Below are 54,974 nucleotides of genomic sequence, written 5' to 3'. Positions count from 1 at the left end.
GAGATCAGGGCCTCGTCCAACAGGGCGCGCACCGCCGCCTTGTCGATCTTCTGATCGGCCAGTCGCAGCAAGGCGCCCTCGGGGGTGTCGGGACGGGCGCCGGCCTCGGCCTGGTGCTGGGCGCGTCGGCGGGTGGCCCGGTCCTCGGCGATGTTGGCGAGCAGCGAAAAGAGGGCGAAGCCGTGCGCCAGACCCGCCGCCTGATCCACGCTCATGGCGGTCAGCAGCTTCTCCAGCCGCTTGGCCGGATGGGAGGCGGGATCGCGGTGATAGGCGACGGACGCCTGGCGGACCGCCTCGACATGTTCGAACAGGGCCTCTCCGCCTTCGGCGCGAATGACCTCGCCCAGAATTCCGCCCAGCAGTCGGACTTCTTCGCGCAGGGCGTCGTCGGCGGCGGGGCTCATCATCGGCGAATATCCTCGGTCGGCGTGGGGAGAAGCCCATCTGAGGGGCCGCAAACACGCCCGTCAACGCACGATCCGTGACAGCCGCTCCCAGCTACAATCGTGGTGAACGCCCGTTAGGATTTCTTAACCGGGCGCATGGCAGCATGGGGGTGAAGGATTCCGCCCCGTGTCCATGTTCGCCAAACGCCAGTCCGCCCTCGCCGCCGCCGCCGGCGCCCCGCCGGCGCCCCGCGCCAAGCCGAGCCTGAAGCCCCTCGTCGCCGTGCTGAAGAAGCCGCCGGTGGTCGCGGCCCTGGCCGGCGTCTTCCTGCTGACCTCCACCGCCCTCTTCTTGACCGTCCTGGGCGACCCGCGCGCGGGCGCGCCTTCGGCCCGCATCGCCCTGCACCGGGCGCCGGCCGCGCCGGACGCTCCCGCCCCGACCGGATTCGAGGCCTTCTCCATGGGGGCCATGGGTCTTTATCAGGATTTGACGGGAGGCGGAGATACGTCCGGCGCGGCGGGCGGCGAGGCCTTGATCACCTTGCCGGACGGCGCTTCCGTCGCGGGCGGCGCCAGCTACAGCGCCCCGGTCCAGCCGGCCTCGCCCCTGCCCAAGGCGCCGATCGCCGGCCTGTCCCAGCCCGGCCCCAGCGGTCCCCTGCCGATGATCGCGCCCGACGGCCGCGTCCCGGCCCAGGCCTACGCCCGGCCCTTCCGCTCGAACGGCAAGCCGCGCGTGGCCCTGATCGTCGGCGGCCTGGGGCTGAACGCCGTCACCACCCGCGCCGCCATCGAACGCCTGCCGGCCGAGGTGACCCTCAGCTTCGTCCCCTATGCCGACAATCTCCAGTCCTGGATCGACCAGGCCCGGGCCCAGGGCCATGAGGTCATGCTGGAAATGCCGATGGAGCCCAGCGGCTATCCCGACAACGACCCCGGCCCCTATACGCTTTTGGCCAACGGCACGCCCGACGATGTCGAGGCCAAGCTGGACTGGCTGCTGGGTCGCGCCACAGGCTATTTCGGCGTGACCAACTATCTGGGCGACCGGTTCGCGACCTCCGACACGGGCATGAACGCCTTCCTGCTGATCCTGCGCCAGCGCGGCGTCGCCTTCCTGGACGACGGTTCTTTCCAGCGCCGTCCCGGCGCCTGGGCTCGGGCCAGCGCCGACAAGGTCATCGACCAGACCCAGTCGCCCGCCGCCATCATCGGCGCCCTGAACAGTCTGGAAGCCCAGGCCAAGCTGCGCGGCTCGGCGATGGGGACCGGCTTCGCCTATCCCGTCACCGTCGAGGCCGCCGCCCGCTGGACCGCCGGCCTGGACCAGCGCGGCCTGCAACTGGCGCCGGCGTCTGCGATGACGCTTCGGCCGGGGCGCTAGGAAGTGGCGAGTGGCGAGTGGCGAGTGGCGAGTAAGGACGCTCGCCGTCCGAGCGCACAGGTGCGTTCGTTCTTCCTCGCCAATCGCCACCCGCCACTCGCCACTCGATGACCGACCTCACCCTCTACCGCCCCAATGTCGGTGTCGTGCTGTTCAACGCCGACGGCCAGGTCTGGTACGGCCGGCGACACGCGACGCCGGGACCGCATAACTGGCAGTTTCCGCAGGGCGGGGTGGATGACGGCGAGGATCTGACGGCGGCCGCACTGCGCGAGTTGAAGGAAGAGACCGGCGTGACCTCGGTGGAGTTCCTCGCCCGGACCGACGACTGGATCCTGTACGACTTCCCACCGGAGGCGATGAACAATCCCAAGGCCTGGCGCGGCTTCAAGGGGCAGCGCCAGCAGTGGTTCGCCTTCTGCTTCACCGGCAAGGACAGCGAGATCGACCTGCAGGCCGACGAGGAGATCGAGTTCGACGCCTGGCGCTGGGGCGACCTGTCGGAGGCCTGCGACCTTATCGTGCCGTTCAAACGTCCGGCCTATGAACAGGTGGTCGCCGCCTTCGCCCATCTGGCGGGCCGAAAGCCGGCATAGAAAAAGGGCGGCGAAACCGCCGCCCTTTCCAGTTCTGTCGGACCGATCAGGCCGCCTTGGCCTTGTCCGTCTTGCCCTCGATCAGGGGCTTGGCGCCGCCGATCTCGATCCGGCGGGGCTTCAGCGCCTCGGGCAGTTCGCGCTTCAGCGAGATCGACAGCAGGCCGTTGACCAGATTGGCCTCGGTCACGACCACATAGTCGGCCAGCTGGAAGCGGCGTTCGAAGTCGCGCTCGGCCAGGCCGCGGTGCAGATAGGTCTTCTGCGCGGCGGCGTCGTCATTGGCGGTCTTGCGCCCGGTCACGGTCAGCAGATTCTCCTTCACCTCGATGTTCAGCTCGTCGGGAGAAAATCCGGCGACGGCGATCTCGATGCGATAGGCGTTCTCGCCCGTGGTCTCGATATTGTACGGGGGATAGCCGCTGTCCTGGCTGGTCCGCGCGGCGGTTTCCAGCAGATTGGCCAGGCGGTCGAAACCGACGGCCGAACGGTACAGCGGGGTGAAATCATAGGTACGCATCAGCATCCTCCTGAGGATCAGCAAGGTTGAGCCGCCCGGCGATTTGCCCGGACGGTGGGAGTTCAGACCGACGACCCGAAACCGGCTTCGTCCGTCCGGAGAGCCCGACATCGGCGCTCTCGGAAACAAAGATGGGAGGCGCAGATCGGCCGTCAAGGGGCGCCCAGGCTGCGACCGAATGTCGGTGTCTCGGGATCGTCATTTGCGCCTGTCCTCAGGTCTCTTAAGGAAGGTGACCCGCACCAGGAGCCCGTCCCCCATGCGCCTTCATCTGCTCGGCCTCGCCGCCGTCCTCGTCGCCCTTCCCGCCGCCGCCCAAACCGTCCCAGCCCAGACGGAAGGCGCGTGGACCCCGCCGCGCTCGGCCCTGTCCAGCACCCTGCCGATCCTGGAGGAAGATAAGGCGCTTCAGGCCGCCGTCGCCGCCGAGACCCGCCCGGCCGAAGACCGCGCCCGCGACGCCGCCCGCCATCCTTACGAATCCCTGACCTTCTGGGGGCTGCAGCCCGGCATGACGGTGGTGGAGATCGAGCCCGGCCGCGCCAGCTGGTGGCGCCATATCCTCGAACCCTACGCCGCGGCGACCGGCGGTCGATACGTCGCCGTCAACCGCCCGCTGGAGACGATGGAGGTCGCCCCCGGTTCTGCCGACTTCATCCTGGTGGCCCGCGCCTTCCACAACTGGTCGCGCGACGGCCGCACCGAACCCTATCTGAAGGCCTTCTACGCCGCCCTGAAGCCCGGCGGCGTATTGGCGGTCGAGCAACACCGCAGCGCCGAAGGCCTGAACGTCGCCGACGTCGCCTCCACCGGCTATGTCCCGGAAAGCTATGTGATCCATGAGGCCCAGGACGCCGGCTTCGTGCTGGAGGCGCGCAGCGAGCTGAACGCCAATCCCAAGGACGACCACGACCATCCGTTCGGCGTCTGGACCCTGCCGCCGGTGCGCCAGTCCCAGGCCCGCGACGGCTCGGGGGCGCTGACCCCGGACCAGCGTGCGGCCTTCGACGCGATCGGCGAAAGCGACCGTATGACCCTGCGTTTCCGCAAACCCGAATAGTCTCTTTTGACCCGCGTCGCGAACGTGGGTAAGCCCGTTCGACCAAGGTTAGCCGGACGCGGGGGCCGGCTTCCGAGGGGGTGTTTTGATGGTTGATCTTTCTGCGACGTCCCACGGCCTGTCCCGCCGCTTCCTGCTGACCGGCGCGACCGGTCTGGCCCTGACCGGCCTGGCCGCCTGCGGCCGCAAGAAGGAGGCCGCTCCCGAGGCGCCGCCGGCCCCCTCCGGTCCGCCGGAAGGTTCGCTGGAATGGGCCGTCGCCGGCCCCTGGCGCGCCCAGGACCGGCCGCGCGACGCCTTTCGCCACCCGATGGAGACCCTGCGCTTCTTCGGTCTTCAGCCCAGTATGACGGTGGTCGAATTCTGGCCGGGCAGCGGCTGGTACACCGAAATCCTGGCCCCCTATCTGGCGCGCGGCAAGGGCAGCTATATCGCCGCCCTCTTTCCCGAGGGCCCCGCCGCCGACCCGGCCCAGACCGCGCTGAACGCCGCCTTCCAGACCCGGTTCAGTGCGGACAAGAAGCTGTACGGCGAGCCCCAGTTCACCACCTTCGGCGCGGCCTCCGGCCCCGTGGCGCCGGCCGGGACGGTGGACCTGTGCCTGTTCATGCGCACCCTGCACGGTTGGATGGCGGCGGGCATCGCCGAAAAGGCCTTCGCCGACGCCTTTGCGGCGCTCAAGCCCGGCGGGATTGTGGGGGTCGAGCAGCATCGACTGGCGCCGGAAGAGGACCAGGACCCGGTGGCCGCCAACGGCTATGTCCAGGAAGCCTTCGTCAAACAGCTGGCGGCCGAGGCCGGCTTCGTCTTCGTCGCGGCCTCCGAGATCAACGCCAATGAGAAGGACACCAAGGACCATCCGTTCGGTGTCGACACCCTGCCGCCGATGCGTCTGACCGCCCCCCAGGGCCAGCCCGCCGACCCGACCTTCGACCGATCCAAGTTTGAAGCGATCGGCGAAAGCGACCGTATGACCTTGAAGTTCAGGAAGCCCGAGTGAACCGCGCCCAAGCCTTCGCCGCCAACGCACCCCTGATGGGGGTTCCCGGCGCGTCCTCGCCGCCCGGCGGCAAGGGCGAATGGTATCGGGGCGCCGGCGGCATGCGGCTGCGCGCCGCCATCTGGAAGCCGTCGCACCTGACCGCGGAACAGCCGCGCGGGACGGTGGTGCTCAGCCCCGGCCGCACGGAGCCGATCGAGAAATATTTCGAGGTCATCGGCAACTTCCTGGCGCGCGGCTGGTGCGTCCTGGCGCATGACTGGCGCGGCCAGGGCCTGTCGGCCCGGCTGCTGCCCGACCGGCTGAAGGGTCATGCCCGGGCGGTGGAGGAGTTTCTGGACGACTACGGCCGGCTGCTGGACGCCTTCGAGGACCAGTGCCCCAAGCCCTGGATCATGGTCGGCCATTCGATGGGCGCCTGTCTGAACCTGCTGACCCTGGAAGCCGGGGAAACCCGCTTCTCGGGCGCCGTCCTGTCCAGCCCCATGCTGCGGATCAAGACCGGCAAACGGTCGATGTGGTCGGTCAAGCTGGCGGTGCGCTGGAGCATCCGCCACGGCCATGCGGGCGACTATCTGCTGGGCGACCCGGACGATCCGTTCGACCACACCTTCGCCGAGGACGCCCTGACCTCGGACGAGACCCGCTATGAGATGTGGCGCCAGCAGCTCTACGCCTGCCCCCACCTGGCCATCGGCGGCCCCACCTACGGCTGGCTGGCCTTCGCGCTGGACGCCGGCGAGCGCGCGCTCAAGCCCAAGGCCCTCAAGACGGTCAAGATCCCGGTCGCCATCGTCCAGGCCGACGCCGACGACGTGGTCTGGAAACAGACCGCCCGCTGGGCCGCCAAACGCCTGGGCCGCGGCCGCTATGTCGAGGTCCCCGGCGCCAAGCACGAGGTCATCATGGAAGCCGACCCCATGCGCGCCGTCTTCCTCGACGAGTTCGACGCCATGGCGGAATATGTCTCCCCGCCGAAGGGCGCGGCGGCCGATCCGTCGGCGCGGGTCGAGGACGTGACGGAGGAGACGCCGTCGGTGGCGTGAGGGGCCTACCCCCGTGTCGTCATCCTCGGGCTTGACCCGAGGATCGAACGATCCGCCGCATGTGCGAAGGGGGCAAGCGCAGAGCCCGATCCGCGCCCGGTCCTCGGGTCAAGCCCGAGGATGACGGCAGGAGAGATTTGTGCCGCTTAGGTTAAGGCAAGGTCGGCTTTTGGCGCTTAGGTCCATTTCGCAAATCGACCCAAGACAGACATTGACATCGACCGTCTCGTGGCAGGTTCATAGCCGATGAAAACACGATACGTGATCGCGATTGGTGCTGGTGTGGCGACACTCGTCGCCCTTGCCGGAGCAAGGTTGATCCTACATGACTGGCTGACCGTTGATGCCTGCTACGATGACGGCGGCGTGTTTCTCAAAGAGATCGGCAAGTGTTCTCACTCCCAAGCGGAGGTGGACAGTTACCGACCGAGGTCTAACCGGCCAGCAGAGGTCCGATAACCACCCTTTGCAGCCAATCCCGACGTCTGCTTTCAGGCCGCCGCCCGCTTCAGCGTCACCAGCGCCTGACCGATCAGCCGTTCATCCCCGACGGCCAAAATCTGCCCGCTTCCGTCCGGCGCCTCCCCGCGCCAGTTGACCACCCGGCCGCCGGCGGCCTCGATCACCGGGACCAGGGCCGACCAGTCCCAGGGTTTCAGGCTGGTTTCGGCGACCAGGTCCATCTTGCCGGCCGCCACCATGGCGTAGGCGTAGGCGTCGCAGCCCAGGCGGGCCAGGCGGGCGGCGGCGCGGACCTGGGTCCAGGCGCCCAGTTCGGCGCCGTTGAATATGTTCGGATCGGTGGTCGAGATGACGGCCTCGGTCAGATGCTCGCACGCCCGCACGGCCAAAGGGGTCTCGGTTTCGCCGCGCAGCAGCCGGGCGCCGGACGGGCCGCCGATGAAGATCTCGTCCAGATAGGGCTGGGCGATCACGCCCACGGTCGGCTTGCCGCCGACGCGCAGGGCGATCAGGGTGGTCCACAGCGGCAGGCCCGAGATGAAGGCCCGCGTCCCGTCGATGGGGTCCAGAATCCACACATGTTCGGCGTCCGGCCGATCCTCGCCGTATTCCTCGCCGATCACCCCGTGGTCAGGATAGCGCGCGGCGATCAGGCGGCGGATCGCCGCCTCGGCCTGTTTGTCGGCCTCGGTCACGGGGTCGAACCCCTTGGCGCCGCCCTTGTCCTCATGGCCGATGTCGGAACGGAAAAAGGGCAGGGTGACGCGCGCGGCTGCGTGCGCCAGTTCCACGGCAAAGGATTCGAACTCGGTCATGCGCGGCTCTTAGAGCATGATCGATCGGGACGGAACCGAAAGGGGCCCGGCTGAGGCGTCAGATCAGGCGGCGACGTCCTTGGAGTCGTGCAGCGACTTGGCCAGGTCCAGCAGGCGGCGGCGCGGGCGCTCCTCCAGCTGATAATAGGCCTGGATCAGGTCCAGGGTCTCCTTGCGCGAGAAGACCTCCTGGGCCGTGGGCAGGCCGCCCTTATTCTCCAGGGCTTCGGCCACGCCGTCATAGAAATAGCTGACCGGCGTCTCCAGCGCCTGGGCCAGCTGCCACAGGCGGGCGGCCGAGATGCGGTTGGCGCCGCATTCGTATTTCTGAATCTGCTGGAAGCGGATGCCCACCTGCACGGCCAACTGCTGTTGCGTCAGCCCCAGCAGGCGACGGCGACGCCGCAGACGGCGGCCCAGGTGGAGATCGATGTCGGTGGCCATGGCCCCCAATTCCTCATCTGCAACCCGTCCCGAATTGGCACGGCTCGCCCGAAACCTCGCAATCGCCATGCCGGAATCGGGCTTCGCAAGGGCTGGCGGCCCCTGTCCGGGAATCGGGACGGGGTTGCGCAACCCGATCGGGGCGGACGCATTTAGTCGGCAGCTTGGCTTTTGAAGGAAGGGACCAAACTCATGGGCATTATCGCCTGGATCATCATCGGGATCGTCGCGGGCTGGCTCGCGGAACAGATCATGGGTCGTAACCACGGCCTGATCACCAATCTGATCGTCGGCGTCATCGGCGCCCTGATCGGCGGCTTCATCGCCGGCGCCCTGGGCATCAGCTGGGGCGGCTGGATCGGTTCGACCATCGTCGCCACCATCGGCGCCGTGATCCTTCTGTTCCTGTTGGGCCTGGTCAAGCGTCGCGCCTGACCCCCGACTTAAGGCAATATAAGACGAAGGGGCGGTTCGCAGGAACCGCCCCTTCTTTTTGTCCGGCTCGGATCACCGACACAGGAAAGGCGGCCGGCTGAGCCGACCGCCTTCCAGGATCAAGCCTTCAGAGGCTTGCCGCGATCAACCCTGGGGGCTGGCGGGCGGGGTCGTCGGATCGCTCGAGGTCGCGGGGTCCGTCGGTTCAGTCGGCGCCGGCTCGGCGGGCAGGGTCGGCGGCGTCGGTTCCGCCGCGTCAGGCGCAGTCGTCGGCTCAGGCGCCGTCGGAGACGTCATGGCGTCGTCAGCGGGCGGCGTCGCGGCGTCGGGGGTGGCGGAAGCCTCGCCCGCGATGGCGGCGGCGGCGTCGAACTCAGCCTTGGTGTAATCCACCTTGACGGCTTCGCCCTCCTGGCGAATGCCGTTCAGCGGCACGGCGCGAACCTGGCCATCGGCGCCGCGGACAGTCAGCTCCTGAGCGCCCGAGGCGTTGGTCTGAACGCCTTCCAGCTTGCCCAGCTCGCCGTCGGGGCCTTGGATCGAAACGCCCGGCGTCAGTTGCAGGCTCTGTTGGCTCGAAGCTGAGGCCGCGGCGTCTTGAGAGGCCGGCGGGGTCGAGGCGGCGTCTTGGGCCAGGGCCGGCGCGGCGATCAGAAAGGCGGCGGCGGCGCTGGTCAGAAAAGCGGTCTTGATGTTCATGGGACTATACCCTCGTACAAGCGGGCCCGGCGCCCGCATCGACCAAACCCGCCATGTTACGGATTGTTTCACGCGCCTCTAAATGACCTTGGACCCGCCCCGGTTGGACGAGTCTTGGTCTATGATGGGGCGGAAAAGGCGAATCGGGGGGCTCTGTGAGCCAGAAGAACATCTATGGGCCTCGGCTCGTGCGGCGGCTGCTGGGGCTGGCCTATGAGCTGACGCCCCAGGTTTTCGCCGTCCTCGCCTTCGGCGCGGGGGCGCTGATGCTGATCTCGGCGGTGACGCCCGAGTTCGACGAGCGGTTACGGCTCCTGACGGGCGTCGTCTCGCCCATACTGATCGACCTGTCGCATTTCATGGCCAGCATCGCCGGCTTTATCCTGCTGTTGCTGTCGGCGGGCCTGTGGCGGCGCAGGCGCGGCGCCTATTGGGCGGCGATGGCGGCCCTGGCGGCGGGGGCGGTCTTTTCTCTGCTGAAGGGGCTGGACTGGCGGGAATCGATCGATCTGATCCTCGTGGCTGTCCTGCTGGCGCCGTGCCGCTCGGCCTTCAACCGGCGTTCGCGTCTCAGCGAGCCTCTGCGGCCGGGCTGGCTGCTGCTGTTGATCGCCGTGGTGATCTCCATGCTGTGGTTGGGGTTTTTCGCCTATCGGGACGTGGCCTATTCGGACGAACTGTGGTGGCGTTTCCTGGTCGATCGCCAGGCTTCCGGCTTCCTGCGGGCCGGTCTGGTCCTGTCCCTGCTGACCCTGTTGGTCGCAGGCCGGTCTCTGCTCAGTTCGCCCGGCGCCGACAGCCACGGCCCGGCGTCGCGCGAGGAGATCGAACGCGCGCGTCAGGCGCTGGAGACGGCCGACGCCGCCGCCCCGGAAGCCTGGCTGGCCATGCTGGGCGACAAGGCCCTGCTGTTCAGCCCGTCGGGCCGCAGCTTCCTGGCCTATCGCGTGCGCGGGCGGCGCTGGATCGCCATGGGCGAACCCGCCGGCCTGATGGCGGAGCGGCAGGAGCTGCTCTGGGCCTTCGCCGAAATGGCCGACAGCTACGGCGGTTCGGCGGTCTTCTATTCCGTCGGCGACGACATATTGGGCGAACTGGCGACCATGGGCCTGGCCCTTCGCAAGGTCGGGGAGACGGCGGTGATCCGCACGGAAACCTTCACCACCGAGGGCAAGGGCAAGCAGAACCTCCGCACGGCCCTGAACCGGGCCGAGCGGGAAGGGGCGCGGTTCGAAGTCCTGCCGCCCGGGTCAGCCCGGCCTCTGGAGGCCGAACTGCGCGCCATTTCGGACGCCTGGCTGGCCATGCACAACGGGGCCGAAAAGGCCTTCTCCCTGGGCCGGTTCGACATCGACTATCTGGACCTGACGCCGCTGGCGGTGATGCGCGAGGGCGACCGGATCGTGGCCTTCGCCAATCTTCTGGTCACGCCGGGCGAGGCGGCGGTGGATCTGATGCGCTATACGCCCGACGCCCCGCACGGGGTCATGGACTATCTGTTCACCCGCTGCGTCCAATGGGCCAAGTCCGAGGGGATCGCCGAGTTCGACCTGGGCATGGCGCCCCTGGCGGGGCTGGAGGATCGCCGCATCGCCCCTGTCTTCGCCCGCGTGGGCGCCCTGGTGTTCGAAGAGGGCGGCGCCCTTTACGGCTTCCAGGGTCTGCGCAGCTACAAGGGCAAGTTTGGCCCCGAATGGAAGGCCCGTTTCATCGCCGCGCCGGTCCCCACGCCCCTGCCCCTGGCCCTGCTGGACGTGGCCCTGCTGACCAGCGGCGGCTGGCTGGGGATGTTGGGGCTCCGGCGGGCGCGCTGATCTCGACGTTCGCGGTCGAAGCCGTCATGGTGCGCCCATGTCGTTCAAAGCCCTCTTTTCACGCGCCCTGTCCCTGGCGCCTGAGCGCCTGCATTTCGCCGCCCACAGCCACCATCTGTGGCCTGACGCCTCATTCGAGGCGCAGCAGCAGGCCTGGCTCGACGCCAATCTGCACGCCGATCGCAAATGGGATCTGATCTTCGGCGAGGTCATTCCCCGGGCCCAGGCGGAGGTCGCGGCCGAACTGGGGCTTCCCGACCCGAACAGCCTGGTCTTCGCCCCCAACACGCACGATCTGCTGCTGCGGGTCTTTTCGGCGATCGAGCGCCGGCCCGTGCGGATTCTGTCGACGGACGGAGAGTTCCACTCGTTCCGTCGCCAGGCCGACCGGTGGGAGGAGGCGGGCCAGGCCGTCGTCACCCGCGTGGCCCTGGCCCCGTTCGAGACCTTTGCAGAGCGGTTCGTCGCGGCGGCCCAGGGCGGCGGCTACGACTGGATCGTCGTCAGCCATGTCTTCTTCCGCACCGGGGGGCTGTTCGACCGGATCGAGGCTCTGGCGGCGCTGGCCCGGCCAGAGGGGCCCTGGGTGCTGATCGACGGCTATCACGGCTTCATGGCCACGCCGACCGACCTGTCGGGCGTTGCGGACCGGGTCTTCTATGTCGCCGGCGGCTATAAGTACGCCATGGCGGGCGAGGGCGCCTGTTTCCTGCATGCGCCGGACGGTTTCGGCGCCAGGCCCGTCATCACCGGCTGGTTCGCCGAGTTCGGGGATCTGTCGGGGCCGCCCGGCGGGGTTCAGTATCGCTCGGACGGCGGCCGCTTCTGGGGGGCCACCTTCGACAGTTCGGCCCTGTACCGGTTCAACGCCGCCCGCGGGATGCTGAGCCAGGCGGGGCTGACGACGGAGGATGTCGCCGAACACGGCCGGGCGCTGGCATTGCAGTTCCAGGCGGCGGTCGGTGCGGGCGAGGCGGGTGTTTTCGGCGAGGCCGAGATTTTGAACCCCGTCGTCGGCGACGGGACGCGCGCCCGGTTCCTGGCCCTGCGTCATCCCAACGCCCAGGCGTGGCGCGCGACCCTGCTGGCGGCGGGGGTGGTGACGGACGTCCGCGACGACGTGATCCGCTTCGGCTTCGGCCTTTATCAGGACGCCGCGGACGTGGATCGGCTGATCGCGGCCTGCCGGGCGGTGTGAAGGCGGCGTGAAGGGGCGGGAGCCCGATCAGAAAAAGGTGCTGTCGTCCTGGGTCTTGGGCGTCGGCGCGGCGCGGGGCGGCGGCGTTCGGTTTGTGGCCTGCCCATTGGGGGCCGTGCCCTGGGCGCCCGGCGTCGCCGCGCCTGGAGCCTGTGGAGCGGCGCCGGGCGCGGCGTTCGCCGGCGGAATGGCCGGCAGGTTTGGATAGGGCAGGGCGGAGGGATCGGAGCCCGGAGCGGGCGTTTCACCGCCGTAAGGCGCCGAGGCGGCGTCCGCATCGGGCGTGGCCGTCCCGACCCGATCCGGCGCGTTCAGGTCGTCGCGGATGAACGGCCAGGCGCGGCTGTCGGCGCAGCCGCAGGCCTTCAGGAATCCGTCCCGATCCCGCCACAGCACCAGCGGATAGGTGATCTGCACGCCTGCGTCCTTCAGCAGTTCGGTCAGGCGGGCGTCGAACTGACGACTGGCCTCGACCACGGCGGCGCGGGCCAGATTGCCGTCGGCCGCCGGAATGCCGGCCGCCGTCCATTCTCGCGCGGGTGTCTGGATCCAGCGCTGGTACAGCGACCAGTCGCGGGTCAGCCACAGTTCGGCGACGGTGGCCCGTTCGGCCGCCGTGGACTGGGCTGCGCCTTCCCGGTCGGTCCGGGCGAACAGGATGATGCGGGGCTCCACCCCGGCCGCCTTCAGCTTGTCGATCTCTTCGCGGACGTAACGCTGGGTCGAGGCGCTGTCGCGATAGCCGATGACATAGAGGGGTTCGCCCCCACCGCCGCCCGAGACCCAGGAAGCCTCGTCCAGCAGCTGCTGAATCTGGGCCTGATTGCGCGTGATGGTGACGGGCTGGAAGCGCGAATAGAAGTTCCAATAGGCCCAATAGCCCGTCCCGGCCAAAACCAGACCGACCAGGGCGGCCAGAACCGACCATATCAAGAAACGACGCATCAGGCGGGGTGCTCCAGCTTCACCGTTGGCACGGTTAACGCATAGCATTGAAAACCGTTGTCCGCTTCATTCACGCAGACCCAGATCGCCGAAATCTCAGGGTGACGTGCGCGCGCCACATCTGTCGGGCGCGCGGCCGCCGTCAATCAGGGCTGCCAGCCCGAGACCTGATCCGCCTCGCTGTCCCCGGCCAGGGCGCCCCGGGTCTTCTTCACCTCGGCCCAGGCGGCGCGCAGCAGGGCGGGCACGCCCTCGCCGGACACGCCCGACACCAGCATGGGCCGACGGCCCGCGACCGCCTCCAGGGCCGCCGCCTTTTCCTCGCGCTCTTCGGGCGTCAGGGCGTCGATCTTGTTCAAGGCCAGGATCTCGGCCTTGTCCGCCAGCCCTTCGCCATAGGCTTCAAGTTCGCCCCGGATGATGTGATAGGCGTGGACCACGTCCTCCTGTGTGCCGTCGATCAGATGGATCAGGCTGGCCGAGCGTTCGACATGGCCCAGGAAGCGGGTGCCCAGGCCCGCGCCTTCGCTGGCGCCCTCGATCAGGCCGGGGATGTCGGCGATGACGAACCGTTCGGTCGGCGACAGGTCCACCATGCCCAGATTAGGCGCCAGGGTGGTGAAGGGATAGTCGGCGATCTTGGGCTTGGCCGCGCTGGCCGCCGAAAGGAAGGTGGACTTGCCCGCGTTGGGCAGGCCCGCCAGGCCGATGTCGGCGATCAGTTTCAGCCTCAGCCAGACCCAACGCTCCTGGCCCTCCTGGCCGGGGTTGGCGTAGGCGGGCGCCTGGTTGGTCGGTCCCTTGAAGCGGACATTGCCCCAGCCGCCATTGCCCCCCTTCAGCAGCAGCTCGACCTTGCCGGGCGTATCCATGTCCAGCAGCACCGTCTCCTTGTCTTCGTCCAGCACCTGGGTGCCGACCGGCACCTTCAGGACCACGTCCTCGCCCTTGCCGCCGTGCATCTGGCGGCCCTGGCCGTGGTGGCCGGTCTGGGCCTTGAAATGCTGCTGGTAGCGATAGTCGATCAGGGTGTTCAGCCCCTCGACCGCCTCGATCCAGACGTCGCCGCCCTTGCCGCCGTCGCCGCCGTCCGGGCCGCCGTTGGGAATGAATTTCTCGCGTCGGAACGACACGGAGCCCGCGCCGCCGTTGCCGGAGCGGATATAGATCTTGGCCTGGTCGAGGAACTTCATCGCGGGCTTATGCCAAAAGACGACGGCGAATCACAGGCGCCAACAGTCCCTCTCCCGCTTGCGGGAGAGATGGCCCGTCGATCGCGCAGCGATCAAGGGTCGGAGAGGGGAGTATCGCGACACTCCCCCCATCGTCATGCGTGTCGCTTCGCGCCACGACCTGACACTTCCCCCGCAAGCGGGGGAAGGTCTCGGATCAACCCTTGGCCCAGACGCCGAACGGATCGCTCCAGTCCATGCCCAGAGCCTGGGCGACCGCCGGATAGGTGATCTCGCCCTTCAGAACGTTCAGGCCGCGCGCCAGGTGCGGGTCCTTTTTCAGCGCCTCCAGACCGTGATCCGCCAGGGCCAGGCCGAAGGGCAGGGTGGCGTTGTTCAGGGCTTCGGAGCTGGTGCGGGGCGCGGCGCCCGGCATGTTGGCGACGCAATAGTGGACCACGCCGTCGATCACATAGGTCGGGTCTTCGTGGGTCGTCGCGTGCGAGGTCTCGAAACAGCCGCCCTGGTCGATGGCCACGTCGATCAGGACCGAGCCGGGCTTCATCGTCTTCAGGTGCTCGCGTTTGACCAGTTTCGGCGCCGAGGCGCCGGGCACCAGAACGGCGCCGATCACCACATCGGCCTTGACCAGCTCCTCCTCGATCGCGCCGATGGAAGAATAGCGGGTGATGACGCGGCCGTTGGTGACCTCGTCGATATAGGCCATGCGCGGGATCGACCGTTCCAGAACCACCACCTCGGCGCCCAGGCCCATGGCCATCCGCGCCGCGTTCAGACCGACCACGCCGCCGCCCAGCACCAGCACACGGGCCGGGGCCACGCCCGGCACGCCGCAGAACAGCAGACCCATGCCGCCGTTGTGCTTCAACAGGGTCTCGGCCGCCGAGAAGACGGCGATCCGACCGGCGACTTCGGACATGGGCGCCAGCAGCGGCAGGCCGCCGCGCGCATCGGTCACGGTCTCATAGGCGATGGCGGCGCATTTTGAGGCCAGGAGGCCCTTGGTCTGCTCCGGGTCCGGCGCCAGGTGCAGATAGGTGTAGAGGATCTGGTCCTCGCGCAGCATCTCCCACTCGACCTTCTGCGGCTCCTTGACCTTCACGATCATGTCGTTGTTCGCAAAGACGGTCGCCGCATCGGGGACCAGGGTCGCGCCGGCCTTCTCGTAATCCGCATCGGTGAAGCCGGCGCCCAGGCCGGCGCCGGTCTGGACCGACACCGAATGGCCGTGGGCCACATATTCGCGCACCGCCGTCGGCGTCAGGCCGACCCGGTGTTCGTTCTTCTTGATCTCGCTGGGAACGCCGACTCGCATGGGGCCTCTCCGTGATGGGTTCAAACTTCCGCCTCTCCTGGGCGGATCGCAGACGGCACATATAGCGCCGAGCCGAACGCAGAATCCTGTTCATTTCAGGGCCTGATCGCCGTACATGCGAATTTTCTGCGAAGAGGTTGGCCCGTGAAGACCGTTTCCGCCGTCGAACTTGACGGAACCGACAGGAAGATGCTCCGTCTGCTTCAGCAGGACGGCCGCATGACCAACGCCGACTTGGCCCGTCAGGTGGCCCTGTCCGAAAGCGCCTGCCTGCGCCGGCTGCGAGCGCTGGAAGCGGCCGGCGTGGTCGATCATTATGCGGCCGTGATCAGCGAACGGGCCGTGGGCCTGCCCATCAGCGTCTTCGTCACCGTCACCCTGTCGTCCCAGTCCGAGGCGGCGCTGAGCGCCTTCGAACAGGCAGTCGCCGCCGCGCCCGAGGTGATGGAATGCTATCTGATGACCGGCGGCGCCGACTATCTGCTGCGTCTGGTGGTGCGCGACGTCGATGATCTGGAACGGGTCCACGCCAAGACCCTGACGCGCCTGCCCGGCGTCCACCGGGTCTCGTCCAGCGTGGCCATGCGATCGGTGGTCAAGCGCGGGGTTCTGCCCATTTAGTTGCGGCCGTGCGGAAAACCCGTATGATGCAAGAGTGGAGGACGAACTACATTTCCAGTGGGATGACGGGAAGGCTCGATCCAACTTCGTCAAACACGGCGTCCGTTTCGAGGATGCGACCTATGTGTTCGATGATCCCTGGAGGCTCGAGGACTTCGATCAGTTCTCCAACGGCGAATACAGGAGCCTGTGCATCGGCCGTGTCGGAGAAACGGTGCTGGTCGTGGTCTACGCCGAACCTGAAGAGGCCGTGATCCGCATCATCTCCGCCCGAGCGGCGACCGCCCATGAAAGAAAGGCCTATGAAGCAAGTTTCCTTCACCCGTAATCGGGGACAGACGCCCGCGCTGGACGAAGGCGCGCTGCGTGACGCAGGCCGGCGGTCGGATGAGGTCCTAGCCGTCGGCGCCGTCTCCGACGCGGACAACCCGCCGGTGGATTCAGATCGCCTGATGCGGATGGCGGTGGCGCGCGAGGTGCGCCGGGTCAGAGAGGGGCTCGGCCTGAGCCAGCCTCAGTTCGCCGCCACCTATCGGATCGGCCTGGCGCGTCTGCGGGATTGGGAGCAGGCGCGGTCATCGCCGGATTTGCCGCTCTTGGCGTTTCTGCGGATGATCGATCAAGAACCCCAGAGGATCGCTCGGACGGTCGCCGAGGTGGAAACGACCTTCGACGCGGCTTGACCTCTATCTCAGCGCCAGGGTCACGGTCTTCACATCCACATATTCGTCTATGCCGTGGATCGAGCCCTCGCGGCCGTAGCCGGACTGTTTGACCCCGCCGAACGGGGCGACGGCGGTGGAGATCAGGCCGGTGTTGACCCCGCACATGCCGGCCTCGATGCGGCGGCTGAACCGCATGGCCCGATCCAGGTCGCGGGTGAACAGATAGGAGGCAAGGCCGAATTCGCTGGCGTTGGCCTTGTCCAGCGCCTCGGTCTCGGTGTCGAAGGCGAAGACCGGGATCATCGGACCGAACGTCTCTTCCTCGCGGAACAGGGCGTCGTCGCCGCCCAGGGTCACGGTCGGCTGGAAGAAGCGGCCGCCCAACTCATGACGCGATCCGCCGGTCAGAACCCGCCCGCCGTCGGCCCTCACCGCCGTCACATGTTTCTCGACCTTCTCGATCGCCTTGTCCTCGATCAGGGGACCGACCTTGACCCCCTCTTCGAAGGCTGCGCCCACCTTGATCTTCGCCACCTCGGCCGCCAGCTTCTCGGCATAAGCCTCGGCGACGGACCGCTCGACATAGACCCGGTTGGGGCAGACGCAGGTCTGGCCCGAGTTCCTGAACTTGCCCTTGATGGTCTCGGCGACGGCCAGGTCCAGATCGGCGTCGGCGAAGACGATTAGGGGGGCGGCCCCGCCCAGTTCCATCGACACCCGTTTCAAGGTCGGGGCGCACTGTTCGGCCAGCTTGCGGCCCACGCCGGTCGAGCCGGTGAAGGACAGTTTGCGGATCAGGGGGCTGTCCGTCAGCACCTTGCCGATCACGCTCGCCTCGCCCGTCACGATCGACAGGGCGCCGACCGGCAGGCCGGCCTGATAGGCGAGCTCGGCCAGGGCGATGGCCGTGAACGGGGTCTGGCTGGCTGGCTTGACCACGGCGGTGCATCCCGCTGCAAAGGCCGGTCCCAGTTTGCGCGTCAGCATGGCCGCCGGGAAGTTCCACGGGGTGATCAGGGCGCAGGGCCCCACCGCCTCGCGATAGGTCAGCAGCAGATGGCCCAGCGGGCTGTCCTGGGTCTCGCCGATCAGCCGCTCGGCCTCGCCGGCGAACCATTTGATGAAGCCGTTGGCGTAGGTCACTTCGCCCTTGGCCTCCTCGAACGGCTTGCCGTTCTCTAAGGCCATCAGGGCGCCCAGGCCTTCGAGGTTCTGATCAATCAAGGCGGCCCACTGGCGCAGAAAGGCCGCACGCCTGTGCGGATCGCCGCGCGACCAGTCGGGAAAGGCCTCGGCGGCAGCCTGGATCGCGGCGTCCGTCTCTGCGGCGCCCAGCTCGGGGACATGGCCGATCACCTCGCCGGTCGCGGGGTCGTCCACCGCAATGCCTGACCCGTTCGCCGGGATCGGCTCGCCGGCGATCAGGGCGTGCTGGCGCATCAGGGCGAGGCCGGCGTTCTTGGCGGTCTGGTTCACGATCAATCTCCTGAGGCTGTCCCGAAACGAACAAGGCCCCGACGAAGCGGGGCCTTGCAAGTCCGATGCGGCTCGCCTGTCGGGAAGGCGAGGCGGCGGCGGCTTAGTTCTTGGCGTCTTGGGCGGCGCCGGTCACGGCTTGGCCGGCGGCCTGGGTGTCGCGGCCCACGCCTTCGACGGTGTTGCAGGCGGCGGTGGTCAGGGCGGCGGCGGCGGCGACCAGGACAAAGATCTTACGCATGAGAAGGCTCCGGTTCAGCCGACATGGGGTTCTGTCGGTCTTGCCCTAGGAACGCGACGCCACGGCGGCGGTTCCCTCCGGCTTCAGGCCTTGTCGGCCGGGTCGGCGGGCGACAGGGCTTCGGGCGTGGCGAAGGTCATGCGGGCGATGGAGCCGCCGCCCGGCGCCTCCACGAACTCGGTCTCGCCCCGCAGCTGTTTGGCGAAGGCGCCCATCAGGGTCTGACCCACGCCAGCCTCGGCGGCGGCGGAGCCCCCCGGACCGTCGTCCTCGACTTCCAGAATGGACGTCTCGCCATAGACCCGGAAGCGGACCTTCAGCGCGCCGCCGCGACCGGCGAAGGCGTGCTTCTGCGCATTGTTGACGGCCTCGACCAGCCACAGGGCCAGGGGCGCCAGCTTGTCAGGATCGACATAGAGGGAATCGGCGTCCACCGAACTGACCACCACATGGCCGCGCACCGCCTCGCCGGCGATGAGCTGGCCCACCAGCTCGTTCAGGAAGTCGCGGGCGTCGGCGTGGCGGATGTCCTCGCTCTGGTACAGGGTGCGATAGATCAGGGCCAGGGCCGAAATCCGCTGGCGCGTGTCGCCCAGCGCCGCCTTGGCCGGGGCGTCGGTCAGGGCCCGCTGCTGCATCGACAGAAGCGAGGAGATGATCTGCAGATTGTTCTTCACCCTGTGGTGGATTTCGCGCATCAGCGCATCCTTCTCCGCCAGGGAGGCGTTCAGCTCCCGGTCGCGCTGGGTGATGGCCTCGGCCATTTCGTCCAGGGTCCGGGCCATGACGCGGATTTCCGACGGGGCGTTCATGGCCTGGAGCGGCCGCACCGAAAAGCGACCGCGCGCATAGAGGGCGGCGATCCGTTCCAGATAGTCCAGCCAACGGATGAAGATCCGCTCGGACAACAGCATGACGGCGGCGAAGGCCGTCAGCCAGGCGCCCAGGGGCAGCAGCAGGGTGCCGATCGGATTGAGCCGCGCCCAGGACAATAGCCCCGGCGCCGGCGCCGAGAGCAGGGCGTAGAGATCGCCCCCGGCCAGAACCGCTCCGGCGTAGTCGCGGCGCTGGCCCTGGCTGTCCTTGCCCGCAAAGACGGCCGAGCCCTGGTCTCGCGCCCGCTCCACCCAGCCGGTGACGTCCCCCCCGTCCGACAGGCGGAAGGCGGCGGGGTCGCTGGCGAGCAGCACTCGCCCTGCGGCGTCCGTCAGGGCCGCTTCGGACTGGTCGGGCAGGGCCGGATCGCGAGTGTCCGGCTGAAGCGCCGACAGGGGGATGACGGCCGCCATGGCGCCGTCGAACCGGCCCATCGGCCGTTCGGCCCGGATGGCGACGATCAGGGCGGCGGGATAGCCGGCGTAGACGGGGGCGCGAACCACCACCAGATCCTCGCCGCGGCGAAGCCGTTGGAACCAGGTCGAGCCCGCCGCCGGCGTCACGCCCGACCGCAATCCCTCGGGACGTCCGGAGGAACAGACCGCCTCGCCCGTCGGGCTCAGGCGATAAAGGCCCTCATAACCCTCCAGCCGATCGACCAGGGCGGTCAGGCGAGGCGCGCAATAGGGGCCCAGGGCGTCGGGGCTGAGCGCGCGCAGCAGAACCTGGGCGCTGTCCAGCCGCGCCTTGGCGCTGCCGGCGCTGCGTTCGGCGGCGAGTTGCAGATCGGTGCGGCGATCATCCGCCTGCCGGCGGAAGTCCGCCTGGGTCTGGATGACGATCAGGATCAGGATGGGCAGCAGGGCCAAGGCCATGGCCGTGCCCAGCCGGAAGCGAATGCCTTGGAACCGGGCCGAATTCCAGCGTCGTCCCAGGCGAGGCCTCGGCGCGGGGGCGTCGGATTGGGCGGCCTGGTTCACCGAGGCTCAGGACCGCGCGCCGGCCAGCCTGTCGGCCTCGCCGAGAATGGTGCGCATGGCGTCCCCGGCGGCCTTGCCGTCGCGGCTGTATCCGCCCTTTTCCAAGGTGGTCAGAAGCGCGCGGCGCGCCCGGCTGACGCGGCTCTTGACCGTGCCGACGGCGCAGCCGCAGATTTCGGCCGCCTCCTCATAGGCGAAGCCTCCGGCGCCGACCAGGATCAGGGCCTCGCGCTGCTCTTCGGGCAGGGTCTTCAGCGCCTGACGCAGTTCGTCCAGGGCCACCGGGGCCTCGGGGTCGTCCACCGCCACCAGGGTCCGCTCGGCGGCCTCCTGGTCCAGCTGCGACTGACGCCAGGACCGGCGTTTCTCGGAATAGAACTGGTTGCGCAGGATCATGAAGGTCCAGGCCTTCATATTGGTGCCCATCTGGTAGCTGGCGCGCGCGTCCCAGGCCTTCATCATCGCATCCTGGGCCAGGTCGTCGGCGGCCGTCGCATCGCCCGTCAAGGTGCGGGCGAAGGCGCGCAGATGCGGAATCAGCAGGACCAGTTCCCGCTTGAAGCCCTCATCATCCGCAGAGGCGGGTTTGGGCGCGGCGCCCAATCGGGACGTGCTCATGCGCCACCGTCCGACGCCTTGGCGTCGGCGCGCTTCAGAATATCCAGGAATTCGTCAGGCACGGGCTCGTTGACCACCTCGTCGAACATGTGCCGCAGCTTGACGCCGATGGCCTGTTGACGAAGGCGAGCTTCTTCGAGCCCCGCCTCCCCCGTGTTGCCGGCGCCCTTGCGCCGCGAGGAATCGGAAGAGTCAATCATAGACAGAACACCGCCCACCCAACTGCAGTGCAGAAATGCAGGTCCATTAACGGTCCCTCTGGCTCCGGGTTCCTCAGATGCGGTAATAAAAATCGACAGAGCGCAAGCGCTGCGGAACCGCATCGGGGCTTTGGCGTTTTCAGCCTCTGTATCGCTGTCGTCCATCCTCGGGCGCGCAGCCTCTGTCGGGGACTATCCAGCATGAGCCTTCTGGCCAGACTTGCGCCGCATCTGCCCTATGTCCGCCGCTATGCGCGGGCCCTCACCGGCGATCAATCGACCGGCGACAACTATGTGCGGGTCGCACTCGAAGCGCTGGCTGCGGGAGAGCAGCAGCTCTCGCCGGACATGACGCCGCGCGTCGCCCTCTATCACGTCTTCCACGCCATCTGGTCCTCGACCGGCGCCCAGTTGGAAAGCGGCTCTCAGATCGGCGCCTTGGGCGACGGCCGCGACGAGGCTTCGCGTCGCCTGATGCGGATCGCGCCGCGCTCGCGCCAGGCCTTTCTGCTGACGGCCCTGGAAGGCTTCACGCCTTCGGAAGCGGCCCAGATCCTTTCGGCCGATCCCCGCGACGTCGAGCGGCTGATCGCCGACGCCCAGTCGGACATCGACGCCGAACTGGCCACCGACGTCCTGGTGATCGAGGACGAGGCCATCATCTCCGCCGACATTCAGAGCCTGGTGAAGGAACTGGGCCACCGCGTCACCGGGGCTGCGACCACCCATGACGAGGCCGTCGAGGCGGTGGCTCGCCACAAGCCCGGCCTGGTTCTTGCCGACATCCAGCTGGCCGACGGTTCTTCCGGCATTGATGCGGTCAAGGACATCCTGAAGGACATCGACGTGCCGGTGATCTTCATCACCGCCTTCCCCGAACGCCTTCTGACCGGCGAACGGCCTGAGCCGACCTTCCTGATCACCAAGCCCTTCCAGCCCGAGACGGTGAAGGCGGCGATCAGCCAAGCCCTGTTCTTCCATCCGTCGCGCCACAAGGAAGCGGCTTAATCTCGGACGCCCTTGCGCCCGCCGAGGGCGCGGATGAAGCCCCGGCCGCCTCGGCGCCGGGGCTTTTTCACATCAGCTGGACGGCTGGGTCGGGGCGTTGACGTTCGCCGCCTCTCCGGTCGGCACGGGCTGCGGCTCGCCGTTCGGGCCGGTCGGCGCGTCGGCGGCCGGCGGCGTCGCAGCATCGCCGCTGAAGGCGCGCGCATCGACCGCCTGGTCCCCGTCGTTGGCGTTGGTCTGGGACAGGCCGCCCTGGCTGAACATCCAAAGCAGACCCAGCAAAAGCGCCGCGCCGCCCAGGGAGGCGATAAGGATCAGCAGGATTCGGCTGCCGGATCGGCCCTGGCGAGCCGAGCGCGCATCTACGCCCTGACGATCGACCAGACGATCGTTGTTCGGTTGCGGTTCTTGGTGCGTCATGGTCTGCGTCCCGGCTGTTGCTTATGACCAGACACAACGCCGCCTGAGTAACGGCGTTCCTACCCGGGATCTTTCGCGCCAGGCACGAAAAAAAGCCGCCTGTTGTCGGGAACCGGGGTTCACCCACGCCGTTAGGAGACTGCGGAGGCGGCGACGCCCCCCCGACTTGAGATTGGCGACAGCCAATCTGCCGCCTCCGCACCTCATTCTCGATGATGCCACTTCAAAGGCGGTCCGCTTGGACCGCCTTTTTCTTTTCAACCCGGCCCTCGACCCGCGCCGCGCGCAGGGCCAAGATGATCCTCAAAGAAAACGCACGGAGAGAGACGCATGGTTTCCAACGCCAAGATCAATCGTCAGTGGGTGCTGCGTCAGCGGCCCAAGGGCCTGGTTCAGCCCGGCGACCTGGAGCTGGTCGAGACGCCCGTGCCGGAGGTGAAGGAATCCGAGGTGCTGGTCCGCACCGTCTATCTGTCGCTGGACCCCACCAACAGGACCTGGATGAACGATTCCGAAGGTTATCTGCCGCCTGTGGGGCTGGGAGAGGTCATGCGCGGCCTGACCCTTGGGGTGGTGGAGCACAGCCGCTCGGACCGGTTCAAGGTCGGCGACGTCGTCATGCCCGCCGCCGGGGGCTGGGCCGACTACGCCGTCGTGCCGGAAGCCGGGGTTCGGCCGGTGCACCGGGCGCCCGGCCTGCCGCTGACGGCCAATATGTCGGTTCTGGGCATGACCGGCATGACCGCCTATTTCGGCGTCACCGACGTGCTGAAAGCCAAGGCCGGCGAGACGATGGTGATCTCCGCGGCGGCGGGGGCGGTGGGTTCGATCGCCGGCCAGATCGCCAAACAGCGCGGCTGCCGCGTCATCGGCATCGCCGGCGGCCCTGAGAAATGCGCCTGGCTGACCGACGAACTCGGGTTCGACGCGGCGATCGACTACAAGAACGAGGACGTCGGCGACGCGCTGGACCGGCTGGCGCCCGACGGAATCGATCTCAACTTCGAAAACGTCGGCGGCGACATCATGATCGCCGTCTTCAACCGGCTCAAGGTCCACGGCCGGATGGCGGTGTGCGGCCTCGTCTCGTCCTACAACGCCACCAAGGCGCCGCCGTCGCCCAACTTCGCCCGGATCATCACCCATCGGCTCCACGTCCAGGGCTTCCTGGTGCTGGACTATGCGCCTCGCGCTCGCGAAATGGTCGCCGAAATGGGCCCATGGCTGGCCGAGGGCAGGGTGAAGTGGAAGGTCCACGTCGATGACGGCCTCGAAGGCGCGGTGGACTCGTTGAACCGCTTGTTCACCGGCGACCACGACGGCAAGCTGCTGGTTCGTGTTTCCGAAGAACCAGGCTGAAGGATTTCCATGAGCGACCCCCTGCTCGTCCATTTCGAGGATCTGGAGACGGGGCAGGTCGTGCCCCTGGGGGCCTGTGCGGTCGATCCGGGGGCGCTCGACGTCTTCGTCGAGCGGTTCGCGCCCGGCTGGGACGCCGCCTATGGGGCGCCCGATGCGATGATCTACGCCCTGTGGAGCCGGTTGGCGGCCGAGAAGTCGGGCGCCTGGGCCCAGACCAAGGTCCTGGCCGTCGACGGGCTGCGTTATCTGCGCAATCCGCCGCCGGGCGAGCTGCTGCGGGGCCGGATGACCGTCATGGGCAAGGATCCGGTCGGCGACGGAAAGGGCATCGTCATCGCCCAGCACGATCTGCTGGACGAGGCCGGGCGGCTGGTCTTCTCCTGCCTGACCCGCGCCCTGTTCTCCCGACGCTGAAATTGAAAACGCCCGCCGGTGCGACCGGCGGGCGTTCTCTTTGACGTCAGGCCGAGGCTCAGTTGACGCTGGCCGGGGCCTGGCGAAGGAAGGCCAGGGCGATCAGGCGGTCCCAGCCCAGCAGCGACACCAGATGGGCATAGATCTGGCCCAGGGCGCCGTTGTCGCGCAGCTCGGCCAGCTTCTCGGCCGGCAGGGCCCTCAGCTTGTCTTCCGACACGGCGTAATATTCGGCCAGCTTCTGGGGCGCGCCGGGCGTGCCGTCCGGGTTGCGCGGGGTGAAGACGGCTTCACGCACGTCCAGCAGGTCCAGGTCCTGGATCAGCTTGACGAAGGCTTCGGTGCGCTGACGCTCCTGTTCGAAGTTGTTGCAGAACTCCATCGCCATATTGGTGTAGTCGCTGGGCTTGCCCTCGACGAACAGCGGGTTCTGGCCGCCCTCGGCCACGATCGAGGCGCCGCGGTCGATGCACAGGATCAGGCGCTGATTCTGCTTGTCGTCGGCGAAGACGAACGGATAGCGGCGCACATAGGCGGGGATGTAGGCGTCGGGGCGGAAGTCGCCGTCGTCCGCCACGAACAGGTTCTCGCCCTGGCGCAGTCCCATGACCACGACCGGCTGGCGGTTCTCACCGGTGAAGATCACCGGATAGGACAGGGCGGCGGCGGCGAACTCGGTCACCGTCAGCGGCACGATGTTGGTCTGGCCGACGAAGGCGTAGGGCTTGTCGGCGGCGTTGACGCCCAGCGCGCCGTGCAGGGTCGGGTCCAGCGGTTCCGGCTTCGTATAGAAGAGGACGTTGCCTTCGAGCGGCGAGTTGTTCGTATCGGTCATGAGGAGCCAGGCGCTCTTGGAGTGGAATGAGGCGGGCCTTCTAGCCCAAGCCCGCCTCAGCGGCAAACCGCCCGATCAGGAACCGGTCAGAAGGCGTAGCTGACGCCGATCCGCAGGTTGCGCCCGGGCAGGGGCGCGATGTCCTTCAGGAAGGAGGTATGCTCGCGCGCCTCCTCGTCCGTCAGATTGTGCGCCTCGGCGAAGACGGTGACGTCCTTGTCGGCGAACGGCCGAACCGCCCCGCGCAGATTGACCAGCGTATAGGCGTCCGTGCGCAGTTCGCCTTCCGCCAGCCGGTCCTGTTCGCCGACGTGGCGCACTTCGCCGGTCAGGTCCCAAAGCGTCGAGGTCCAGGCCAGGCGGGCGGTCGCCGACCAGGGCGGAATGCGCGCGGCCGGCCCCAGGTCGGTGTCGGCGCGGACATAGTCGGCCGCCCCCTCCAGCGACAGTTTGCGATCCCCGTCCTGCCACAGGGCGTAGGCGGCCTCGGCTTCGAAGCCGTAGAAGTCCGCGTCGGTCTGGACGAAGCGATAGACGGGGAAGGTCTCGCCCTCGTCGGTGGTGAAGTCTGCGCCGGTGCGGCGTTCGTCGATGAAGCCGTCGTACCAGGCCTTGTAGAGGTGCATATCCCCGGAGAACCGGTCACGGTCGAAGTGGACCGTGCCCTCCAGCGTGGTCACCTTCTCGGTGTCCAGGCCCAGGTCGCCGGTCTCATAGGCGGCGGTGGCGACGTGTACGCCGTCGGCGAACAGTTCGACCTCGCTGGGCGCGCGTTCCGTCCGCGACAGGCTCAGCCCCAGGAATAGGCCGGCCTGGGGACGCAGGAAGGCGGCGCCGCTGGCGGACCAGTTGTCGAACTGACGCTCCACCTCGGCCGTCTCGCCCAGCGGAACGGCGCTCAGGGTGCGGCGGTCATAGCGCAGCCCGCCCTCGAAGCCGTAGCGGTCGCGGTCATAGCGCTGGACCGTGTACAGGCCCTGTTCCTCGATCTTGACGGTCGGGACGAAGGCCTCCTCGCCGATCGCCTCGAAATTGCGCTCCAGGGCCTGGACGCCGACGGCGCCGTTCCAGCCGTTCCGCTCGCGCTGGACCAGTTCGCCGCGGGTCTCCCAGCCGTCGGAGTTGAAGACGGTGCCCGGCTCGCCCGGTCCTTCGAACTCGGTGTGGGTGTAGTCGGCGTGGCCGTAGGAGGCGCGGACCTTGGCGAAGGGGCCGGCGTCGAACCGGTATTCGCCGCGGCCGTCCCAGCGCTCCTGCTCCAGATTGATGAAGACCTCCGGCTCGGCGACCGTGCCGTACTCGCTTTCGGTCTTCTTGTAGGACAGGCCGACGAAGCCCTTGTCGGCGATATAGGAGCCGCCGACGCCCCAGGCGTTCAGCTCGGACCAGGAGTTCGGCTGTTTGTCGCCCGCGCCGCGCGGCTCGCCGTCGCTGTCGGCCAGAACCTGGGACCGGGCGGGGGAGGGGATGTCATAATCGTCCGTCTTGCGGGTCACGCCGCTCAGGTTGAAGGCGAACCGGCCGGCGCCGACGGTGACATGGCCCGAGGCGCCGCGGCCGTCGTCCACGCTGGAATATTGGGTCGAGACCCGACCCTCGACCCCGCCTTCAGGCAGGGCTTCAGGGATGCGGTCGTCGATGATGTTGACCACCCCGCCGATGGCCGAGCCGCCATAGACCAGGGTGGCCGGGCCGCGCACGACCTCGATCCGATGGGCTTCGCCGGGATCGGTGGCCACGGCGTGGTCCGGCGAAACGGAGCTGGCGTCGATCTGGCCCAGGCCGTTGGTCAGCACCTGGACGCGCGGGCCGGACAGGCCCCGGATCACCGGGCGGCTGGCGCCGGGGGCGAAGTCGGTCGAGCGCACGCCCGGCAGGCCGTTGACCAGATCGCCCAGAGACGTCGCCGGGGCGATGGCCAGGGCCTGGTCGTCCAGCACGTCGGTGGCGATGGTGGTGGCGCGCTGGGTGACGCCATAGGGGGTGGCGGTGACGATGACGTCATCGACCTGGGCCGGACGGCCGGGGCCGGTCTGAGCCAGGGTCTGGGCGAGGGCGGCGCCGCCCAGGGCGCTCCAGGCGACGGCGGAAAGCAGAAGCGAGCGGGTGACGGTCTGACGCATGGACATCACTGGGGTTCAGGAGAGGAAGCGTTTCTGTTATGAGATAACATCACGGACTGCAAGCCGTGTTCTGTTGCGGCCGGGCTTATCAAGGATTAGCTGTGGCTCATGAACGCCGTCTGCGACCATGATCATCTTCATTCCGGCCTGAACGGCGCACGCCTGGACCGCGCCCTGTCCGAGGCGGAGGCGCGGGTGGTTTCGGCGGGCGAACGCATGACCCAGCCGCGCCGGCGGGTGCTGTCGCTGCTGCTCGAGAGCGGCGAGCCGGTGAAGGCCTATGATCTGATCGCCCGGTTCGGCGAGGACGGACAGGCCGCCAAGCCGCCCACCGTCTATCGGGCGCTCGAATTCCTGGAACGCCATGGCATGGCCCACCGGATCGCCTCGATCAGCGCCTATGTCGCCTGCGCCGGCCAGGAGGTGGGGGGCAGCCATGCGGCCGCCTTTCTGATCTGCGACTGCTGCGGGGTGACGCGCGAGATCGACGGGCCGGGCCAGGACGTCATCGCCGCCGCCGGCGCCGCCGCCGGCTATGCGATCGCCCGCACCACGATCGAGGCGCACGGCCTGTGCGCCGCCTGCCGGGATGCGGCCTGATCATGGATGCGGCCCTGATGTCGCCGCCGCGCCGGCTCAGCGTCCCGATCGACAATCGATGGGGCGGGGGGCGGATGTCGGTCCTGGACTTCGGGGATCCTAAGCGTCCGGTCGATCTGATCTTCTCCCACGCCAACGGTTTCAACGCCGGCGCCTATCGCAGCCTGTTGTCGCCCCTGTCGACGTCGCTGCGGATCTGGGCTCCGAACCTTCGTGGCCATGGGGCCTCTGACCTGCCGGTGTTCGCCCGGCCCAAGACCAGTTGGCGGGATCACCGCGACGATCTTCTGGCCCTGATGGAGACGATCGAAGGTCCGCCGCCGGTCCTGGCGGGCCATTCCATGGGCGGGACCGCCTCCCTGCTGGCGGCGGCGGAGCGGCCGGACCGGGTCGCCAGCCTGGTTCTGCTGGACGCAGTGATCTGGCGGCGGTCCGCCATGCTGGTGTTCAACCTGCCCTTCGCCCACCGGTTTCTGTCCCGCATTCCGATCGCACGCGCCACGCTTCGCCGCCGCGCCCTGTTCGCCAGCCGCGAGGAGGCCATGGCCGCCTACCGCGGTCGGGGGGCGTTCAAGGGCTGGCCCGACATGGTGCTGGCCGACTATCTGGCCGAAGGCTTGGTGGAAGGCCCCGACGGCTTCACCCTGGCCGCCACCCCGGCCTGGGAGGCGGCCAACTACGCCGCCCAGGCGCACGATCCCTGGCGGGCGCTTCGCCGCTATCGCGGTCCGATCCGCATCCTGAAGGCGGAACACGGCGCCCTGACCCACGTGCCCTCGTCGCCGCGCGGCCTGCCGCACGTCTCGGTCGAGGTGGTGCGCGGCGGCGGTCACATGTTCCCCATGACCCACGCCGACGTGACGCGCGAGGCCCTGTTCGAAGCCGCCGTCTGAGGCCGGACGATTAATCGGGGGACAGGGCGGTCGCCCCCATGATAAGGCCGCCTTGAGCATAACCCCCGAGACGCCTCGCTTGCCCTTCTTTCACGCCGGTCCCGCGCCCCAAGGCGCCGGCCCCCGACCGGGGGCCCTTCGCGACGGGCTGATCCTGACGCCGGGGATGAAGGTCGGCCTGTTCGGCGGATCGTTCAATCCGGCCCATGAAGGCCACGCCCATGTGGCCGAGACGGCCATGCGGCGGCTGGGCCTGGATCGGGTGGTCTGGCTGGTCTCGCCCCAGAACCCGTTGAAGGACGCCCGCGACAGCGCCCCCCTGGCCGAACGGATGGCCTCGGCCCAGGCCCAGGCCAGGGTTGGCGGCCCGTCCATGATCGTCTCGGATTTCGAAAGCCGGGCCGGGGTGGTCTGGACGGTCGAGACCCTGCGCCTGCTGGTCGCCCGCCATCCGGGCGTCCATTTCGTCTGGGTCATGGGATCGGACAATCTGGCCGGCTTCCATCGCTGGCGGGGCTGGACCGACATCATGCGGCTGATGCCCGTGGCGGTGATCGCCCGGCCGGGATCGCAGCTGGACAGCCGCACGGCGCCGGCGGCCGCCCGCTTCGCCGCCTTCCGTATCCCGGCGGAGCAGGCGGGCCTTCTGCCGACCCTGGCGGCCCCGGCCTGGACCTATCTGACGGCGCCCCTGAATCCCCTGTCCTCGACCGCCATCCGGGCCTCGAAGAGGCCGGACGCGGGCTCGTGATCCCGGCGCCGGTTCACGTTCGCCCCCATCCGTGCTAAGGGGCTGCTTTAGTCAATGCTCCTGGAGCCCTCCGCTGACCCCCTCGCCCGCGTATGACGCGCAAGACGCCGCCGTTTCGAACACGGCGCACGAGATGGACCCTATCGAACCTCTCCATTCCGAAGACGGATCTGAAACGACCGCCGCATTCGGGGATTCCGTCCCCCGCCCGGTCGGATCGACTCCGCTTGAAGAAGCCCTGCTGAGCCGCCTCGACGAGGACAAGGCTCAGGACATGGTCCTGATCGACCTGAAGGGCAAAAGCGCCATGGCCGACACCATGATCGTCGCCTCCGGCCGCTCGCACCGCCACGTCGGCGCCATCGCCGACCACCTGCTGCGCACCCTGAAGGACCAGGGCCTGGGCAAGGCCAAGGTCGAGGGCCTGCCGCACTGCGACTGGGTCCTGATCGACGCGGGGGATGTGATCGTCCACCTGTTCCGTCCGGAAGTGCGGACCTTCTACAATATCGAGAAGATCTGGGCCGTGGACTCGGCTCACCGCATGGTCCGCGACTAGAAGATGAAGCTGAGCATCGTCGCCATCGGCCGACCGGGCCGGGGGCCTGAGGCGACGCTCGCCGACGACTATGCCAAGCGCGCCACCCTGTCGGGACGCGCGCTGGGCCTCGGTCCCCTCGAACTGATCGATCTGGAAGCCCGTAAACCCGGCAAGGCGCCGGAGGCCGAGTTGATCCTTGCGGCCGCCGAGGGCGCGCACCTGATCGCCTGCGACGAACGGGGCAAGACCTATTCCTCGCGCGCCTTCGCCGACCACGTCGCCAAGCTGCGCGACCAGGGCGAACGCCGTCTGGTCTTCGCCATCGGCGGGGCGGACGGGCTGGACGAAAGCGTGCGCGCCGCCGCCGCCTCGACCCTGGCCTTCGGTCCCCAGACCTGGCCCCACGCCCTGGCCCGCGCCATGTTGGCCGAACAGCTCTATCGGGCCGTGACCATTCTGGCCGGATCGCCTTATCATCGCGACTGACATGGGCCGCGCCTCAGCACTTTCTCTCGCCTTGATGACGGGGCTGGTCCTCGCCGCCCCTGCGGCGGGGCGCCAAGCGTCCGAGAGCGAACTGGCGCGGATCCAGGCCGAATATCGCGACGAGGCCGTGCGGGCGCGGCGCCTGCGCGCCGACGCCGAGGCCGCCAAGGCCGAACTGGCCCAGCTGGAGCGTCGGCTCGCCGCCCTGCGCGCCGACGAACGAACCGACGACCGCCAGATCGAGGACCAGAGGGCCCGGCTGAAGCAGCTGAGCGAACGGGAGGCGGACCTGGTCACGGACCTGGCCCGCGAGCGCGGCGCCCAGGGGCGTCTGCTCAGCGCGCTTCAGATGATGAGCCGCCGCCCGCCGCCGCCGCTTCTGGTTCCCGCCGACAAGGCGATCGACACGGTGCGCGCCTCCATCCTGTTGAAGGCCATGACGCCCGAGCTGGAGCGCCGCGCCAAGGCCCTGGCCGACCGCCAGGCCGAGATCATGCGCATTCGTCGCCTGGCGGTCCTGTCCTCGGAACGGCTCTTGACCACCGAAAGCGCCCAGGGCGATCGCCGCGCCCAGATCGAGGGGCTGACCGCGCGCAAGACCGCCCTGACCGCCGTGCTGAACGCCGAGGCGCGCAGCGCCGAACGGGCGGCGCGGGCGCTGGAGGCTCGAATCCGCGACCTGGGCGGCGCCGTCCCCTCCGCGCAGGAGGCCGAGGCCGCCGAGGCCGAGACCGCGCGCCTGCCGGCCGGCCGCAACCGGCTCAGTCCGCCCGTGCGCGGCGCGCCGACCCAGACCTGGGGGGCGGGAACCTCGGGCTGGCGCTGGCGCGCCGACCGCGCCCCCGTCGCCGCCCCGGCTGACGCCAAGGTGGCCTACGCCGGTCCCCTGACGGGCTGGGGCCAGGTGGTGATTCTTGATCTCGGCCCCGGCTGGCGGGCGGTGATCGCCGGGCTGGAGCAGTTGGACGTCCAGGCGGACACCCGCGTCTCCGACGGCCAGACCCTGGGCCGCAGCGGGCCGGACGGCGACGTCTATTTCGAACTGCGCCGGGACGAGCGCCCGATCGACCCCGGTCCCTGGCTGCGATGAGCGGCCGGATGCGCCCTCGGGCGACGATTGGCCTTGCTTTCCCGCCGGACGCTGATTTTATCGGACCGACGCCGCTCAGCCACGATTTCGTCGTGTCTGTGCGGCCCTACCCTCCCAACGGGCGCCTTCCATGATCGGCCCGACCGAAAGAGACCGAATGCGTAAACTGCTCCTCGTCGGCTGCGCCGCCCTGGTTCTCGGCGGCTCGGCCGCCGTCGCCACCAGCCAGACGCCCCGCAACGAAACCTTCCGCATGCTGGAGCTGTTCGGCGACGTGGTCGGCATCGTCGAGCAGGCCTATGTGGTCCCGGTCGATAACAAGAAGCTGATCGAGGCGGCCCTCGCCGGGATGATGACGGCGCTGGATCCCCACTCCAACTATCTGCCGCCGTCCAACTATGACGAGCTGCGCGAGCGGACCGAGGGACAGTATTCGGGCGTCGGCCTGACCATCACCTCCGAGGGCGGCCTGGTGAAGGTCATCTCCCCGATGGACGAAAGCCCCGCCGCCAAGGCCGGGGTTCAGGCCGGCGACGTCATCAGCGCCATCGAAGGTCAGAACGCGGCGGGCCTGACCGTCAGCCAGGTGTCGGAAAAGCTGCGCGGCGCGGCCGGGACCAGCGTGCGCGTCACCTTCCTGCGCGACGGCGAGGAGCCGCGCGAGGTGACCCTGACCCGCGAGATCATCAAGGTCCAGTCGGTCACCGGCCGGGTCGAGGGCGATTTCGGCTATCTGCGCGTCTCGACCTTCAACGAGAACACCGGCCGCGAACTGACCGAGGCCATCGCCAAGATCAAGGCCGAGAAGCCGGGCGTGAAGGGCTTCGTTCTGGATCTGCGCAACAACGGCGGCGGCCTGCTGAACGCCGCCATCGACGTCTCTGACGCCTTCCTGGAGCGCGGCGAGATCGTCAGCCAGCGCGGCAGGAAGCCCGAGCAGATTCAGCGCTATTCCGCCAAGCCCGGCGACCTGACCGGCGGCCTGCCCCTGGTGGTCCTGGTCAACTACGGCTCGGCCTCCGCCTCCGAAATCGTCGCCGGCGCCCTGAAGGACCACGAACGGGCGACCATCGTCGGCCTGACCAGCTTCGGCAAGGGATCGGTCCAGACGGTCATCCCGCTGCGCCAGGGCCGCGACGGCGCCCTGTCGATCACCACGGCCCGCTACTACACCCCGTCCGGCGCCTCGATCCAGAAGATCGGCATCGAGCCGGACCTGGAGGTCGCCCGGTCCGAGGCCGAGGCCCGGATCGTCTCGCGTTCCAGCTTCATCTATTCCGAGGCCGCCTATGCGACGGCCCTGGACTCCTCCATCGGCGCGGAACGCAAGGGGCCGCACACGCCCCGCGAAGCGCCGGGCGAGGCCTATGACAAGGAAAAAGACTACCAGCTGCAACGCGCCCTGGACGTCCTGCGCGCCGGCGGCGACCTGTCCAAACTGTCGGCCCCGCCGGAGGGGATTGTGGTGACCGAGCCGGGTTCGGAACCGAAGGCGGACGAGGGGTCGGAAGAGACGCCTGAGGACTGATGTCTAGTCTTCTCCGTCATCCTCGGGCTTGACCCGAGGATCGGGCGAGGAGCGAGACGTGCGCCTGACGTCCGCGCAGAGCGGCGGCGCATTCGATCCTCGGGTCAAGCCCGAGGATGACGCAAAGCGGGCGGGGACGTGACTCGCATCGGTTGCCTTTCCCCCCGTTTTCCTTCATAAGCCGCCGCTTCCGACGCAAGTGAACCTCGCGTCTCCACCCACACGACCCCCGCTCCGTCGGGACGAGGTGGGCGAGAACCCTCCGCCGACGTGATCGTCGCCGGGGGTCGTTGTCGTATGGAGCCGTTTCACCTGCGCCACATGAGGTAGTGAATGTTCGAGGCTCTGAACGAGCGGCTGACAGGCGTCTTCGACCGGATCACCGGCCGCGGCGCCCTGTCCGAAAAGGATGTGGCCGAGGCGATGCGCGAGGTGCGCGTGGCCCTGCTCGAGGCCGACGTCGCCCTGCCGGTCGTCAAGGAATTCATCGCCTTCGCCACCGAGCGCGCGACCGGCGAAGAGGTCATCCGTTCGGTCAAGCCGGCCGACCAGGTGGTCAAGATCGTCTATGACGGCCTGATCGAGATGCTGGGCGGCGAAGAGCCGGTCCCGCTGAACACCAACGCCAATCCGCCCGCCGTGGTGCTGATGGCCGGCCTTCAGGGCTCGGGCAAGACCACGACCTCGGCCAAGCTGGCGCTGCGCCTGACCAAGTTCGACCGCAAGAAGGTCATGATGGCCTCGCTGGACACGCGCCGTCCGGCGGCGATGGAGCAGTTGGCCCAGCTGGGCAAACAGATCGAGGTCGCGACCCTGCCCATCGTCGCGGGCGAGAGCGCGGTCCAGATCACCCGGCGGGCCCTGCAGTCCGCCAAGCTTCAGGGCTTCGACGTCCTGATCCTGGACACCGCCGGCCGCATCACCCTGGACGAGGGGCTGATGAACGAGGTGGCCGAGGTCGCCGACATCGCCAAGCCGGTCGAGACCCTGCTGGTCGCCGACAGCCTGACCGGCCAGGACGCCGTCCGCACCGCCAAGGCCTTCCACGAACGCCTGCCCCTGACCGGCCTGGTCCTGACCCGGGCCGACGGCGACGGCCGCGGCGGCGCCATGCTGTCGATGCGCGCCGTCACCGGCCTGCCGATCAAATATCTGGGCGCCGGCGAAAAGGTCGATGCGCTGGACGTCTTCGACGCCCGCCGCGTCGCCGGCCGCATCCTGGGCCAGGGGGACATTGTCGCCCTGGTCGAAAAGGCCGCCCAGGACCTGGACCAGGCCAAGGCCGAGAAGATGGCCCGCAAACTGGCCAAGGGCCAGTTCGACCTGGACGACCTCGCCGGCCAGTTGCAGCAGATGAAGCGGATGGGCGGGCTTCAGGGCATCATGGGCATGCTGCCCGGCGTGGCCAAGATGAAGGCCCAGATGGCCGACAGCGGCGTCGACGACCGCATGATCCTGCGCCAGGAAGCCATCATCTCCTCGATGACCAAGGCCGAGCGCAAGAAGCCCGACCTCCTGAACGCCAGCCGCAAGAAGCGGATCGCCGCCGGCGCCGGGGTCGAGGTCCAGGACGTCAACCGCGTGCTGAAACAGCACCGCCAGATGGCCGACATGGTCAAACAGATGGCGCGCGGCGGTCCCAAGAAGATGCAGCAGATGGCCGCCATGCTGGGCGGCCTCGGCGGCGGCGGGGGCATCCCCGGCATGGGCGGCGGCCCCGATCTGAACCGACTGAAGGCCCTGGGCGGCGGCAAGATGGCCGAGCCCTCGGCCGACGAATTGAAAGCCATTCAGGACCGCCTGGCGGGTCTGGGCGGCGGACAACTGCCGGGGGGGCTTCCGGGCCTGCCCGGCCTTCCCAAGAAATAACGACTTCCTAGAAAGAGACTTGAAATGCTGAAGATTCGTCTGGCCCGCGGCGGCGCCAAGAAGCGCCCCTACTACCACATCGTCGTCGCCGACTCGCACGCCCCCCGCGACGGCAAGTTCATCGAGAAGGTCGGCTCCTACAACCCAATGCTGCCCAAGGACGGCGCCCAGCCGCGCGTCGCCCTGAAGGTCGAGCGGATCGCCGAATGGCTCGGCAAGGGCGCCCAGCCGACCGACCGCGTCGCCCGCTTCCTGTCGCAGGACGAGACCCTGGGCGCCAAGGTGAAGTGGTCGCAGGGCAACAACCCGAACAAGGGCGCCCCCGGCAAGAAGGCGCAGGAGCGCGCCGCTGAACGCGCCCAGCGCGAAGCCGACCGCCTGGAAGCCGAAGCCGCCGCCAAGGCTGAAGCCGCCGAAGCCGCCGCCCGCGCCAAGGAAGAGGCCGAAGCCGCCAAGAACGCTCCGGCTGCTGAAGAGGCTCCGGCCGCCGAAGCCGCCGCTGAAGAAGGCCCGGCTGCTGAAGAGACCACCGAGGCCTAAGGCCTTCGGTCTCGACACGATCAAGGCGGCGTCCTGTGACGCCGCCTTTTTCATGCGCTACTAGACCCTCTCCCGCTTGCGGGAGAGGTGGCCCGGCGATCGGCGCAGCCGATCCAGGGTCGGAGAGGGGAGTGTTCTTCCAAGGAAGAGGCCTTCCCCCATCGTCAGGCGTGCCGCTTCGCGTCACGGCCTGACACTTCCCCCGCAAGCGGGGGAAGATCTAGGACGACGGACCCAGACCATGACCCAGGAAAGAAGGCTCATCCTCGTCGGCCAGATCGGCGGCGGTTTCGGGGTGCGGGGCGAGGTGCGGGTGACCGCCTTCACCGCCGATCCCCTGGCCCTGACCGCCTATGGTCCGCTGCTGCGCGCAGACGGCACGGTGGCCCTGACCCTGACCTCGACCCGGCCCGACAAGAACGGCGTCGTCGGCCGGGCCAAGGAGGTCGCCACCAAGGAACAGGCCGACGCCCTGCGCGGCCTGAAACTCTACGTCCCCCGCGACCGCTTCCCCGAGCCGGAGGAGGACGAATTCTATCTCGCCGACCTGATCGGCCTGGAGGTCCGCGACATCGCCGGCGCCGCCATGGGCTCGGTCAAGTCGGTCCAGAATTTCGGCGCCGACGACATGCTGGAGATCGCCCCCGCGACCGGCGGTCCGACCTGGTACCTGCCCTTCACCAAGGAAGCGACGCCCGAGCTGCGGCTTTCCGAAGGCTGGCTGACCGCCGTGCCCCCGACCGAAGTCGGCGAGCGCGAGCCGGACTGAGGTATTCGCGCCCAAGGGTGTTGCGAATGGCGCGGCGGGCGCCGACATAGGCCTATCGCAAAGCCAAGGCCTCGCCATGACCGACCTGTCCGCCTTCCCCATCACCACCCGCTGGGCGGCCCAGCATCCCGATCGGCTGCAGCTCTATTCCCTGCCCACGCCCAATGGGGTGAAGGTCTCGATCATGCTGGAGGAGATCGGCCTGGCCTATGAGCCGCACCTGATCGACATCATGGCCAATGAGACCTGGGGGCCGGAATATCTGTCGCTGAACCCCAACGGCAAGATCCCGGCCATCCTCGATCCCGACGGCCCGAACGGTCAGCCCTTGGCCCTGTTCGAATCCGGCGCCATCCTGATCTATCTGGCGGAGAAGACAGGCAAACTGCTCTCGAGCGATCCCGCCACACGGTACGAGACGATCCAGTGGATCATGTTCCAGATGGGGGCGATCGGCCCCATGTTCGGCCAGCTGGGCTTCTTCCACAAGTTCGCCGGCAAGGACTATGAGGATAAGCGTCCGCGCGACCGCTACGTCGCCGAGAGCCGCCGCCTGCTGGGCGTGCTGGAGACGCGGCTTGAGGGCCGGGATTGGATCATGGGCGACTATTCCATCGCCGACGTCGCCACCCTGGGCTGGGTCCGCAATCTGATCGGCTTCTATGACGCGGGCGAGATCGTCGGCTTCAAGGACTTCCCGCGCGTCGCCGCCTGGCTGGAGCGCGGCCTGGCGCGTCCGGCCGTGCAGCGCGGTCTGAACATTCCGGCGCGGGACTAGGTTTCTAGCGCTTGTAGTGGTTCGGCTCGAATCATCGCTAGCTAGATAGATGGTCAAAAGCCGGAGCCAGATTATGTCTCGTCCAGCGAACCTCAGCACTCGCCAGAAGTCTGAGGCGCTAGTGAAAATTGATCGCCGACTAGCGGACTTAGAGAGCTTTCAACCAGATGAAATCCGAGATCGGTCTGATGCGCAAATCGGAGCTCTTGAACTGGCGCTAGATGCGCTCCTGACGGATATCTTTGGGCACGACACCATTGAGTATACTCGATACCGAAGCGCTGTAACCCAGTTAGACACCGCAGGTTACAACGTATACGGCACGCCCCATGCTGAGGTGATAGATGGGCTGCGGCAAGGCAAGGCAACAGCCATGGCAGCGCTATTGGGTATTAAGCGCGGCTTTCAGGAGGATCTTGAAGACGCCGGGCTGGGGAGCGTTTCTCAAGCCTTACGGGCGTATGAGGGATTGGAGCTTCACCATCACATCGAAAGGGCAGCTGGTCAGTTATATCGCGATGGGCACTACGCAAACGCTATTGAAAACAGTGTCAAAGCGCTAAATGCGTTGGTGCGGTTAAACAGCGGTGTCGATGATAAAGATGGGACGTCATTGATGGAATTCGTGTTTTCGCCCAGTAATCCAATACTGATGTTCAATTCACTGTCAGATCAATCTGATAAGGACGAACAAAAGGGTTTCATGATGATGTTTTCGGGTGCGGTTTCTGGTCTAAGAAATCCTCGCGCCCATAAGCTTATCCAAGATAATGCCGAGCGAGCACTGGAATTTATTGCGTTTGTTAGCCTGTTGGCCAAGTTGGTAGACCAGTCTATTCGAAGGGCGGAGAAATAGTCTTGATGGATTTATGTTTGAAGATGGCTATTCGGATGAATGAAATCTGATCCAGCGGCCAGCGGCCAGCGGCCAGCGCCCAGGGCCGCGAAGCCGACCACCAGTCCCCAGAAGGCCGATCCCACCCCGAACAGGGCCAGGCCCGAGGCCGTCGCCGCAAAGGTCAGGACGGCGGCCTCGCGCGAGGGCGCCTCGGCCGTCAGGCTCTGCAAGGCGCCGGTCAGGGGGGCGATCAGGGCCAGTCCCGTCACAGCCGCCAGCACGGCCGGGGGCATGGCGATGAACAGGCCCGCCAGCGGCGCGGCGAACAGGGCCACGATGAGGTAGAAGCCGCCGTAGATCACCCCGACGATCCAGCGCCGACCCGCATCCGGATGGGCGTCCGGCCCGGTGCAGATCGCCGCCGTGATGGCCGCCAGATTGACCCCATGGGCTCCAAAGGGCGCCGCGATCAGGCTGGCGATCCCGGTCGACAGGATCAGCCGATTGGCCGGCGGCGGATAGCCCGCGCTCTGCAACACGACCAGCCCCGGCAGATTCTGCGCCGCCAGGGTCACCAGAAACAGCGGAAAGCCCAGACTGACCGCCGCCTTCCAGTCAAAGGCGGGGGCGACGGGCTCCAGATGTCCGAACAGGCCGGTTCCAGCGGGCAGGCCCAACTGTCCCCGCATCGCCAGAACCGCAAAGGCCGCGCCCAGAACGGCGGGCAGGGCCCAGGTCGGCCAAAGCCGCCGCAAGACCAGAAAGATCGCAATCAGACCCACCGTCAACGCCGTCTCGTCGGGCACGATCTTGAACAGCCGCAGCACAAAGGGCAGCAGAACCCCCGCCAGCATGGCCGAGGCGATCGCTGACGGGATCCGCCCCGCCAGCCGTCCCAGGGCCGGGATCAGGCCGGTCAGGATCATCAGGGCGGCGGAAATGACGAAGGCGCCGACCGCCGTCCCCCACGACAGCCCCAGCGTCGAAGCGGCCAGCAGGGCTGCGCCCGGCGTCGACCAGGCCAGGACGACGGGAATCCTCAGCCGCCAGCTCAAGAGGGCGCCGGGAACGCCGATGGCCAGGCACAGCGCCGTGACCATGGAGCCGATCTGGCCGGCGCCCGCGCCCAGGGCCTGTCCCGCCTGCACCACCAAGGCCACGGTCCCGCCGAAGCCGATCACCGTGGCCACGGCGGCCGACGAAAAGGCTGAGGCGGGCGGAGGGCGCATGGAAAAGGCCGGAGCAGTCATGCCCCGGCCTTAAACCTTCACCGCAGATGGCGGAAGCGGGTTCAGCCCTCGATGTCTTCCGGCAGGCCCACGGCGTGGAAGCCGGCGTCGACGTGGACGACCTCGCCCGTGGTCGAACGCCCCAGGTCCGAGCACAGCCACAGGGCGGCGCCGGCGACGCCCTCCATCGAGGTCTCTTCCTTGATCAGCGAGAACTGGGCGCTCTTGGAGTGCAGGCCGCGTCCGCCCGAAATCCCGGCCAGCGACAGGGTGCGCATGGCCCCGGCCGAGATGGCGTTCACCCGTATGTTCTTGGGGCCCAGATCGCGGGCGATATAGCGGGTCGCCGCCTCCAGCGCCGCCTTGGCCACGCCCATGGTGTTGTAGTTCGGAATGACCCGTTCCGACCCCAGATAGGTCAGGGTGATCAGGCTGCCGCCGTTCGGCATCAACTTGGCGGCGCGACGCGACACGTCCACGAAGCTGAAGGCCGAGATGTTCAGGGCCAGAAGGAAGCTGTCGCGGGTGGTGTTGTCGACGAAACTGCCCTTCAACTCGTCCTTGTTGGCGAAGGCCACCGAATGGACGACGAAGTCGATCGTGCCGAAGGTCTTTTCCAGCTCGGCGAAGGCGGCGTCCATCGAGGCGTCGTCGGTGACGTCGGCCGGGATCAGCAGCTTGGCGCCGACGCTCTCGGCCAGAGGGCGCACACGCCGCTCCAGGCTCTCGCCCAGATAGGTGAAGGCCAGTTCGGCGCCCTGGGCCGCCAGCTGCGAGGCGATGCCCCAGGCGATCGAACTCGAATTGGCCACCCCCATGATCAGGCCCTTCTTGCCCTTCATGAGGTCGCCGGTCGGCATGTCCCAGCCTTCGGATGTGGCCATGGTTCGTCTCCTGATGATTTGCCGGGAGGGTTAGCAGGGGTCGGCGCGAACCGGAACCCCTGCCGCCTTCCCTTGCGTCACAGCAGGGCCGAAACCGCCGCCCGCGCAGCCTCGCCCAGGTCTGGGCGCTTCAGGGCCAGGGCGACGTTTGCGCGCAACAGGCCGATCTTGTCGCCGCAGTCGTGGGTCACGCCCGCATATTCGACGGCGGTGAAGCTCTGGGTCGCCATCAGCCGCGCCATGGCGTCGGTCAGCTGGATCTCGCCGCCCGCGCCCTTTTCCTGCGTCGCCAACAGGTCGAAGATTTCCGGCTGCAAGATGTAGCGGCCCGAGATCGACAGGTTCGACGGCGCCGTGCCCTTGGCGGGCTTTTCGACCATGCCCTTCATGACGATGCGCGACCCGTCGCGGCTGACCGGATCGACGATGCCGTATTTGTGGGTCTGGTCCTCCGGCACCGATTCCACGCCGATGATGTTGCCGCCGGTCTCGGCATAGACCTCGGCCAACTGCTTCAGGGCGCCGGGCTGCGAATCCACGATCACGTCGGGCAGGATGACGGCGAACGGCTCATGCCCGATGATGTCGCGGGCGCACCAGACCGCGTGGCCCAGCCCCTTGGGCTGCATCTGGCGGGTGAAGCTCATCTCGCCGGCCGAGGCCAGTTCGGCGTTCATCATTTCCAGGATGTCGGTCTTGCCCTTGGCCTGCAGTTGAGCCTCAAGCTCGATCTGGTGATCGAAATAGTCCTCGATCGCCCCCTTGGAGCGGCCGGTGACGAAGACGATGTGTTCGATCCCCGCCTCTCGGGCCTCTTCGACGATGTAGGAGAGGATCGGCCGATCGACGACGTTCAGCAGTTCCTTGGGGGTCGTCTTGGTGCCGGGCAGAACCCGGGTGCCGAGGCCCGCGACGGGCAGAACGGCCTTGCGCAGACGCGCGGGCGTGGTGGTCATCAATGAATCCTGACAGCTATCCCGCCCCTCTTAGCCGGTGCGGGCCGGCGAAAGAAGGGGCGGGACGGCGGTCGGTTCCGCCTCAGCCGGCGGGACGCTGCATCGGGGTCAGGGCCGTAGCCGCAGCGCGCTGGGCCTGAAGCTGGTCTTCCGGCAGCGGGATCAGGCCGCGGTCGGCCAGATAGCCGCCCTTGCCCGCGGCGCCTTCCGACAGGAACTCCTGTACGAATTGCTGCAGGCCGGGGATGACGCCGATGTGGGCCTTCTTCACATAGATGTAGAGGCTGCGCGACAGCGGATATTCCCCGCTGGCGATGGTTTCGGCATTGGGCGTGACGCCGTCGATGGTCTCGGGCTTCACCGTGTCCAGGTTCTGTTCCAGGAAGGAATAGCCGAAAACGCCCAGCGATCCGGGGGTGCGGCTCAGGGTCTGGACGATGGCGTTGTCGTTCTCGCCCGAGTCGATCCAGGCGCCGTCTTCACGCAGGGTGTGGGCCAGGGCTTCGAACCGGTTCTTGTCGGCCTTTTCCACGGCGGCGGTCGCGGGAACCAGCTTGGCGCCGGGGGTCATGCCCAGCTCCAGGAAGGCGTCGCGCGTGCCGGAGGTGGGCGGCGGGCCATAGACCTGGATGCGCTGGTTCGGCAGGCCCTTGTTGACCTCGTTCCAGGTCTTGGCCGGGTTGGCGACGAACTGACCGTCGGCGCCCGGCACTTCCTTGGCCAGGCCTTCATACAGGTCGTTCAGTTCGAAGTTGAAGCTGTTCCCGTTGCGGGCGGTGGCGATGACGATGCCGTCGAAGCCGATCTTCAGCTCGACGATGTCGGTCACGCCGTTCTTCTGGCACAGGTCGAACTCGGACGCCTTCATCGGGCGCGAGGCGTTGGCGATGTCGGGCGTGGTCGGACCGACGCCCTGGCAGAAGGCCTGAATGCCGCCGCCGGTGCCCAGGGATTCAACGCGGGGCGCGGCGCCGCCGGAGGTGCGGGCGAAGTTCTCAGCCACGCGGGTGGCGAAGGGGAAGACGGTCGAGGAGCCGGCCGCCCAGATGCCGGAGCGGGCGCTGGAGGCGCCGCCGCCGGTTCCGCCGTCGCCGCAGGCCGCCAGGGCCAGAAGGGCGGCGGCCGCCGTCGTCAGTTTCAGTGTGCGGATCATCGTGCGCTCTCCCTGAGCATCGGTTTGGCGACGGTTAGACCAGAGGATTGTGAAGGTTTTTCCGGCAATGAGCGCGAGGTCGGGGCCTTAGAGCAGGCGCTTGCGCATCACCTGGGACAGGGTGTCGATCAGGGTCACGGCGACCACGATGACGATGGCGATGGCCGCGACGCGGCTGTAGTCGAAGGCCTGGATGCTTTCGAACAGGGTCTGGCCGATGCCGCCCGCGCCGATCAGGCCCAGCACCGTGGCCGCCCGGCTGTTGGACTCGAACCGGTACAGGGCGAAGGAGGTCCACAGGGGCGCCACCTGGGGAAAGACGCCCCAGACGATCTCGTGCAGCTTGCCGGCGCCGGTGGCGCGCACCCCCTCGACCGGCCCCTTGTCGATCGACTCGACCGCCTCGGAAAACAGCTTGGCGAGGACGCCGCCGGTGTTCAGCGCCAGCGCCAGCACCCCCGCCAGCGGCCCCAGGCCGACGGCGACGATGAACAGGGTGGCGATCACCAGGTCGGGGATCGAGCGCAGCAGGTCCATGACCCGGCGCACGATGAAGACCATCCAGCCGGGCGCGATGTTGCGCGACGCCATCAGGCTGAGCGGCAGGGCCAGGAAGACGGCCAGGAAGGTGCCCCACAGGGCGATCTGCACCGTCAGCCACATCTGACCCGCCAGGCTGGCGGTCGGCTGGGTGAAGACATGGGTGAAGGCGGTCCAGAAATCGCCGGGCGGGAAGATGGCGCCCCAGTCGGGCCGCAGCAGATCCGCCCCATAGGTCGAGATGTTCGACGAGCCCGAGAAGAGCCGGCCGATGTTCTGCATGTCCACCTTGCCGAAGCTGGCGATCAGGATGATCGCCAGGCCGCCCCACAGCATCAGGTCGAACAGGGTGGAGGACAGGGGCTTCTTCGGCGCGGCGGGAACGGCGTCCGGGGTCAGGCCGCCGCGGGCGGCCTTGTCGGCGGCGACAGTCTCGGCGGCGGCGTCGGTCAAGGCTGGACCTCGCGCTTGGCGCGCAGGGCGGCCAGTTCACGTTCGGCGGCGGCCACGGCGGCCTGGTCGTTCTTGGCCTTGGCCTCGGCCAGCTTCTGGTCGGCGACCATTTCCCGCACCGGGTCCAAATAGGAATCGTCGGCGGCGCGGAACATCGAATAGTTCAGCCCCGCCAGCACCTGACGTTGACGGTCGGCTTCAGGCCCCTGGCCCTGGCCGTAGGTCAGGAAGAAGCTGCGCAGCTTCTCCTTCAGCACCGGGTCCAGGTCTTCGCGGATGACGATGCCCGATTCCGGGATCGGCGGAGAGACCCAGATGTCCTCGATCTGCGACGCCAGCTGCGGGTTCTCGCGGCGCATGAAGACGGTGTTGACCGAGTTGGAGGTGGCGACGTCGACCACGCCCGTCGCCACGGCGAAGGCGTTGGCCTGGTGGCTGGCCGAACGCACGGTCTTGAAACACTGGTTCGGCACGACGCCGCGCGGATTGAACAGGAAGGTCAGGGGCGCCAGGGTGCCCGAGGTCGACTGGGCGTCGCCGATGCCGAAGTCGTACTGCTTGCCGCAGGCCAGAACCTTGTCCAGCGTAATGCCCGAACCCTTCCGCACGATCAGGGTCGAGGTGTAGCTGTCGCGGCCTTCCGGATCGACGATCCGGGCGATGACCTCGCCCTGGGCGCGGTCCACGGCTTCGAGCGCCGGCTTGGCCGAGAACCAGGCCACCTGGGTCTGGTTGAAGCGCATGGCCTCGATCAGGACGTTGTAGTTGCCGGCGAAGAAGGGCTTCACCGGAACGCCGATCGCCTTGGACATGTCGTCCAGCAGGGGCTGCCACAGCGGGCCGGAGGAGGCCTGGCCTTCGGCCGACAGGATGGAGAAGGTCAGTTCCGACGGCATGGCGCCGGACGTCTTCTTCTCCTCACCGCCGCCGCACGAGGCGACGCCCAGCAGCAGGACGGCGGCGCCGGCCGCTGCGAACAGACGACGGGAAAGAGATGTGCGGGACAGGCTCATGCCTTGGTCTCCCAGAACGCGTCCTCGAATTCGGGACCGTAGATGTCGATGAGGCGCTGGTGGTCCAGGCCCGTGGCGGGACCGTCATAGACGATCTTGCCGCCCTGCAACGCGATGACGCGGTCGCAGTAGCGGATGGCGTAGTCGACCTGGTGCAGGGTGACGATCACCCCCATGCCGTCGCGCCGATTCAGCTCGACCAGCAGCTCCATCACCTTGCGGGCGGACACCGGGTCCAGCGAGGCGACCGGCTCGTCGGCCAGGATGGCCTTGGCGCCCTGGACGATGGCGCGGGCGATGGCGCCGCGCTGCTGCTGACCGCCCGACAGCGTGTTGGCGCGCTGGCCGGCGTAGTCGCTGACCCCGACCCGGTGCAGGGCGGCCATGGCCCGATCCTTGTCGGCCTGGGGCCACAGGCCCAAGAGGCCCTGCCAGGTCGGCAGGCGGCCCAGCGCCCCCAGCATGACGTTGGAGAACAGGGTCAGTCGGCCGACCAGGTTGAATTGCTGGAAGATCATGCCCAGCCGCGCGCGCGCCTGGCGCACGGCGCCGGTGACGCGGCCGTCCTTCTGCACCGTCTCGCCGAAGACGCTGATCGTCCCCTTGCCGGGGTCGATGGACTGAAGGCCGGTGATGGAGCGCAGAAGCGTGGACTTGCCCGATCCCGACGGACCGATCAGGGCCACCATCTCGCCCGAGGCGACGGAGATCGAGACGCCGTCCAGCGCCTTTCGCGATCCGAAGGTCTTCGACACGTCACGCGCCAGGACCAGGCCTGGGGCGGCGGCTGCGGATGAACTCATGAACTCGCTGGGAAGGCTGTGGCGAACGGGCGCCGCATGACGCGACCGGGGCGTTTGGGCAAGTCTTAATCGCACGTCCGGCGCAATCTCGTCCAGACCCCGTCGTCCCTGCGTCGTTGCAGCCTGGTGTCGCAGCGGCCCTGTCAGCGCGCCAGGGCGACCGCTTCCAGCCGTCGGATGTCCGCCTCGATGGGCAGGGCGGCGCGCGATCGCTCCACGGCCGCCTGGGCCAGGACGGCGACCGGCTCGGCCAGCCGCGGCGTCGCCGCCAGCGCGGCCAGACCCTTCTGCAGCCGCATGGCCACGGCCAGATCGCCCGCCCCATAACGGGCGATCGGACCGAACAGGTCTTCCAGCAGGTCTTCGGCCGTGACCGCCGGCCCCAGCAGTCGGTCGCAGCGCGGCGGCCTGGGCCCGTCGTCTTCGGGCGTCTGAACCCAGACGTCCAGCAGCCGCACCCCCGTCCCGATCACCTGAATGGCCGTGCCGGGGTCGTTGACGCCGGGCGACAGGGCCTTGGCGGCGATCTCGCCCAGGACGATCAGTCCGAACCGCGGATCCTGGTCGAAGGAGCGCGAATCCCCCAGGGCGAAGGCCGAACGGAAATCGGCCTGGGCCTCTTCGTCGCAGGCCGCCAGGCTGATGCGCGCCAGCACCGCGCCGCGTCGTACGAAGGCGCCGGGAGGGGCGACGATCTCCACCTGACAGTCGCGCGCCTCGGCCATGGCCTGAAGCCGAGAGGGATCGACGTTCTGGACGTAGCCGGTGTAGGGGGCGACGATCTCGGCGCCCGTGGTCAGCCGGCCCTCCCGGCCGCCGAAGAAGGGGGCGTCGCGCCGCGTTTCCAGGGCCTTCAGCGCGCGCGCCTCCACCAGGTCGATCGTATGGCCGACCCGCGCCAGGCTGGACAGACGGTTGATCCAGGCCAGCAGCCGAAAGGCCACCAGCCCCACCATGGCCAGGCTGACCAGGAACAGAATGGCCCGCCCGTTCTGGCCGTAATAATGGGCGTTGATCGCCGTCACCGAGACGATGGCGTAGAGGAAGGCGCCGACGAAGGTGGCCAGAGCCTTCTGGGTCTCGTCGTCGGAGGTCACCAAGGCGGCGACCCGGGGGCTGGCGGCTGTGGAGACCGACGTATAGGCCGTCACCATGGCGCCGACGGAGAAGGTCGCCACGCCCAGCAGGCTGGAGGCCAAGATGGTCAGGATGGATTCGACCGACTCGCCGCCCAGTCGTTCGGCCATGTCGTCGGGCACCCAGGGGGCCAGGGCCGCAGCCAGCAGGGCGGCGGCCACGCCCACCCCGGCGTAGGCGGTCGCCTTGACCCACAGTTGGCGCGTCCATTTGCGCCACAGGAACAGCCACCGATTCATTGCGCCCTCCAGCCGAGGCAACGGCGCAGAACCGCTGCGGTTGCCTGACCGCCGTTCAGCTGACCGCCGTCAAAGGGAATTGTGACAGTCAATTCGGCCTCGAACCCAGGCCCTGTCACGAAAAAACCCCTTTACATGACAGTCCAATGCCCCCATATCGCGCCTTCCGGCGGACCCCGTAGGTCTGATGCTGCGCCGCTAACGCCGGTCTGGGTTTAACAATTAGCAGGGGGTTACGTGAATTGCGCACGTACCAACTTCCCCTGGACCTGGTCCGTGAGCGGTCCCCTGAGCGTCCCGTCGCCCTCGTGCGGCCGCGCTCGGTTTCCGTAGCGGCGCGCTGGTTCCAGGATAATCTGAAAGCCGACGTCTTCTATGCGGTGAAGGCGAACCCGTCCGCCTGGGTCATCCAGACCCTGGTTGAATCCGGCGTTCGCAGCTTCGACGTCGCCTCTCTCGCCGAGATCGAACTGGTCCGTTCGGTCAGCCCCGACGCGCGCCTGGCCTTCATGCACCCGGTCAAGAGCCGCTCGGCCATCACCAAGGCCTATTTCGACCACGGCGTGCGGACCTTCTCGCTCGACTGCGTGGACGAGTTGAACAAGATCCTCGACGCCACCGGCGGCGCCGACGACCTGAATCTGATCGTGCGCATGGCCGTCTCGGCCGACGGGGCCGCCTACACCCTGTCGGGCAAGTTCGGCGTGCCGGTCGATCAGGCCCCGGCCCTGCTCCTGGCCACGCGCCAGGCGGTCAAGAACGGGCTGATGGGCGTCAGCTTCCATGTCGGCAGCCAATGCATGCGCCCGACCGCCTATCAGGCCGCCATGGCCCAGGTCGGCCGGTCGATCAGCCGCGCGGGCGTGATCGTGGACATCGTCGATGTCGGCGGCGGCTTCCCCTCGGTTTATCCGGGCATGGTCCCGCCGGACATGAGCGAATACGCCGACGCCATCCATCGCGGCTTCAACGAAATGCCGGTGTCGGAAACCACCGAACTGTGGTGCGAGCCCGGCCGGGCCCTGGTCGCCGAATCCTCGTCGATCCTGGCCCGCGTCGATCTGCGCAAGGGCGACGCCCTGTATCTGAACGACGGCTCCTACGGCTCCCTGTTCGACGCCACCCACTCGCGCTGGCCCTTCCCGACCAAGCTGGTCCGGGACGGCGAAGCCTCGGGCGAGCTGAAGGCCTTCCAGTTCTACGGCCCGACCTGCGATTCGATCGACCATATGCCCGGCCCCTTCTGGCTGCCGGCCGACATCCGTGAAGGCGACTTCATCGAGATCGGCATGCTGGGCGCCTATGGGGTGGCCATGACGACCGGCTTCAACGGCTATGGCGAGCATGAGATCGCTGCGGTCGAGGACGCCCCCATGGCCTCCCTCTACGGCCTGGCCCCGCGTTCCATCCCCACCGTGCGCACCACGGCGGAAGAGAACGCCCGCAAGGTCGTGCGCCTGTCGCGACCCAAGGGCAAGGCGGGCCAGCGCAAGAAGGCCCGGCGCTGAGCCTTCCAACAGCCTTGCGGCGCTGAACCGGTCGATGGATCGGCGGCTCCGCAAGGCCTGGGGGTTTCAGGCTGCCGGGATCAGCCCTTTTTGGCGAAAACGGCGTAGCCCCATCGTCCCAGGTGAACGAAGAACAGGATGAGCGCGACGGTCATCAGCCCTTCTGTCAAAGACAGGATCAAGTTTCCCGCCCAGTGGGCCGAGGGCAACAGCCCGAACAACTGACGCGCCGGCTCCGCGTCCTTGCCTTCTCCGCCGGCCGCCTTCTCGCCGATCCAGTAGAACATCTGCCCCGCGCCGAACACGCCGGTCATGCTGAGCAGGAAGTTCAGATGTCGCCCGCGTTTCGCCGCCGCCTCTTCCGCATCCTTCTGCTTGCGCTCGGCCGCCGCCTGGGCTGCATCCGCCCGCTTCTGCTGGCGGCGGGCCAGGTCGCTGGCGTGGTCCTCCAGGCTCTGGATCGCCAGGGACAGGGCCTTGTTCTTGCGGCTGACGCCCCGCAGCTCCTCCAGCTTTTTGAACACGTCCCGCTCGGTGTCGTAGCGGAAGGGATTGGCGTGTCTGAACCTTTCGTACTGGGCGAACTCGGCCAGCTTGGCCTGGTTGATGGCGAACTCGGCCTGGCTCAGCCGGTCCTCGCCGTCCAGCGGCTCTCGATCCGCCAGGGCGCGGATGCGGGGATCGTCGGCGGGCGCGCGCTCGTCCACCAGGGCCTCGATCCGATCGATCCGGGCCATGGTCTTCTGCTCATGCTCCCGCGCCAGGAACTCGTTGTGCAGGGCCAGGGCGTGGATCAGGAAGGCGTAGGGGCAGGCGCCGATATAGTCGTTGCCGATCTCCAGGCTGCGGCTCTTGGGCACATAGGTGATCATGGCCCGGTGGTTGGCGTAGCGGACGAAGAACCGCTCGTCGCTCTGTTCGGAACTGTCGGGATAGATGGGGTCGATGCTGTCCAGGATCTCCGAGGTATCCTGGTTCATGAAGTCTATGATGTTCTGGTTGAATCCCGCCAGGAACAGATAGTCCAGACAGTCCGCCCGCGCGATTTCGAAAGCGGGAAGGTGATGCTCGATCGGCGTCTCCAGCCGGGGGCGCGCCTCGGCTTCGTTCGGCTTGCGAAAAGCCTTGATCTGGACGGCCTGGCCGGTCCGCATCGCCTCGACGAAATCCGCCATCCGCGCCTGCGGCGTCGCCCTGTCCGAGATCGGCAGCCACCGGCCTTCGTCGCCGCGCGCCGGGTCCGGCGTCGGATTGCGACGCACGAAGACCCCGTCTTCCAAGGCGGCCTCATAGTCCGCCCGGCGCTCGACCCAGTTCCAGAACTCAGGATCAGCCCTTTCGCCGGCCTTGGTCCCTGCGGGCGGGGCGCCCAGATGCACCGCCTTGGGCGGTCGGCCGTTCACGGGCTTGGTCAGGGCGCGGATGCGGTCCTGATACGGGTCGTAACAGAGCGGCTGCACCATCCGCTTGCGCGGCGCCGGGATCTTCGTCGCCTCGTCCACCGGCATCAGCCGGTCGAAGAAGCGTTCGTCGTGCAGCATGAACATGAAGCGCGACTTGGGCGCCTTCAGCCCCGGCGTCTCCATGACGGGCGCCAGTTCCAGCAGACGGGTTTCGAAACCGGGCCTGGGCGGCTTGGAGGGATCGAGTTCCGCCGCCAGACGGGGGAACAGGCGGACGGCGTCGCGCTCGAACACCGTCCTGACGAACGGCCAGAACCGCTGGGGCTCAGCCTGGGTCGGGGCCTGGCCCTCAGGGCCGGTCGCTCGCCTTACCCTGATGTCGTCCAAAGGACCGATGTCCAGCTTGGTCTCGCTGAAGACGTCCAGGAAGGGGTGGGGATCGGCCTCGGCAGGCTTCAGGCGCTGCGGGTCCAGCACATATTCCTTGGGCGCGGCCAGCTTCTGCAGCAGGGACAGGAAATAATAGGTCGAGGGGTCGTAGCCCGAGCGCCGGCGACCCTCCGCATCCACATAGCCGCCGCCGTAATAGTGGCTGAAGCTGAGGTGGTAGCTCAGGGAGCCGTCGTTGTGGGACAGCCAGAACCGGCGCAGCCGCACCAGCCGGTCATCGTCCATTCCGGGCGGATGGGCGTGAAACCGCACCCCCTCGGTGGTCCAGGAGACGGACTTGGGCAGGCTGAAGATCAGGTCTTCATGGCTTCGGATGGCCAGCGCAGCCTCGTCCAGGTTCTTGATTCCCGCATCGTCCGCCGTGGACAGCAGGAACTCCTGCAACTCGCCCCGGATTTCGCGATCGGCGATGTCGTTCATCAGGGGGTCGATGGCGTGGCCCAGGGCGAGGGACGGCAGATGGTTCCTCTGGGTCCGGCGAAAGACGGGCGGCTCGATCCGCTCTCCGGGCGCCAGATTCAGGGCCTCGGCCACCCGATCCGGCCCGATATAGAGCGACAGGGTCCAATACAGGGCGCCCGAGCGCGCCTCTTCATAGTCGTCCGTCTCCGGCCGCTCGCCTCGCACCGTCATCGACCTGCGGCCTCCCTCGCCAAGTCCCGGAAACTGTCGAACCCCGTCCCCCGGCCGGACCGCAGCCGCGCCAGGGCCGGGGTCATCGGCAACAGGGCCGCCGGCTCCCGGCGCGCGGCCAGGTCGGCGATCTGGCGCTCGGCCGCTCCGCCCGGCGGTCCGGCCTCGCCCTTCAGCACCGAAATCCTGAAGAAGCTCTCCAGATGGTCGTGCAGCAGACCCGCATCCACCGCCTCGCCCGGATAGTCGACGGCGGCGTAGATCAGCCCGTCCTCATCGTCCTGATCCGCCGACAGGGCCGGCTGGACATAGGGAAAGTCCACCACCTCGGCTCCCATCCGCGCCCAGATCGCCAGTCGATCGACCTGATCCAGGCCCGAACGCAGGGTGTCGGCGGCGGCCTCCTGCGGCGTCAGGCGCAAGGGGTCGTTCTGTTCGATGAAGACGGCGGTCTGGGCGTTCGGACCGGCGTCCAGGGCCTGGGTCGCCAGTCGGCGCACCGCCGAAAGCGCCAGGCGCAGCAGGCCGCGCCCCCGCGCCGCCTCCTCGACATAGACATAGTTCAATGCGACCGCGATGTCCGGCGCCGAGGCCCGGTTGACGGCGGTGGCCAGGAAGTTGATCCCGCCCAGACGCGCGCCGCCTTCGTCCTCCAGCACCGCAACCAGTTCGCAGTGGGTGCGGCCGAACGCCCGGCGATGCGTCCGGTTCAGGGCCAGGCATTTGCGAAAACCCGCCAAATCCTCGCGCTCGTCCGGCAGGACGAAGGCCCGGTCATAGCCTTCGAAGAAGCGGGTCAGGATCGACGACTCCGGATCGGCCGAGGCGAGGGCGCGCACGCCCGAACCCAGGTCGATCGTCAGATCCGGCTGACTGTGCTGTTCCAACGGTCCCGCCCCCAAACAACGGCCAGTTGGCATGGGGCGCGCGGGCGACGCAAGCCCGCCGGACGGTTCAGGCCGCGCAGGCCTCGAACCCGGCCTTCAGCTCCGCCTCGTCCAGATCGCGGCCGATGAAGACGGCGCGGCTCCAGCGGCGTTCGTTCTCGCCCCATTCGCGCTGCAGGTCGCCCTCCAGGATCATATGGACGGCCTGGAAGACCAGGCGGCGGTCTTCGCCCTTCAGGTCGATGATGCCCTTGGCGCGCAGGATGTTCTGACCCTGTTCGCCCAGCAGACGGTCCAGCCAGGCGGTGAACTTCGCGCCGTCCAGCGGCCGGTCCAGCGACAGGGAAATCCCCTTGATGTCGTCCTGGTGGGCGTGACCGCGCGCCCCGTGGCTGTGGTCATGATCATGATGATCATGGTCATGGTCATGGTCATGATGATGGTGGTCATGGCCGCAGTGTTCGTCATGCACATGGCCCTCGGCGCCGTGCGGCGGGTTCACGAAGTCCGGCTTGACCTCCAGGATCCGGTCCAGGTCGAAGGCGCCCAGGCCCAGCACCTGATCCAGCGGCACGTTCGACCGTTCGGCCCGCACGATGGGCGCCAGGGGGTTGAGCGCCCGCAGACGGGCCTCGACTGCCTCCATCTCTTCCGGGGTCGCCAGATCGACCTTGTTCAGGATGATCCGGTCGGCGAAGGCCACCTGTTCGCGCGCCTCCTTGGAGTCGTCCAGCCGCGCCATCACGTGCTTGGCGTCGACCAGGGTGGTGACGCTGTCCAGCTGCGTCTTGGCCTTGACGTCCTCGTCGACGAAGAAGGTCTGGGCCACCGGGCCGGGGTCGGCCAGGCCCGTGGTCTCGACGATGATGGCGTCGAAGGCCGGCTTGCCGGGACGCTGGCGCTTCATCAGGCCCGAGACCACCCGGATCAGGTCGCCGCGCACCGTGCAGCAGACGCAGCCGTTGTTCATCTCGAACACGTCCTCGTCAGCGCCGACCACCAGATCATTGTCGATGCCGATCTCGCCGAATTCATTGACGATGACGGCGTAACGCTTGCCGTGATCCTCGGTCAGGATGCGGTTCAAGAGGGTGGTCTTGCCCGCGCCCAGATAGCCGGTCAGGACGGTGACGGGGATCTTGCCGCCCGAACCCTGGGGGGCGGCGGTCGAGACGGGGGCGTCGAGGGTGTCGGTCATGGCCGCTAGATGGCGGCTGAGGTTCCGTTTGGGAAGAGGGGCCTTAAGCCTTCTTGACGAACTCGGTGCGCAGGACCAGGCCGCGCACCTTCTCGACATTGGCCTCGATCTCGTCGGGGTCGCCGGTCAGTCGGATGTTCTTGACCAGGGTCCCGCGCTTCAGCGTCACCCCGCCCGAGCCCTTGACCTTCAAATCCTTGATCAGGGTCACGTTGTCGCCGTCGGCCAGGATGTTGCCGTTGGAGTCTTTGGTCACGTCTTCGGTCATGGCCAAGCTTCTAGCGAGGGGATCGCCAAATATCCACGCTAAAGATACGGCTATTGAACAGTGTCTCCTCCCCACATCGTGGGGAGGTGGCGCGGCGCTTCTTCAGCGCCGTGACGGAGGGGTTTGGTCCGCGAGAAGAACAGAGAACTGGAGGCGTAAAGAGCCCCTCCGTCTCTCCGCTATGCTCCGAGCCACCTCCCCGCAAAGCGGGGAGGAAACAGTTAATCCGGCACGTTCGCGTCCAGCTCGCCCAGCCAGACCCGCGCATTGCCGTCCGACGGGGCGCGCCAGTCGCCGCGCGGCGACAGGGAGCCGCCGGTCACCACCTTGGGGCCGTTGGGCAGGGCCGAGCGTTTGAACTGGGCGGTCTGGAAGAAGCGGATCAGGAATTTCCGCAGCCAGGCCTTGATGGTCGCCAGGTCGTATTCGACCTTTTCATCGTCGGGGGTGTTGACCGGCCACTGTCCGGCGCCGGCGTCGCTCCAGGCCTGGTGCGCCAGGAAGGCGACCTTGGACGGCGCCATGCCGAAGCGGCTGATGTAGAACAGGAAGAAGTCGTTCAGCGCATAGGGGCCGACCGTCCCCTCGGTCGACTGAATCGCCCCGTCCTTGGCCGGAACCAGTTCGGGCGAGATCTCGGTGTTCAGAATGGCGTGCAGCGTCGGGCTCGCCTCGGCGCCGACCAGTTCGCGGTCCGCGACCCAGCGGATCAGATGGCGGATCAGGGTCTTCGCCACCCCGCCGTTGACATTATAGTGGCTCATATGGTCGCCGACGCCATAGGTGGCCCAGCCCAGGGCAAGTTCCGACAGGTCGCCGGTCCCCAGCACGAAGGCCCGGTTCTGGTTGGCCAGGCGGAACAGATAGTCGGTCCTCAAGCCCGCCTGCACATTCTCGAAGGTGATGTCATGCACCGGTTCGCCCGCCGCATAGGGGTGGCCGATGTCCTTGAACATCTGTTCGGCGGCCGGGCGGATGTCGATCTCGGCTCCCGTCACCCCAAGCGCCTTCATCAGCGCCCAGGCGTTGGACTTGGTGCCCTCGGACGTCGCGAACCCCGGCATGGTGAAGCCCAGTATGTTCGACCGCGGCAGGTTCAGCCGGTCGAAGGCGCGGCAGGCGACCAGCAGGGCCTGGGTCGAATCCAGCCCGCCCGAGACGCCGATCACCAGGCGCTCTCCGTTCGTCGCCGCCATCCGGCGCATCAGGCCCTGGACCTGGATGTTGAAGGCTTCGTAGCAGTCCTGGTCCAGCCGCCCCCCATCGTCCGGCACGAAGGGGAAGCGGTCCAGCGGCCGGATCAACGCGAATCCTCCCCCAAGGGGGGAGGAACGTCGCGCGCCATGAAGGGCACGACCGTCGCGGCCTCCCCCTCGTTGCGGGCGCAGTCGGCGAAGGTGCCGTTTCTCAGCCGGTCCAGGCCGATCCGGTCCACGTCCACGTCGGCGATCGTCAGATGGTTCTCCAGGGCGAACCGTTCGCCCTCGGCCAGTTTGGACCCCAGCTCGTGGATGGTCGCCTGACCGTCCCAGGCCAGGTCGGTGGTCGATTCGCCCCAGCCCGAGGCGGCGAAGACATAGGCCGACAGGGTCCGGGCCGAATGGCTGGCGCTCAGCATGGCCCGCTCGTCCGCCTTGCCGATGACGATGTTGGAGGCTGACAGGTTCAGCAGGATGCGCGCCCCCGCCAGGGCCGCCCGGGTCGAGGGGGGCAGGGGCGCCCAATAGTCCTCGCAGATCTCGACCGCAAAGACGAAGCCCGGCCGGTTCGTCGCCTGGAAGATCAGGCCCGGCGCGAAATCCACCGTCTCGCCGTTCAGCCGGATCACATCCTCGGTCCGCGCCGTCGCCGGGGCGAACCAGCGTTTCTCGTAATATTCCCGATAGTTGGGCAGATAGGTCTTGGGCACCACGGCCAGCACCTCGCCCCCGCCCATCACGACGGCGCAGTTGAACAGGGCGTCCCCCTGCCGCAGCGGCGCCCCGACCACGGCGATCAGCTCATGCTCGGCCGTCGCCCCCCCGGTCGCCTGGGCCAGGACCGCGACCTGCCGCTCCACCTCGTCCAGCAGGGCCGCCTGCATGTGCAGGTCGTCGATCGCATAGGCGGACAGCGACAGCTCCGGAAACACCATCAGGTCCACACCCTGGTCCGCCGCCTGCCGGATCAGGGCCAGATGCGCCTGAGCGTTCTCGACCGGATCGCCCACATGGCTGACCGGCGTCGCCGCCGCCACCCGCACGAAGCCGTGGGTCTTGGGCGAGAAAAAGGGGTGGCTCTCGGTCATCGCATCGTCCGCATCACCCGGCCCGCGCCGGCCGAACCTCTATAGCGGGGAATGACGTACGGCGGGAATGGTTCGGCGGCTCCATTCCTCCCC

At 68.0% G+C, this 54,974-nt stretch carries 55 protein-coding genes and 1 pseudogene (1 of these 56 running past the window's edge); 27 read left to right on the top strand and 29 right to left on the bottom strand.

Annotation, left to right across the window (positions count from 1 at the left end; translation table 11 throughout):
* A protein-coding gene (gene ppc, locus AC07XS_RS05970) for a phosphoenolpyruvate carboxylase (RefSeq protein ID WP_182714005.1) crosses the window boundary here: on the bottom strand, positions 1 to 410 show its start. 2,290 nt of this gene lie to the left of the window's left edge; the window shows 410 of its 2,700 coding nt (coding positions 1-410); the start codon lies at positions 408 to 410; the stop codon falls past the left edge of the window.
* 172 nt (positions 411 to 582) lie between these two features.
* Between ppc and AC07XS_RS05965 the strand changes: the two genes are divergently transcribed.
* Complete coding sequence (locus AC07XS_RS05965) at positions 583 to 1,776, top strand: divergent polysaccharide deacetylase family protein (RefSeq protein WP_182714036.1); 1,194 nt, start codon at positions 583 to 585, stop codon at positions 1,774 to 1,776.
* A 107-nt stretch (positions 1,777 to 1,883) separates the two neighbouring features.
* Positions 1,884 to 2,372, top strand: coding sequence for an RNA pyrophosphohydrolase (locus AC07XS_RS05960; RefSeq protein WP_182714006.1), 489 nt, complete (start codon positions 1,884 to 1,886; stop codon positions 2,370 to 2,372).
* Between the two features lie 46 nt (positions 2,373 to 2,418).
* On the opposite strand, the gene AC07XS_RS05955 is transcribed toward AC07XS_RS05960, so the two are convergent.
* A complete protein-coding gene (locus tag AC07XS_RS05955) occupies positions 2,419 to 2,892 on the bottom strand; it encodes an Hsp20 family protein (RefSeq protein ID WP_182714007.1) in 474 nt (157 codons plus the stop codon).
* Positions 2,893 to 3,151: 259 nt separating this feature from the next.
* On the opposite strand from AC07XS_RS05955, the gene AC07XS_RS05950 reads away from it, so the two are divergent.
* The 3 genes from AC07XS_RS05950 (at position 3,152) to AC07XS_RS05940 (ending at position 5,998) form a co-directional block, all read left to right on the top strand.
* Entirely contained in the window at positions 3,152 to 3,952 is an 801-nt protein-coding gene (locus AC07XS_RS05950) for a class I SAM-dependent methyltransferase (RefSeq protein WP_152948999.1), read from the top strand.
* 88 nt (positions 3,953 to 4,040) lie between these two features.
* Positions 4,041 to 4,952, top strand: coding sequence for a class I SAM-dependent methyltransferase (locus AC07XS_RS05945; RefSeq protein WP_182714008.1), 912 nt, complete (start codon positions 4,041 to 4,043; stop codon positions 4,950 to 4,952).
* Entirely contained in the window at positions 4,949 to 5,998 is a 1,050-nt protein-coding gene (locus AC07XS_RS05940; RefSeq protein WP_182714009.1) for an alpha/beta hydrolase, read from the top strand. The genes AC07XS_RS05945 and AC07XS_RS05940 overlap by 4 nt, the downstream gene beginning before the upstream one ends.
* A gap of 491 nt (positions 5,999 to 6,489) precedes the next feature.
* Here AC07XS_RS05940 and hisN read toward each other — a convergent pair whose 3' ends face one another.
* The gene (gene hisN, locus AC07XS_RS05935; protein WP_182714010.1) at positions 6,490 to 7,275 is read right to left on the bottom strand and encodes a histidinol-phosphatase; all 786 of its coding nucleotides are present in this window, start codon (positions 7,273 to 7,275) and stop codon (positions 6,490 to 6,492) included.
* Between the two features lie 63 nt (positions 7,276 to 7,338).
* A complete protein-coding gene (locus tag AC07XS_RS05930) occupies positions 7,339 to 7,719 on the bottom strand; it encodes a helix-turn-helix domain-containing protein (RefSeq protein ID WP_054764069.1) in 381 nt (126 codons plus the stop codon).
* A 192-nt stretch (positions 7,720 to 7,911) separates the two neighbouring features.
* On the opposite strand from AC07XS_RS05930, the gene AC07XS_RS05925 reads away from it, so the two are divergent.
* On the top strand, positions 7,912 to 8,154 hold the full coding sequence (locus AC07XS_RS05925) for a GlsB/YeaQ/YmgE family stress response membrane protein (RefSeq protein ID WP_007442559.1): 243 nt from the start codon (positions 7,912 to 7,914) through the stop codon (positions 8,152 to 8,154).
* Positions 8,155 to 8,298: 144 nt separating this feature from the next.
* Here the strand turns inward: AC07XS_RS05925 and AC07XS_RS05920 are convergent, their stop codons facing one another.
* Positions 8,299 to 8,853: a hypothetical protein gene (locus AC07XS_RS05920; RefSeq protein ID WP_182714011.1), complete on the bottom strand. Its 555-nt coding sequence runs from the start codon at positions 8,851 to 8,853 to the stop codon at positions 8,299 to 8,301.
* 155 nt (positions 8,854 to 9,008) lie between these two features.
* Here AC07XS_RS05920 and AC07XS_RS05915 point away from each other — a divergent pair, with 155 nt between their 5' ends.
* A complete protein-coding gene (locus tag AC07XS_RS05915) occupies positions 9,009 to 10,667 on the top strand; it encodes a GNAT family N-acetyltransferase (RefSeq protein ID WP_182714012.1) in 1,659 nt (552 codons plus the stop codon).
* A gap of 37 nt (positions 10,668 to 10,704) precedes the next feature.
* Entirely contained in the window at positions 10,705 to 11,865 is a 1,161-nt protein-coding gene (locus AC07XS_RS05910) for a kynureninase/PvdN C-terminal domain-containing protein (protein ID WP_182714013.1), read from the top strand.
* A gap of 27 nt (positions 11,866 to 11,892) precedes the next feature.
* Here the strand turns inward: AC07XS_RS05910 and AC07XS_RS05905 are convergent, their stop codons facing one another.
* From AC07XS_RS05905 to ald, 3 genes are all read right to left on the bottom strand, one after another.
* Entirely contained in the window at positions 11,893 to 12,810 is a 918-nt protein-coding gene (locus AC07XS_RS05905; protein WP_182714014.1) for a hypothetical protein, read from the bottom strand.
* A 146-nt stretch (positions 12,811 to 12,956) separates the two neighbouring features.
* Positions 12,957 to 14,003 carry a GTPase ObgE gene (gene obgE / locus AC07XS_RS05900; RefSeq protein WP_054764064.1) on the bottom strand — a complete coding sequence of 349 codons (1,047 nt, stop codon included), beginning with the start codon at positions 14,001 to 14,003 and terminating at the stop codon, positions 12,957 to 12,959.
* Between the two features lie 196 nt (positions 14,004 to 14,199).
* Positions 14,200 to 15,318, bottom strand: a complete 1,119-nt coding sequence (ald, locus tag AC07XS_RS05895; RefSeq protein WP_182714015.1) for an alanine dehydrogenase — start codon at positions 15,316 to 15,318, stop codon at positions 14,200 to 14,202.
* Positions 15,319 to 15,462: 144 nt separating this feature from the next.
* Here ald and AC07XS_RS05890 point away from each other — a divergent pair, with 144 nt between their 5' ends.
* The 3 genes from AC07XS_RS05890 to AC07XS_RS05880 are packed head-to-tail and all read left to right on the top strand — an operon-like array spanning position 15,463 to position 16,622.
* Entirely contained in the window at positions 15,463 to 15,939 is a 477-nt protein-coding gene (locus tag AC07XS_RS05890) for an Lrp/AsnC family transcriptional regulator (protein WP_054764061.1), read from the top strand.
* Positions 15,940 to 15,973: 34 nt separating this feature from the next.
* On the top strand, positions 15,974 to 16,267 hold the full coding sequence (locus AC07XS_RS05885; RefSeq protein WP_054764060.1) for a BrnT family toxin: 294 nt from the start codon (positions 15,974 to 15,976) through the stop codon (positions 16,265 to 16,267).
* Positions 16,242 to 16,622 (top strand): helix-turn-helix domain-containing protein, encoded by a 381-nt coding sequence (locus AC07XS_RS05880; protein ID WP_054764059.1) that lies wholly within the window; start codon positions 16,242 to 16,244, stop codon positions 16,620 to 16,622. Before AC07XS_RS05885 ends, AC07XS_RS05880 begins: the two co-directional genes overlap by 26 nt.
* 3 nt (positions 16,623 to 16,625) lie before the next feature.
* On the opposite strand, the gene AC07XS_RS05875 is transcribed toward AC07XS_RS05880, so the two are convergent.
* From AC07XS_RS05875 to nepR, 5 genes are all read right to left on the bottom strand, one after another.
* Entirely contained in the window at positions 16,626 to 18,080 is a 1,455-nt protein-coding gene (locus tag AC07XS_RS05875; protein WP_182714016.1) for an NAD-dependent succinate-semialdehyde dehydrogenase, read from the bottom strand.
* A 103-nt stretch (positions 18,081 to 18,183) separates the two neighbouring features.
* A complete protein-coding gene (locus AC07XS_RS05870) occupies positions 18,184 to 18,321 on the bottom strand; it encodes an entericidin A/B family lipoprotein (protein WP_017505506.1) in 138 nt (45 codons plus the stop codon).
* A gap of 83 nt (positions 18,322 to 18,404) precedes the next feature.
* The gene (gene phyK / locus AC07XS_RS05865; RefSeq protein ID WP_321208007.1) at positions 18,405 to 20,177 is read right to left on the bottom strand and encodes a sensor histidine kinase PhyK; all 1,773 of its coding nucleotides are present in this window, start codon (positions 20,175 to 20,177) and stop codon (positions 18,405 to 18,407) included.
* A 6-nt stretch (positions 20,178 to 20,183) separates the two neighbouring features.
* Positions 20,184 to 20,795, bottom strand: coding sequence for a sigma-70 family RNA polymerase sigma factor (locus tag AC07XS_RS05860; protein ID WP_054764058.1), 612 nt, complete (start codon positions 20,793 to 20,795; stop codon positions 20,184 to 20,186).
* On the bottom strand, positions 20,792 to 20,995 hold the full coding sequence (nepR, locus tag AC07XS_RS05855; protein ID WP_054764057.1) for an anti-sigma T factor NepR: 204 nt from the start codon (positions 20,993 to 20,995) through the stop codon (positions 20,792 to 20,794). The genes AC07XS_RS05860 and nepR overlap by 4 nt, the downstream gene beginning before the upstream one ends.
* 201 nt (positions 20,996 to 21,196) lie before the next feature.
* Here nepR and phyR point away from each other — a divergent pair, with 201 nt between their 5' ends.
* A complete protein-coding gene (phyR, locus tag AC07XS_RS05850) occupies positions 21,197 to 22,003 on the top strand; it encodes an anti-anti sigma factor/receiver protein PhyR (RefSeq protein WP_152948987.1) in 807 nt (268 codons plus the stop codon).
* A 72-nt stretch (positions 22,004 to 22,075) separates the two neighbouring features.
* On the opposite strand, the gene AC07XS_RS05845 is transcribed toward phyR, so the two are convergent.
* A complete protein-coding gene (locus AC07XS_RS05845) occupies positions 22,076 to 22,423 on the bottom strand; it encodes a hypothetical protein (protein ID WP_152948986.1) in 348 nt (115 codons plus the stop codon).
* 330 nt (positions 22,424 to 22,753) lie between these two features.
* On the opposite strand from AC07XS_RS05845, the gene AC07XS_RS05840 reads away from it, so the two are divergent.
* Positions 22,754 to 23,782: an MDR family NADP-dependent oxidoreductase gene (locus tag AC07XS_RS05840; protein WP_182714017.1), complete on the top strand. Its 1,029-nt coding sequence runs from the start codon at positions 22,754 to 22,756 to the stop codon at positions 23,780 to 23,782.
* Positions 23,783 to 23,791: 9 nt separating this feature from the next.
* Positions 23,792 to 24,199, top strand: coding sequence for a hotdog family protein (locus AC07XS_RS05835; protein WP_182714018.1), 408 nt, complete (start codon positions 23,792 to 23,794; stop codon positions 24,197 to 24,199).
* Between the two features lie 58 nt (positions 24,200 to 24,257).
* On the opposite strand, the gene AC07XS_RS05830 is transcribed toward AC07XS_RS05835, so the two are convergent.
* A complete protein-coding gene (locus AC07XS_RS05830) occupies positions 24,258 to 25,034 on the bottom strand; it encodes a SapC family protein (protein ID WP_054764052.1) in 777 nt (258 codons plus the stop codon).
* 86 nt (positions 25,035 to 25,120) lie between these two features.
* A complete protein-coding gene (locus tag AC07XS_RS05825) occupies positions 25,121 to 27,163 on the bottom strand; it encodes a TonB-dependent receptor (RefSeq protein ID WP_152948982.1) in 2,043 nt (680 codons plus the stop codon).
* Positions 27,164 to 27,265: 102 nt separating this feature from the next.
* Here AC07XS_RS05825 and AC07XS_RS05820 point away from each other — a divergent pair, with 102 nt between their 5' ends.
* From AC07XS_RS05820 to AC07XS_RS05765, 12 genes are all read left to right on the top strand, one after another.
* The gene (locus AC07XS_RS05820) at positions 27,266 to 27,757 is read left to right on the top strand and encodes a Fur family transcriptional regulator (protein WP_182714019.1); all 492 of its coding nucleotides are present in this window, start codon (positions 27,266 to 27,268) and stop codon (positions 27,755 to 27,757) included.
* A gap of 2 nt (positions 27,758 to 27,759) precedes the next feature.
* A complete protein-coding gene (locus tag AC07XS_RS05815) occupies positions 27,760 to 28,650 on the top strand; it encodes an alpha/beta fold hydrolase (protein ID WP_494732656.1) in 891 nt (296 codons plus the stop codon).
* Between the two features lie 52 nt (positions 28,651 to 28,702).
* Positions 28,703 to 29,401, top strand: coding sequence for a nicotinate-nucleotide adenylyltransferase (locus AC07XS_RS05810; protein WP_257720136.1), 699 nt, complete (start codon positions 28,703 to 28,705; stop codon positions 29,399 to 29,401).
* Positions 29,402 to 29,534: 133 nt separating this feature from the next.
* A complete protein-coding gene (rsfS, locus tag AC07XS_RS05805; RefSeq protein ID WP_082382550.1) occupies positions 29,535 to 29,960 on the top strand; it encodes a ribosome silencing factor in 426 nt (141 codons plus the stop codon).
* Positions 29,961 to 29,963: 3 nt separating this feature from the next.
* Positions 29,964 to 30,428: a 23S rRNA (pseudouridine(1915)-N(3))-methyltransferase RlmH gene (rlmH, locus tag AC07XS_RS05800; RefSeq protein ID WP_182714020.1), complete on the top strand. Its 465-nt coding sequence runs from the start codon at positions 29,964 to 29,966 to the stop codon at positions 30,426 to 30,428.
* A gap of 1 nt (position 30,429) precedes the next feature.
* Positions 30,430 to 31,518 carry a peptidoglycan DD-metalloendopeptidase family protein gene (locus AC07XS_RS05795; RefSeq protein ID WP_182714021.1) on the top strand — a complete coding sequence of 363 codons (1,089 nt, stop codon included), beginning with the start codon at positions 30,430 to 30,432 and terminating at the stop codon, positions 31,516 to 31,518.
* A gap of 157 nt (positions 31,519 to 31,675) precedes the next feature.
* On the top strand, positions 31,676 to 33,046 hold the full coding sequence (locus AC07XS_RS05790) for a S41 family peptidase (RefSeq protein ID WP_182714022.1): 1,371 nt from the start codon (positions 31,676 to 31,678) through the stop codon (positions 33,044 to 33,046).
* Positions 33,047 to 33,379: 333 nt separating this feature from the next.
* A complete protein-coding gene (gene ffh / locus AC07XS_RS05785) occupies positions 33,380 to 34,915 on the top strand; it encodes a signal recognition particle protein (protein WP_182714023.1) in 1,536 nt (511 codons plus the stop codon).
* Positions 34,916 to 34,939: 24 nt separating this feature from the next.
* Positions 34,940 to 35,455 (top strand): 30S ribosomal protein S16, encoded by a 516-nt coding sequence (rpsP, locus tag AC07XS_RS05780; RefSeq protein WP_182714024.1) that lies wholly within the window; start codon positions 34,940 to 34,942, stop codon positions 35,453 to 35,455.
* Between the two features lie 241 nt (positions 35,456 to 35,696).
* Positions 35,697 to 36,224 (top strand): ribosome maturation factor RimM, encoded by a 528-nt coding sequence (rimM, locus tag AC07XS_RS05775; protein WP_182714025.1) that lies wholly within the window; start codon positions 35,697 to 35,699, stop codon positions 36,222 to 36,224.
* Between the two features lie 76 nt (positions 36,225 to 36,300).
* Positions 36,301 to 37,002 (top strand): glutathione S-transferase N-terminal domain-containing protein, encoded by a 702-nt coding sequence (locus tag AC07XS_RS05770; protein ID WP_182714026.1) that lies wholly within the window; start codon positions 36,301 to 36,303, stop codon positions 37,000 to 37,002.
* A 73-nt stretch (positions 37,003 to 37,075) separates the two neighbouring features.
* Complete coding sequence (locus tag AC07XS_RS05765) at positions 37,076 to 37,858, top strand: TIGR02391 family protein (RefSeq protein ID WP_182714027.1); 783 nt, start codon at positions 37,076 to 37,078, stop codon at positions 37,856 to 37,858.
* Between the two features lie 11 nt (positions 37,859 to 37,869).
* On the opposite strand, the gene AC07XS_RS05760 is transcribed toward AC07XS_RS05765, so the two are convergent.
* From AC07XS_RS05760 to AC07XS_RS05725, 8 genes are all read right to left on the bottom strand, one after another.
* Positions 37,870 to 39,069 (bottom strand): benzoate/H(+) symporter BenE family transporter, encoded by a 1,200-nt coding sequence (locus AC07XS_RS05760; RefSeq protein WP_182714028.1) that lies wholly within the window; start codon positions 39,067 to 39,069, stop codon positions 37,870 to 37,872.
* Positions 39,070 to 39,131: 62 nt separating this feature from the next.
* On the bottom strand, positions 39,132 to 39,929 hold the full coding sequence (locus AC07XS_RS05755; protein WP_166622031.1) for an enoyl-ACP reductase FabI: 798 nt from the start codon (positions 39,927 to 39,929) through the stop codon (positions 39,132 to 39,134).
* Positions 39,930 to 40,030: 101 nt separating this feature from the next.
* Positions 40,031 to 40,909, bottom strand: coding sequence for a UTP--glucose-1-phosphate uridylyltransferase GalU (gene galU / locus AC07XS_RS05750; RefSeq protein WP_182714029.1), 879 nt, complete (start codon positions 40,907 to 40,909; stop codon positions 40,031 to 40,033).
* A gap of 82 nt (positions 40,910 to 40,991) precedes the next feature.
* Entirely contained in the window at positions 40,992 to 42,062 is a 1,071-nt protein-coding gene (locus AC07XS_RS05745; protein WP_182714030.1) for a substrate-binding domain-containing protein, read from the bottom strand.
* Between the two features lie 87 nt (positions 42,063 to 42,149).
* Complete coding sequence (gene phnE, locus AC07XS_RS05740; protein WP_321208011.1) at positions 42,150 to 43,055, bottom strand: phosphonate ABC transporter, permease protein PhnE; 906 nt, start codon at positions 43,053 to 43,055, stop codon at positions 42,150 to 42,152.
* Positions 43,052 to 44,068 carry a phosphate/phosphite/phosphonate ABC transporter substrate-binding protein gene (phnD, locus tag AC07XS_RS05735; RefSeq protein ID WP_182714031.1) on the bottom strand — a complete coding sequence of 339 codons (1,017 nt, stop codon included), beginning with the start codon at positions 44,066 to 44,068 and terminating at the stop codon, positions 43,052 to 43,054. Before phnD ends, phnE begins: the two co-directional genes overlap by 4 nt.
* Positions 44,065 to 44,871 (bottom strand): phosphonate ABC transporter ATP-binding protein, encoded by an 807-nt coding sequence (phnC, locus tag AC07XS_RS05730; protein ID WP_054764038.1) that lies wholly within the window; start codon positions 44,869 to 44,871, stop codon positions 44,065 to 44,067. The genes phnD and phnC overlap by 4 nt, the downstream gene beginning before the upstream one ends.
* 143 nt (positions 44,872 to 45,014) lie before the next feature.
* On the bottom strand, positions 45,015 to 46,247 hold the full coding sequence (locus tag AC07XS_RS05725; protein WP_182714032.1) for a DUF2254 domain-containing protein: 1,233 nt from the start codon (positions 46,245 to 46,247) through the stop codon (positions 45,015 to 45,017).
* 242 nt (positions 46,248 to 46,489) lie between these two features.
* Here AC07XS_RS05725 and AC07XS_RS05720 point away from each other — a divergent pair, with 242 nt between their 5' ends.
* Complete coding sequence (locus AC07XS_RS05720) at positions 46,490 to 47,755, top strand: type III PLP-dependent enzyme (RefSeq protein ID WP_152948968.1); 1,266 nt, start codon at positions 46,490 to 46,492, stop codon at positions 47,753 to 47,755.
* A gap of 80 nt (positions 47,756 to 47,835) precedes the next feature.
* Here AC07XS_RS05720 and AC07XS_RS05715 read toward each other — a convergent pair whose 3' ends face one another.
* The 5 genes and pseudogenes from AC07XS_RS05715 to AC07XS_RS05695 form a co-directional block, all read right to left on the bottom strand.
* Positions 47,836 to 50,241, bottom strand: coding sequence for a hypothetical protein (locus AC07XS_RS05715; protein WP_182714033.1), 2,406 nt, complete (start codon positions 50,239 to 50,241; stop codon positions 47,836 to 47,838).
* Positions 50,238 to 51,128, bottom strand: coding sequence for a hypothetical protein (locus AC07XS_RS05710; protein ID WP_182714034.1), 891 nt, complete (start codon positions 51,126 to 51,128; stop codon positions 50,238 to 50,240). Before AC07XS_RS05710 ends, AC07XS_RS05715 begins: the two co-directional genes overlap by 4 nt.
* A 67-nt stretch (positions 51,129 to 51,195) precedes the next feature.
* Complete coding sequence (locus AC07XS_RS05705) at positions 51,196 to 52,326, bottom strand: CobW family GTP-binding protein (protein ID WP_182714035.1); 1,131 nt, start codon at positions 52,324 to 52,326, stop codon at positions 51,196 to 51,198.
* Positions 52,327 to 52,369: 43 nt separating this feature from the next.
* Entirely contained in the window at positions 52,370 to 52,594 is a 225-nt protein-coding gene (locus tag AC07XS_RS05700; protein WP_152948964.1) for an alkylphosphonate utilization protein, read from the bottom strand.
* Between the two features lie 221 nt (positions 52,595 to 52,815).
* Positions 52,816 to 54,881, bottom strand: a pseudogene (locus tag AC07XS_RS05695) (NAD(+) synthase).
* Positions 54,882 to 54,974 lie beyond the last annotated feature (93 nt).

Source organism: Brevundimonas sp. GW456-12-10-14-LB3 (genome assembly GCF_059424365.1).
This window is presented reverse-complemented; position numbering and strand designations above follow the sequence as displayed.

What these genes read in the sequence shown, in the direction of transcription:
- AC07XS_RS05830 (WP_054764052.1), bottom strand. Translation starts at nt 25,034, where the DNA reads ATGACCGATACGAACAACTCGCCGCTCGAAGGCAACGTCCTCTTCTAT.
- AC07XS_RS05700 (WP_152948964.1), bottom strand. Translation starts at nt 52,594, where the DNA reads ATGACCGAAGACGTGACCAAAGACTCCAACGGCAACATCCTGGCCGAC.
- phnD (WP_182714031.1), bottom strand. Translation starts at nt 44,068, where the DNA reads ATGAGCCTGTCCCGCACATCTCTTTCCCGTCGTCTGTTCGCAGCGGCC.
- ald (WP_182714015.1), bottom strand. Translation starts at nt 15,318, where the DNA reads ATGCGAGTCGGCGTTCCCAGCGAGATCAAGAAGAACGAACACCGGGTC.
- AC07XS_RS05790 (WP_182714022.1), top strand. Translation starts at nt 31,676, where the DNA reads ATGCGTAAACTGCTCCTCGTCGGCTGCGCCGCCCTGGTTCTCGGCGGC.
- AC07XS_RS05725 (WP_182714032.1), bottom strand. Translation starts at nt 46,247, where the DNA reads ATGAATCGGTGGCTGTTCCTGTGGCGCAAATGGACGCGCCAACTGTGG.
- rlmH (WP_182714020.1), top strand. Translation starts at nt 29,964, where the DNA reads ATGAAGCTGAGCATCGTCGCCATCGGCCGACCGGGCCGGGGGCCTGAG.
- AC07XS_RS05860 (WP_054764058.1), bottom strand. Translation starts at nt 20,795, where the DNA reads ATGAGCACGTCCCGATTGGGCGCCGCGCCCAAACCCGCCTCTGCGGAT.
- obgE (WP_054764064.1), bottom strand. Translation starts at nt 14,003, where the DNA reads ATGAAGTTCCTCGACCAGGCCAAGATCTATATCCGCTCCGGCAACGGC.
- ffh (WP_182714023.1), top strand. Translation starts at nt 33,380, where the DNA reads ATGTTCGAGGCTCTGAACGAGCGGCTGACAGGCGTCTTCGACCGGATC.
- AC07XS_RS05705 (WP_182714035.1), bottom strand. Translation starts at nt 52,326, where the DNA reads ATGACCGACACCCTCGACGCCCCCGTCTCGACCGCCGCCCCCCAGGGT.
- AC07XS_RS05930 (WP_054764069.1), bottom strand. Translation starts at nt 7,719, where the DNA reads ATGGCCACCGACATCGATCTCCACCTGGGCCGCCGTCTGCGGCGTCGC.
- AC07XS_RS05825 (WP_152948982.1), bottom strand. Translation starts at nt 27,163, where the DNA reads ATGTCCATGCGTCAGACCGTCACCCGCTCGCTTCTGCTTTCCGCCGTC.
- phyR (WP_152948987.1), top strand. Translation starts at nt 21,197, where the DNA reads ATGAGCCTTCTGGCCAGACTTGCGCCGCATCTGCCCTATGTCCGCCGC.
- phnC (WP_054764038.1), bottom strand. Translation starts at nt 44,871, where the DNA reads ATGAGTTCATCCGCAGCCGCCGCCCCAGGCCTGGTCCTGGCGCGTGAC.
- AC07XS_RS05950 (WP_152948999.1), top strand. Translation starts at nt 3,152, where the DNA reads ATGCGCCTTCATCTGCTCGGCCTCGCCGCCGTCCTCGTCGCCCTTCCC.
- AC07XS_RS05925 (WP_007442559.1), top strand. Translation starts at nt 7,912, where the DNA reads ATGGGCATTATCGCCTGGATCATCATCGGGATCGTCGCGGGCTGGCTC.
- rsfS (WP_082382550.1), top strand. Translation starts at nt 29,535, where the DNA reads ATGGACCCTATCGAACCTCTCCATTCCGAAGACGGATCTGAAACGACC.
- AC07XS_RS05955 (WP_182714007.1), bottom strand. Translation starts at nt 2,892, where the DNA reads ATGCGTACCTATGATTTCACCCCGCTGTACCGTTCGGCCGTCGGTTTC.
- AC07XS_RS05965 (WP_182714036.1), top strand. Translation starts at nt 583, where the DNA reads ATGTTCGCCAAACGCCAGTCCGCCCTCGCCGCCGCCGCCGGCGCCCCG.
- AC07XS_RS05910 (WP_182714013.1), top strand. Translation starts at nt 10,705, where the DNA reads ATGTCGTTCAAAGCCCTCTTTTCACGCGCCCTGTCCCTGGCGCCTGAG.
- AC07XS_RS05960 (WP_182714006.1), top strand. Translation starts at nt 1,884, where the DNA reads ATGACCGACCTCACCCTCTACCGCCCCAATGTCGGTGTCGTGCTGTTC.
- AC07XS_RS05905 (WP_182714014.1), bottom strand. Translation starts at nt 12,810, where the DNA reads ATGCGTCGTTTCTTGATATGGTCGGTTCTGGCCGCCCTGGTCGGTCTG.
- AC07XS_RS05820 (WP_182714019.1), top strand. Translation starts at nt 27,266, where the DNA reads ATGAACGCCGTCTGCGACCATGATCATCTTCATTCCGGCCTGAACGGC.
- rpsP (WP_182714024.1), top strand. Translation starts at nt 34,940, where the DNA reads ATGCTGAAGATTCGTCTGGCCCGCGGCGGCGCCAAGAAGCGCCCCTAC.
- AC07XS_RS05715 (WP_182714033.1), bottom strand. Translation starts at nt 50,241, where the DNA reads ATGACGGTGCGAGGCGAGCGGCCGGAGACGGACGACTATGAAGAGGCG.
- AC07XS_RS05815 (WP_494732656.1), top strand. Translation starts at nt 27,760, where the DNA reads ATGGATGCGGCCCTGATGTCGCCGCCGCGCCGGCTCAGCGTCCCGATC.
- AC07XS_RS05870 (WP_017505506.1), bottom strand. Translation starts at nt 18,321, where the DNA reads ATGCGTAAGATCTTTGTCCTGGTCGCCGCCGCCGCCGCCCTGACCACC.
- AC07XS_RS05755 (WP_166622031.1), bottom strand. Translation starts at nt 39,929, where the DNA reads ATGCCGACCGGCGACCTCATGAAGGGCAAGAAGGGCCTGATCATGGGG.
- AC07XS_RS05760 (WP_182714028.1), bottom strand. Translation starts at nt 39,069, where the DNA reads ATGCGCCCTCCGCCCGCCTCAGCCTTTTCGTCGGCCGCCGTGGCCACG.
- AC07XS_RS05880 (WP_054764059.1), top strand. Translation starts at nt 16,242, where the DNA reads ATGAAGCAAGTTTCCTTCACCCGTAATCGGGGACAGACGCCCGCGCTG.
- rimM (WP_182714025.1), top strand. Translation starts at nt 35,697, where the DNA reads ATGACCCAGGAAAGAAGGCTCATCCTCGTCGGCCAGATCGGCGGCGGT.
- AC07XS_RS05845 (WP_152948986.1), bottom strand. Translation starts at nt 22,423, where the DNA reads ATGACGCACCAAGAACCGCAACCGAACAACGATCGTCTGGTCGATCGT.
- AC07XS_RS05840 (WP_182714017.1), top strand. Translation starts at nt 22,754, where the DNA reads ATGGTTTCCAACGCCAAGATCAATCGTCAGTGGGTGCTGCGTCAGCGG.
- AC07XS_RS05795 (WP_182714021.1), top strand. Translation starts at nt 30,430, where the DNA reads ATGGGCCGCGCCTCAGCACTTTCTCTCGCCTTGATGACGGGGCTGGTC.
- nepR (WP_054764057.1), bottom strand. Translation starts at nt 20,995, where the DNA reads ATGATTGACTCTTCCGATTCCTCGCGGCGCAAGGGCGCCGGCAACACG.
- AC07XS_RS05945 (WP_182714008.1), top strand. Translation starts at nt 4,041, where the DNA reads ATGGTTGATCTTTCTGCGACGTCCCACGGCCTGTCCCGCCGCTTCCTG.
- AC07XS_RS05835 (WP_182714018.1), top strand. Translation starts at nt 23,792, where the DNA reads ATGAGCGACCCCCTGCTCGTCCATTTCGAGGATCTGGAGACGGGGCAG.
- AC07XS_RS05770 (WP_182714026.1), top strand. Translation starts at nt 36,301, where the DNA reads ATGACCGACCTGTCCGCCTTCCCCATCACCACCCGCTGGGCGGCCCAG.
- galU (WP_182714029.1), bottom strand. Translation starts at nt 40,909, where the DNA reads ATGACCACCACGCCCGCGCGTCTGCGCAAGGCCGTTCTGCCCGTCGCG.
- hisN (WP_182714010.1), bottom strand. Translation starts at nt 7,275, where the DNA reads ATGACCGAGTTCGAATCCTTTGCCGTGGAACTGGCGCACGCAGCCGCG.
- AC07XS_RS05745 (WP_182714030.1), bottom strand. Translation starts at nt 42,062, where the DNA reads ATGATCCGCACACTGAAACTGACGACGGCGGCCGCCGCCCTTCTGGCC.
- AC07XS_RS05920 (WP_182714011.1), bottom strand. Translation starts at nt 8,853, where the DNA reads ATGAACATCAAGACCGCTTTTCTGACCAGCGCCGCCGCCGCCTTTCTG.
- AC07XS_RS05765 (WP_182714027.1), top strand. Translation starts at nt 37,076, where the DNA reads ATGTCTCGTCCAGCGAACCTCAGCACTCGCCAGAAGTCTGAGGCGCTA.